The organism is Alcanivorax sp. NBRC 102024 (genome assembly GCF_001602235.1).
Lineage (GTDB): Bacteria > Pseudomonadota > Gammaproteobacteria > Pseudomonadales > Alcanivoracaceae > Alcanivorax.
This window is the reverse complement of record NZ_BDAS01000012.1, coordinates 1-57,671: the sequence shown is the minus strand read 5'-3', so window position 1 is coordinate 57,671 and position 57,671 is coordinate 1. Positions and strand designations below refer to the sequence as shown.

The window sequence follows — 57,671 nt, the reverse complement described above, 5'->3', positions numbered from 1 at the left end:
GAAGGGCATCATCGATGCTGCGATCCACCGCGGCGATGGCCGCAGAGGACAGGCCGGCCTGTTGCTCAAACCAGTAAAACACGTAGGCCATGGTCAGCTGTTGTTTCACCGCTTCACGCATAAAATCCAGGTTGAGGTTATGCATCTGCACCTTTAACTGGATGTTCTGCCGGCGGTACAGATCCCACAGGGTCAGGGTCTGTTCCGGCTGGTCGTCAGCAAAGCGATAGCGGGCCAGCACATAGTTACTGGCCGCTTGCTGCTGATCGTCAGTCATGGTGCTGTAAAGCGCCTGCTCCAGGGTCAGCATGGGCGCCAACGCCTCAGGGGAGAGAGCCAGCGGCGCGGTCAGGCTATCCAGGCTGTTGCCCATCCCATCCTCGTTAACCGCTTTGCGCAGGGCATCGGCATAGGCGGTACGAATCAGTTTGAAGCGCTGTTGTTCATGGCGGGTGACAGGGTCATAACCCACCCGCTCGGGATGGGCATGATGGTCATCCCGGGCGTTGGCCATCGCCGCCAGAAGACGGTTTTCCACCAGTCCCTTGAGCACTCGCTCCCGGCTGATCTCCGGCTCGCTGCGCCGGGCCGCTGCCACGAACACATTCAGCGTGGCGGAGGGAATCACATCACCATCCACCCGGGCAGCCACGGTGTCGGGCAAGGGTCCCCACTGCTGCCAGCCTGCATAGCCGCCCACGGCGACAACCGCCAACACAATGGCCAACATCCATCGGTGCATTGCCATGGAAGTTTTCCTCTAATTTTTCTTATTGCGCGTTCATTAGCCGTAGGGTGCACTGAGCCTAAGCGAACTGCACCGATCTGGCGTTTGGATGGTGCAGTTCGCTTAGGCTCAGTGCACCCTACGGAAAAACACCGGCCCGGTTACGAGCCGGTTCGCGGCATCACGGGTTTACCTGATGGGCCGCGTGGTTCAGCAGATGCACCACCATGGCGATGGCATTGGGAATCACCGTCTGCGCCACCTGCACGCGATCGGAATGGTCGGTGCTGGACAGCACGATACCGCCGTTGCCATAAGCCAAGGCGCCCCCCTCGGTGAGCAGTGGGCGGATATCCGTACCCGTGGGAGACAGCGGCGTAAAATTCTGCAGGGCCTGATCCACCAGGGCGGTGTCATTCAGGTTTTCGCTGTCGTAATAATCCGCCACCCAGGATTCCCAGCCGCTATGGTTCAGGGCCGAGGTGGTCCACACATGGTGGGGCTGCAACAGATCGGTGGTGTGCAATACAAAGCCCAGGGTCTGGGCGGTGGGCTGGCTGAGAAACTGGCTGTACCAGTACTGGCCCAGGTTATCGATGGGCTGGAACGGCATTTCCTCGAAGTCATCGTACATGGACTTGCTGGAATAGCTGCCCTGGCGATAGTTGGCTTCGGTAATCCCGTAGGTGTTGTACTGCGAATCATCCGACCACCACCAGCCACTCATTCCACCGGAACCATCATCCAGGTAATCACCATACAGCCAGGACGCGGCCAGGTTATCGATATCGCCCCAGACCGTGAGCAGGTCATAGTTATAGCCGCCCAGATCATTACCGTGCACGTCGGAACTGCGGGTGTGATTCTGGAAGTGCCAGTAGGAGGTATAGTTCACCAGTGAAGCACCGGCGTTGAATACCGGGGCGTAAACGCAATCACCGGTGACCGCGCCACACAGATAGGTGTCCTGGAAGTCATCCACATCGTAGGCACCCTGGCCAATCACCTCGGCAAACTGCTCCATGGTATAGCCTGCAGCATTGACCCAGGCCTTGAGGCGGTTGTACTCGGTATTGCCCGGGTGGTTTTTCATGTATTCCACCGCATCAATGGCAATGCGCTTGTGGGTAATCTGCTGAAACGCCTGGGCAGGCGCAGAGATAACAACGGCAGCCAGCAGGCCGCAGAGTGCGAGCTTGTTCATGGGTCCCCTCCCAATGCTTATGAAGTTTGTTGTGTTTATTGATCAAACAATAAACACACTGGCCCTGACACCCTAGGACGTAGCCGGACAAAAAATGGACATTTTCTGCCACGAGGGTTCACGGGTTGCCAGCGCGGCCTTCAGCCTGCGATGAAGAGATGACGGGAGGGTGTCATCATGAATCTGGGGTGCGCAGGGCCCGATTCAGGATACACTCGCTACCCCATGGGACCGGTGAGACAACGGCTGCGTGGCCTGCAACGCCTTGCTAAGCTTGTTCTCAGCCCGAGAAAATCCGTCTTGGATCACATGTATTGCCCTCCCGGACCCATTACACTCGGCAACACATGGTCAACACTCTTTGATTGCCCGTCACAGCCCTTGGAGCCTTCAGGTTATGGATCGACGTCTGGCCCTTATTCTGCTCATTTTACTGCCTGCCCTTGCCCAGGCTCAGATCGGGGGTTTTTCCCTGCCCGGCGTCGGCGATCTGGAAAAGCAGATCACCGAAAGCGCCGAAAACAGTGCTGACGGCACCAACACCGACAAGAAACTTCTCGAGCGCACCCTGGAATTGCGCCGGGAAGTGGACAGCAATCAACAAACCATCAAGGATCTGGAAACCTTCGCTCGCCAGGCTTCCACACAGCGGGCCCGACTGAACGCCGAACTGGCCGAGGCTCGCCAGCAACAGGACAAGGACTGGTCCGCACAATACCAGGACCTGTCCCTGCAGGCCCTGGTGGAAAAACTGACCAGCCGGCTGGATGCACTGGAAAAAAATCAGAGTCGGCTGGCGGAAGTGAACAGCGAACTGACCCGGACCCAGACCCTGCCCGAGCAGGCCCAGAATGTGATCAGCAAAGCCATGGAGCGTATGGATACCATCCGCTCCCGGCTGAATGAGGGCACCGACGAGAACGGCGAGCCTCTCAGTGAAAAACAGGAGCAGGGGCTCAATATCGAGCTGCGTGCCCTGGAAACCCGCATTGAGCGCTTCAATCAGGAACTGTCCGTGGTCGACAAGAAACAGGATGTCGCCCGTCTGGAACAGCAGCTGTTGCGTACCGAGCAAGCCACCCTGGAAGCCCAACTGGATGCCGTACAGCCCCTGATCCAGCAACGCCGCATCAATCAGCTGCAGGACATGGCCAATGCGCCGGAATCGTCCCTGCCGGAAAGCGTACTGGACAACAAGCGCATCAAGGCTGCCATCGCCGAAAACCAGGCCCTTCGCGAACAGCTTGCCACCACCAGCCAGGCGGTGAACGGCCTGCTACGTGGCGCCATCGACACCAAAACCCAGCTCGACAAGGCCCGCGCCCTGTCCAGCACCGTCAACGACCAGATCCGCCTGCTGGACGGTAGCCTGCTGTTGTCACGAGTGTTGTACCAGCAACAGAAGCGTCTGCCACAAAGTCAGCCGGACATGGACCTGCAGAAAAACATTTCGGATGCCCGTCTGGAGCAATTCGAACTGGAGCAGAAGATCCAGTCCCTGGATAACTCCCCCTTGCCGGAACAGGAAAAACTCAAGGGCGAACTTACCGCGGATATGGAGCGCGCCTTTTCCATCCTGCATCGGGAACGTCGGGAACTGTACGACCAGCTCAACCAGGAACTGGGCCGCCAACTGGCCATCCTCACCCGAACCCAGTTGAACCAGGAGCAGCTGAACAAGGTGTCCCGCAGACTGCACAAGATCATCTCCGAGCAAACCTTCTGGATGCCCAGCACCCAGCCGATCAGCCTGGAGTGGCTGGGCAAACTGCCCGGCCACATTACCCAGCAACTGCAGGACATACCCTGGAAAGATCTCTGGCAAGGCAGCCGGGAGCTGGTGACCGGGAAGTGGGGCTGGCTGATTCTGGCCCTGATCCCCGCGGTGACCCTGATACTGCTGCGACCACGACTGAAAAAGCGTATCGACACCATGAACCAGGATGTGGGTTTCCTGCGCCGGGACAGCCAGCTGCATACGCCATTAAGCCTGTTCTATACCGTGCTGCTATCCTCGCCGGCGCCTATCGCGTTGGCGATTATCGCCGCTGGCCTGTGGCGCCAGCCCAGCATCATCACCAGTGTACTGGGCGCCGCCTTTGCCCAGCTTGCCTTGCTCTGGCTGGTATTCGAAATGCTCTACCGGCTGCTGAAAAGTGGCGGTATCGCCCAGCGTCATTTCCGCTGGGACAACGAGCATAATCAGCATATGCGCCGCCGCCTGGCCCTGACCGGCCTGGCCATTATTCCCATGACTTTCATCATCGCCTTTGGCGACCAATGGCCCGCCCAGCTCAGCAACGATCGCCTGGGACTGGTCATCATGGTAGCCAGCCTGATCGTGGTGATGATCAGCTTGCCCTCAGTGGCACAGAGTTACCCGGGCCGGCATTACAGCCGTACCATGAAGGGCCTGTCCACCGGACTCTGCGCCGCCGCGCCCCTGATCCTCACGGTGCTGATCGGCATCGGCTATTACTACACTTCCGTTCGCCTGGCCGGGCACATGATCTACAGCCTCTACCTGGTGGTCCTGTGGATTCTGCTGGATGCTGTCGCCGTGCGGGGGCTCGCCGTTGCCGCCCAGCGACTGGCCTACCGCCGTGCGGTGGCCCAGCGGGAAGCCGACCAGAAGGGCTCGGACACCTCCTCAGCTGCCTCGGAAGCGGTGGAAGTCGAAGAACCGCAGCTGGACCTGAAACAGGTGAACCAGCAGTCCCTGCGCCTGATCCGCCTGGCACTGATTGCCGGTATCGCAGTGCTGGTTTACTGGGTATGGGCCGATGTCTTCCATGCCTTCTCCTACACCGAAAACATCGTGCTCTGGGAAACCGCCGATGCCGCCGGCCAGGCCGGCAGCACCTCGCCCATCAGCCTGGGCGATGTGATGACCGCCTTGATCATTGGTGCGGTCACCTTCCTGCTGGCCAGCAACCTGCCCGGCCTGCTGGAAGTACTGGTGCTGTCACGGATGGACCTGCGCCAGGGCACCAGCTACGCCACCACGACCCTGCTCTCCTACGTAATCGTGGGCGGCGGCATCATCATCACGTTCGGCGCCCTGGGCCTGAGCTGGGACAAGATGCAGTGGCTGGTTGCGGCCCTGGGGGTGGGCCTGGGCTTTGGCCTGCAGGAAATCTTTGCCAACTTTATCTCCGGCATCATCCTGCTGTTCGAGCGCCCCATCCGTATTGGCGACGTGATCACCATCAACAACCTGGACGGCACCGTCAGTCGCATCCGCATCCGCGCCACCACCCTGATTGACTTCGACCGCAAGGAAATCCTGGTGCCCAACAAGGTATTCGTCACCGAGCGACTGATCAACTGGTCCCTGTCCGACACCGTCACCCGCATCATCATCAAGGTGGGCTTCGCCTACGGCTCCGACCTGCAGAAATGCCGCGACGTTCTCATGCAGGCCGCCCGGGAAAACAAACGGGTGCTACGAGACCCGGAACCGGTGGTGTTCTTCCTCAGCTTCGGTGCCAGCACCCTGGACCACGAACTGCGCGTCCACGTGAATGACATCGGCGACCGCCTGGCCGCCACCGACGAACTCAACCGCCATATCGATGCCCTGTGCAAGGAACACAACATTGAAATCGCCTTCAGCCAGCTGGATATCCATATCCGCAATGGTGATGGCGACAAGCTGTGTATTGAGGGGAAAAAGAAGCAAAAGTCTGTACCGCAAGACGATAAGGGCCAGGCACCCAAAGCCAACGACGGCGAGCATAACGAAAGTAACGACCCTCGCTGAACCCACAGGGCGGAAATACCCAACCGGGTATTTCCGCCCTGTGGCGCCCCCTCCAGCAGTCACGAGAACAAAATAATTACTTCCAGCCCTGCTGCCAGCTCGACGCCTCCCTGAGCTGTTTCCAATCAATTGCTTCTGAACGGTTTGATATCACCGCCTCTATCAGGCAGTGAACAACCTCACCCTCTTCATCGAATTCGACCTCAGTCACCAGAAAATGCTTTTCTTTCTTTACTGGCTTGACCGCAGTCCACTTGCTGTGAAGCAACTTTTTGGGATTGATTTTATTCATTGCTACTCTTCAATTGACATCAACGCCTCAATAACCGGCGCTAGGAACGAGCGTCCTGCGCCGAAGGCGCGAAGTTGATTGGCTTGTTAGGAGCCGCTCGCAAACTTTCCACCTATAGATGTTAGGTATGCCGTAGCAATTATTGCGCCATCAGCCAGGCAAATTAGACTGGATATTGTTGACTCATACGGCGACAGCACCTGCACCCCGTGAAATAGGTTTAGCGCGAGGGAAAAAATATAGAACGCAACGAAACCTAACCGCGCAAAGCGATTGTAGAAAAAAAGCCCCACTGATAATGCCAACCAAATAGTCAAAGCCCCCCAATAGGCAATTTCATTACCTGATATTTCACCACCTAATCCATTTTTATCCAGAAGATACAGTTGCTCGTTTGATAACCACATGTAATCAATATACGGCATACCCCAAAAAAGAATGCTTAGAAGGGCTGCCAAGACTACTAAAAACCGGAATATGGATTCCATTCACTTACTCCTAACGCCTGGCGCAGCAGGAAAATTGGAGTGACGGAGGAGCGGAGATTTGGTCTGCCTGCCGCCACTTGTTATGTTCTCAGTCTTGCACCACAGCCAGAACAGCTTTTCCCTATCCAGCTTTTGATGACTATAGGAAACTTTCTAAATTCGATAATGGAGTATAGACCCCGGCCACAGCTCGGACACCTTGGTGAAACTAGCCTGAGCAGGAGCAACAACCCAAAACTCATTACACAGAAGAAATGAAAATGAGGCGCAGAACTCCAATTTAACTTACTGGAGAAAAATCCAAAAAGTCCAGACGCTACAATCAAATAGCCTATGAGCAAGACCCAATACAGTCCTACCCTCCTGTCGAGGCGCTTGAATTCATCAGTGCAATCTTTACTCATAAGCGAACATAACGCCCAGCTAAGCGAGCGCAGCTTTGCTGCGTCCGCTTGAGCTGCTTGTTAGCTTTATTTTGCCATTGCCGCTTTTGCTTGAACTTGCTTGGTTTCTTCTTTCGCTATTTCTAGCTGCTTTTCAAGCAAATCTTTTGTTGCAGTAATTATGTTGTTAAATTCTTTTTGATACTCAGATTTTGGGATGTACTCATTAATTGCGGCTTCACAAAGCCGGTATGTCATTGCATGAGCAAACTGTAAAATACTCGATACTTCATAGAGTTTTGCTAGCGACTCAGTATTTTTAACATCGAGTTTAACCTTACCGTCTGTAACTTTACCCGCATCACCTGATAGCTCAGTATTTACTGTGAGGTCGTTTAAAGCTGTTGCTGGGCCTGGAGCCTCTAGGCAGCGCTTTAATGGGTCATTCTGCCCATCTCCATATTGAACTACAAAATTTCTTTGAGTATTGCTCGTAACAGCTAATCCAGCAGCTTTGTCATATTCGATGTGCGACGCACAACCAAACATAGATAATAACGCTGGCAAAGCTAAGATGGATTTTTTCATATCACTCTCCTTGATGGTAGTTTAAAGCTAACGCTGCCAGCAGGCGCGCCGTATTTTGGCGTCGACCTGCCTGGTCTGGTTATGTGACAGCTTCAGCTTCAACATTAGCAATCCTTTATCTAGAAGCTGATAGACCTATAATTTCACCGATGACCCAGCCAAACACAATACATGCAGCTATACCCTCTTCGGGAAACCCGAAAAGAAGACCTAGCAAGCCACCAGCCAAACAGCCAACTCCCCCACCAATTAGAAAAGCCTTTTTATGCACAGACCCTTCCTATACTTACGCACACGAAACCAAACACCAATCCACATAACGCTGCCAGCAGCGGCCGAGTGAAACGAGGTCCAGCCCCGCAGGGGCGATGCTGCCTGGCCTTGTTATAAGATTTTGGGACAGCATTAATGACCGCCTGTATGTTTCTTGCTGCTCTTGCTTGTTACCCAAAGATATATGAGCAGTCCAAGGCTTACCAACAAGCATGCAGAAGAAATTTTGAACATGAGCTGTATGCCCGTATTGGGGCAGCCCCACATACAGGTAGACATTAGCCCGACTACCGAAATAGCAAGAATAAATATGTTCGCTACAACTGCTAAAAAATATCTCATGGGTAAACGAGCTTATAACAGCGTATTCAATTGCAGATGCGATATATCACTTTGCAATATATCCCCAGCCCCTGCTTTCCCTGAATCTACCCGAACTCGCCTGCCAATCAATGCCTTAACCGCGATCCAGGAACCATTCTCAACTGACTTTTCTTGCACTTGCGTGTTGAACGGGAAATTGAGTGCCGACTTTTCTTGCATCCCAAAATCTGAAAATTCACTTTATCTCAGCAACTTACCAATATCTGTAAGCCATATCCTACATTTTCAACTTGCGTGCGGGTGAAAATCGGGGCGCCAGGTCGTCTGGTGCTTCGGGTACAGGCGGCACGGCAAATCACTGATCGCCTTCCCCGGCCACCTATGGCGTGTCATAGGCCCTCGCTTTGCGAGCAAAGCGCCAACGAGGGGGTTACAATCGTCGGCTGCGTCATCTTAACCAGGAGTCCTATGCGAACTTTCGTCCTCCGTGCCCGCGCCGCGCCCACCAACAGCCAGACCCTGATGGATAATGTGGGTGGCGATGCCCATAGCGAGATCCTCGCCCATACCCTGATGAATGCGATCTTCGTGGCACAGTCGCACCGGCCGGATGTGGTGGTGCACCTGGTGCTGGAAAGCACCCAGGATTACTCCCGCACCATTACCTTTGTGGCGGCTGAAATGCGCGATATTGGTGGCTTTCATGAGCAGGCGCTGCTGGCCAAGGTGACACGGGCACTGGATGCTTCTGCCGGCATGGGCAAGGAGCAGATGAAGGCGGTGGAAAGCGGCATTACCGTGCGCACACTGAGCTTTGAGAAGCTGGTGAAGGCCCTGGCCGAGGACGGGCATCAGCTGTACATGATGGACCCCAAGGGCGAGAGTATTCGGGAGCTGGCCTTTGCGGAAAAGCCCTGCTTCCTGCTTACCGATCACATCCCCATGCCGAAGAAGAGTTTTAACAGCTTGAAGCGGCTGGGAACGGAGAAGATCAGCCTGGGGCCAACCATGCTGTTTGCGTCCCAGTGTGTTGTGTTGATCAATAATGAGCTGGATTTGGCGGGGGTGTAGAAGGAACGGTGGCCCACGATGTAGGAGCACCTCTTGAGGTGCGAACCTTGCGAAGCAAGACGCTTCATTGCAGAGAAGCCCCCCTACAGAGGGCGGAGTATTCATTTCGAAGAACCGGGAGGCCACGGCCAACGCCGTTTCCTCGCTTGGGCTCGGATTCGCGCCTCGAGAGGCGCTCCTACGGTGGCTTCGTTTTTAGCTTTCCAGCCAGACCTCTCTGGCCCACTGCCAGATAGAGCTCCATTCCTCATCCTCGTTGACGCCCTCGCCCGGTACCCAGAAAACGATCTGGCCGTCCTGGGCGATGGCATAAAGGCCGTCCTCGGCCTGGCACACCGGAATTAGGGAACGGGGCATGCCCTGGTCCCAGGCCTGGGCGGCCAGTTCCGGGAGGAAGTTGTGGGCATACTCGTCGGTGACGGTGGCCGGTTCCAGGCTGCCGCAAAGAATGTCGCCGGTTGTGAGCAGGAATTCCTTGTACTCCCCCGGCAGCGGAATCAGCAGTTGCTCCTCGATTTCCACCAGCCGGTCTTCGTCCGGCAGTTCCAGGGCTACCAGAGAGCCCTGGTGGCGTTCGCGCAGCAGGTCGATCAGGTCATCCATTTACAGCGTTCCGGTTGGCATATTCGTTAACCATATCCTGTAGGAGCCATGCAAGCATAGCTCCAACGATACAATGTTATTCCTGGCGGTGATCCCGACGGAACGGGAACAGGAACTGGTCGACCACGCCTTCCGGCACCCGGGTGCTGGCCCGGGTGCCGTATTCGGCCGCCAGGCGGTTGGGCATGATCAGGGTGCCGAACAGTTTATCGTAGATGGGCAGAAAGGCGGCGTAATTTTTGTCCACGGCCTCGTCTTCCGAGGAGTGATGCCAGTGATGGAATTCCGGGGTGGCGATGAGCCAGCGGATACCCGGAAACCGGAAGCGCACATTGGCGTGGATAAAGATGGCATGGAAGGACACGAACACCAGGTAGGCATACACCGCTGACGGCGAGAAGCCGAGGATGAAGATGGGCAGGTAGCCGACAAAGCGGTTGGCGATGATTTCCACCACATGCAGGCGCGAGGAGGCCAACCAGTCCATCTGGGTGGTGGAGTGATGCACGGCGTGGAATTTCCACAGCCACGGCACTTCGTGGAAGGCCCGGTGAATCCAGTAGCTGCCCAGGTCAATAACGATAAGAATCTGGATGAACTGCAGCCACAGGGGCTGACTGGCGATGGCCTGCTGGAAGCCGATATCCACCTTGTCGTGGAGCACCACCTGGATGGGAATGATGGTGAAGAAGCTGATCAGCTGCAGGCCCACATGGCTGAACAGGAAATACTTGATGTCCGTGACCCAGCCGCCGCGCAGGGTTTTCTGGTCCGGGTCTTTGGGGAAGGCTCGCTCAAGCGGGATAAACACCAGGGCCAGCACCAGCAGGGTGAGGATGAAATAGTCCAGCCCGGCGTAAAGACTGCGGCCATCCACCGGGGGCACATCCAGGCGCCCGGAACCGATCAGCGCGGCCATGCAGGCCAGCACCATGCCGATGATCCCGTAGCGCTTCTCCTGGTGACGGAAAACACTGAAGAAGCCGCAGACAAAGCCGATCCCGATGCCGATAAAAAGGGCAATGCGCAGCACCTCCGCGTTATAGAAGGCACGGAACTCCGGGGTGGTCAACAACTCCGGATAGAGAAAACAGAAGCTGCCCATGAGCGCCAAAATCCCCAACCCGATGGAAAGGGTCGCGGTGATCTTGCCCTGCCCCGGGGTCAGATCCACCTCTTCGTAGCGTTCCCGCAAAAAGTCTGTCATGCATTGTTCTCCTTTGAGGGTCAGGCTGCCCGATGATCCCTTCAGACACCACTACAGGCCCGTAACAAGCTGCTACACTGCGCGTTCAGTTGAGATACGAGTTGAAAGTTCAAAGTTGAAACGCGGGCAAGCCTGGCCGCCATCCGGAAAACAGAGCGGACGCGATTACAGGCAGCCAAACGCGGGCACGGTATTTGCCAGCAAAGCAGCCTCCCCTCCCGCGCTTTTGAACTTTCAACTTTACACTTTCAACTCATTCCAGAGCCGGTGAATATTGTCACACCGGCAACCCATTATTCAAAACTTTGGTTATTCACACAGTATGCCTCTGATTACCCTCCGCGACATTCAGCTCAGTTATGGGCAGCAGCCGCTGCTGGATCACGTCACCCTGTCCATCGACCCGGGGGAGCGGCTTTGTCTGATTGGTCGTAACGGAGCCGGCAAGTCCACTTTGATGAAGGTGATTGCCGAGGAGATCCATGCGGATGATGGCCAGATCGAGAAGACCCAGGGGCTGACCGTGGCGCGTCTGGAGCAGGAAGTCCCGGACGATCAGGACCACAGCGTCCATTTCATGGTAGCCGAGGGACTGGGCGAGCATGGTGCCCTGCTCAGCGAGCACGCGGAACTGGTCCACCATCTCGGCGATGGTGATGACAAGGTACTGGCCCGTTTCGAGCAGCTGAGCAGCGAGATCGAGGCCTGCGGCGCCTGGCAGCTGTCCCAGCGGGTGGACACGGTGCTGTCCAAGCTGAAGCTGGACGGCGACCAGCCCTTTGCCGGCCTGTCCGGGGGCATGAAGCGGCGGGTGCTGCTGGCCCGGGCACTGGTGCAGGAGCCGGATATCCTGCTGCTGGACGAGCCCACCAACCACCTGGACATGGATTCCATCCAGTGGCTGGAAGAGTTCCTGAAGAGCTACGGCGCCACCCTGGTGTTTATCTCCCACGACCGGGCCTTTATCCGCTCCCTGGCCACCCGCATCATCGAGCTGGATCGGGGCAAGCTGACCAGCTGGCCGGGCAGCTACGAGAAGTACCTGAGTGGCAAGCAGGCGGCACTGGAAGCGGAAGAACGGGCCAACGCCGAATTCGACAAGAAACTCAGCCAGGAAGAGAAGTGGATTCGCCAGGGCATCAAGGCTCGCCGCACCCGCAACGAAGGCCGGGTGCGTGCGCTCAAGGCCATGCGCGATGAATTCGCCCAGCGCCGCAACCGCACCGGCACCGCCAGCCTGACCATCCAGAGCGGCGACAATTCCGGCAAGGTGGTGGTGGAAGCCGAGCACCTGAATTACAGCGTGGACGGCAAGACCATCGTGCGGGATTTCTCCGTGAACCTGCTGCGTGGGGACCGGGTAGGCATTCTCGGCCCCAACGGCTGTGGCAAGTCCACTCTGATCCGTCTGCTACTGGGCCGACTGGCCCCGGATAGCGGCACCGTGAAGCTGGGCACCCAGCTACAGGTGGCCTATTTCGATCAGTTGCGAGATACCCTCAACGAGGAAAAGAGCGTGATCGACAACGTGGCCGAAGGCTCCGATGTGGTCACCATCAATGGCCAGAACAAGCATGTGATCGGCTACCTGCAGGATTTCCTGTTCGACCCGAGCCGGGTGCGCCTGCCGGTGAAATCCCTGTCCGGCGGGGAGCGCAATCGCCTGCTGCTGGCCAAGCTGTTCACCAATCCTTTCAACCTGCTGGTCCTGGATGAGCCCACCAATGACCTGGACGCAGAAACCCTGGAACTGCTGGAAGAGCAGCTGATGAACTATCAGGGCACCCTGCTGCTGGTCAGCCACGACCGGGAGTTCATCGACAATGTGGTGACCTCCACCCTGGTGTTCGAAAACGGCGAGCTCAACAGTTATGTGGGCGGTTATCAGGACTGGTTGCGCCAGCGCCCGGAACCTGTGAAGGGAAAAACCGTCAAATCCGCCAAGCCGGTACTTGAACCGGCTCCGGCAGCACCGAAACGCAAAAAGCTTTCCTATAAGGATCAGCGTGAGCTGGAGCAATTGCCGGAGCGTATTGAACAACTGGAAGCGGCACTGGAGGCGGTACAGGCGCGCATGTCGGACCCGGCCTTCTTCAAGGGTGACCCGGCTGAGATCAGTGCCGCACAACAGCAACAAACCGAGCTGCAGGCGGAACTGGAAACCACCTTCGCTCGCTGGGACGAGCTGGATCAGCTTGCCTGAATCAAGGAGCTTTTGTGTATAAAACGTGGTCTTCGCTGGCTATCACGGCAATCCTGACCCTTTCCGGTCTGGCGACAACGCCAGGCTGGGCCAATGAAGTGGAAGACGAAGAGCGCGCAGTGGAACGCCAACAGGAAAGCGATGGCCTGGCCACTAGCAGCGCGGATACGAACAAAACCGACAATCCCATGGCGGACGCCTCGGACCCGCCGGCGGAGGCCCCCTCTCCCCAGCCCTTGTCCCTGCTCGGAGAACAGGTGGCGCCGGGAAGCTTTGCCACCCTGCACTGGACCCCGGATCAGTCCTTTGCGTCGATTGCCACCCCGGTACCGGTGCTGGTGGCCCATGGTGACAAAGTCGGACCACGGTTGTGTCTGACCGCGGCCATCCATGGTGATGAACTGAACGGTATCGAGATGGTGCGCCGTCTCATGTACGAACTGGAACCCGACCAGCTGGCCGGCACGGTGATCGGTGTGCCCATCGTCAACCTGGACGGCTTTCGCAATGGTTCCCGGTATCTGAGCGACCGCCGGGATCTGAACCGCTACTTCCCGGGCAACAAGAAAGGCAGTGCTGCCAGTCGCGTGGCCCACTCCCTGTTCAGCAATATTGTTCGCCACTGCGATTATCTGGTGGACCTGCACACCGGTTCCCAGAAACGGGTCAACCTGCCCCAGCTCCGGGCGGATCTGGACAACCCTGACGTGGTGGCCTTTGCCAAGCACTTTGGCGGCATGACCGTGCTGCATAGCCCCGGTGTCACCGGCATGCTTCGCGACGCCGCAGTGAAAAAGGATATTGTGGCGGTCACCATGGAAGCCGGTGGTCCCAACCGGCTGGAAACCGAAGCCGTGAGCTATGGGGTGCAGGCCATCGATACCCTGCTGGAAAACCTGGGCATGCGGAAGGCCAGCCGTTTCTGGAGCGCCCCGCAACCGGTGTTCTATGAGTCGGAGTGGATTCGTGCCACCCAGGGCGGCATTCTGCTTGCCGAGGTAGAACTGAATCAGAAGGTGAAAAAAGGCCAGGTACTGGGCACCGTCACCGACCCGATCAGCAATACCGGCAGCGCCATTATCGCCCCTTACAACGGTCGTATTCTGGGAATGGCAGTGAATCAGGTCGTCCACGCCGGCTTTGCGGCCTTCCGCATCGGCGAGGAAAAAACCACCGAGGAAGTGGAAGCCAAGGCAGAGAAAGCCACCCAGGAAAAAGAGGAACAGCGCCAGCATGAGGACGACACTCCGGTTCAGGACACCCCGTCACACGAACCGGACCGGGTTGATGATCTCAGCCTGGCGGAAGAAGAGGAAAGTCATACGGAAGAATGAAACACTGACACCAGAAACAACACGCAAAAAGGCTTCCCGATGGAAGCCTTTTTTGTGGGCGCGATTTCAAACCCGGCCCTTCCACTAAACTGACCAACCCCGTTGGAGCCTTGTTCACAAGGCGAACATATCTGCTACCTCTTCGCTTTGCGAGCAAAGCTCCAACGGGACCGGTGAAGCCTTACTGCACCACCAGGTTGTCACGCATTTTTGCCAGGGTCTTTTCACCAATCCCCTTGATGGCAAGGAGTTGATCTACGCTGGTGAAAGGCCCCTGACTGTCACGCCACTGCACGATGGCTTCCGCGGTTTTCGGGCCTACGCCCTTGAGCTCCTGGAGCTGGGTCACATCCGCGGTATTCAGGTTGATGCGGTTTTCCGTTTCGGTGTTGGCTGCCTCCTTTACTGCTTCGACTTCCACGGCCAGAGCCGGCAGGCTCAGCGCCAGCAGCAGGGACACCACAATCGCTTTCCAAGTTTTCATGGGGATCTCCGTTTTTATTTATTGGAGTCCACACCATAGAAAGTCCGTGGCAGGGAAGTTATCAGCCGGAGGTGACGGATGACGTAAGCGGCTCAGGCAAGGCTCTGTAATATCTCGTCCACGACCGCTGTAGGCTTGGCAGCCTGGGTAATCGGTCGACCGATTACCATATAGTCCACACCCGCATCCCGGGCCTGTAGCGGGGTCAACACGCGGCGCTGGTCGCCGGCGTCGGCGCCTGCAGGCCGGATACCCGGGGTAACGAGCTCAAATTGGCGGCCGCAGGCATCCTTGAGCATGGCAGCTTCCCTGGCAGAGCACACCACCCCGTCCATGCCAGAACGTTTGGCCAGCTCGGCCAGGCGCTGCACCTGCACGTTGGGCTCGTCCATCACGCCGATTTGCTCCAGGTCGGCCCCTTCCATGCTGGTCAGCACGGTCACCGCAATCAGGTGGGGACGGCTGGCGTGGTTGGCGATGGCATTGGCGGCGGCTTCCATCATCCGCTGGCCGCCGCTGGCATGAACATTGACCATCCACACGCCCAGATCGGCCGCTGCCGCCACGGCACCAGCCACGGTATTGGGGATGTCATGGAATTTCAGGTCGAGGAACACCTCGAACCCTTTGCTGTGCAATCCCTCCACAATGGCCGGGCCACTGCGGGTAAAGATTTCCTTGCCCACCTTGACGCGTACCTTGGCCGGATCCAGCTGATCAGCCATGGCCAGCGCCCGGGCGGCATCGGGATAGTCCAGGGCGACAATGACAGGGCTGGAGATGGGCATGGCGATTTCCTGAGTGGCGGGTGGGCGTGGGTATGGTAGGCGTTGGGTTAAGCGGGTTCAAGAATTGCCAGGGCACGCTTTGATCGTCATGCAAACGGTTCCTGTAGGAGCTCCACTCGAGGTGCGAACCGAACGTAGCGAGGCAACCCCAGGAAGATCACTCTTTAGCGACCTGTAGAGCCCGGAAATGCCTGATCGCCCTGCGGTCGATTCCGTGCTTCGCACGGTTCGTCCCTCAAGAGGAACTCCTACAGCGGCTTCGTGAGAAATGACGAAGCCCTGGGAACTTCCAGACACTGCCAATCCAATCGAGGGTAGCTCGTAGCCTAGACTTCCTTCACCACCGGCTTGATGGACCCCCAGCGCTTGCAGCTTGGGCAGCGCCATTGCATCAAGGGGGTTTCGAAACCGCAGCGACGGCATTTGTAGAGACTCTTGTCGTTGAGCAATTGCTCGGACAATTGCTTGAGCACTCCCAGGTGCTCGCGGGCCTCCCCTTCTGCACTGCCGGCCAGGCTCATGTCGATGATCCGGTTGAGGCCACGCACAGAAGGATTCGCTTTCATGTATTCAGCAATGAAATCCGCCGCTTCCTTGTCGCCGTAACGCTCCTTGAGCGCTTCGGAAAGCAGCAGGATGCGGCTGGTGCTGGGTTTTTCGGCACTGTAGTCCGCCAGCATCTGAATAAATTCTTCGTCTTTCTCCTGCTGCTGGTAACAGGTGCGCAGCTTGTCGAGCACTTCATCGAAGAAGTCACTGTCCTGGACCCAGATGCGCTGCAGCCCCTGGATGGCGGCATCCCAATTCTGCTCGCCCATTTCCAGCTCGCCTTCTGCAATGCTGGCTCGTACGCACTGATCATCGAACGACAGGGCCCGGCGCAACATGCGACGGGCTGGATTGATATCGCCGTCACGGCGCAGATTGTCCGCCTGTTCACAGCAATACTGGGCCAGTACCGGCCCCAACGCCGGGCGGCTTTTGATCAGCCGTTCGCCCATGCTGATGGCATTGACCCAGTCCCGCTCCTGCTCGTACAGGCCCATCAGCTGCTGACAGACTTCATCCTTGGCCTGGCAATCCTGATCCAGCATTTCCAGCAGTACCTGCTCGGCCAGATCGAAGATGCCACTGGCCAGATAATCCTGGGCCAGCTCCAGCTGAATTTCTTCCTGTACCGGGCGGCCATAGTCGCCATGTTCCAGCAGGTGGGTATGTAGCTGGGCCGCGCGGTCGAACTCGCCCCGTTTGCGGAACAGCTTGCCCAGGGCCAGGTGGGTATCCAGGCCCTCCTCACTCACATCCAGGCCCTTGAGCAGCGCCTCAATCCCCTTGTCGGGTTCTTCATTAAGAAAGAAGTTGATGCCAGCCACATAATCCTTGGACAGGGACGCCATGCGCCGACGTTGGCGGCGCTTGCTTTCACGCTTGCCGAGAAAAAAACCGGCCGCAATGGCAACAAAGAACAGTGGCAACAGCCAGAAGGATTCACTCATGAAAACAGGCTCTTGAGGCCACGCAGGCCGATACCGGCCAGCAGTCCCAGGAAAAGACCAATAGCCAGTACACCGATCACCAGCACACCCAGCGAGACCTCCCAGTGCCACTGGTAGAACAGCATATCCAGCATCACCAGGTCACGATTGCTGGTGACAAACAGAAAGGCAAAAAGAAATACGGCCACAACGGCCAGAATTACCAGAATCCGGTACAGGTTTCGCATCGAAAGGTTCCCTCTTTACTGGCCAGGACGCTGCCAGGCGATAACGGGGTTTAGTTAACCGCAGCCTGATTGCCGCTGGCGCCATTATCAACACCTTCACCACTGTCTTCATGCAGTGAATCGTTAACGCGCTCGCGCAGCTCTTTGCCGGGTTTGAAGTGGGGAACGTATTTGCCGTGCAGCTCGACGCTGGCACCGGTCTTGGGATTGCGTCCCACGCGGGGCGCACGAAAATGGAGGGAAAAACTGCCGAAGCCGCGTATTTCGATACGACCTCCGCCGGCCAGAGAATCGGCCATCTGTTCGATAAGCGTTTTGACTGCCAGCTCCACATCCTTGGGCGACAACTGGTTTTGCCGATCGGCAATCCGCTCAATCAATTCCGACTTGGTTAACGCCATTACAGCCTGCTCCCTGGGCTCCCAGCCCAGTGGGACCGGCACGATGCCGGTCCCCGGGAGGAGCCGTATTATGACTCGTTGCTGCTTTCCATCTGCTTCTTGATCAGGTCACCGATGGTCTTCGGCGCATTGGCGTCCTGCTGTTCAGACAGTCCGTCAATGGCTTCACGCTCGTCGGCCTGGTCCTTCGCTTTGATGGACAAGCTCAGAACACGGTTCTTGCGATCAACGTTGGTGATTTTCGCTTCCACTTCGTCACCGACGTTAAGCACTTCGGTCGCATCGTTAACGCGGTCGCGGCTGATTTCGCTGGCACGCAGGGTACCTTCCACGTTCTCGGCAAGCTCAACGGTGGCTGCTTTCGCGTCTACCGATTTGATCACGCCCTTGACGATTGCGCCCTTGTCATTAGCAGCAACATACTGAGCAAACGGATCGTCTGTCAACTGCTTGATACCCAAGGAAATTCTTTCGCGCTCTGCGTCGATGGACAGAACCACGGTTTCCAGCTCGTCACCCTTGTTGAAGTTACGCACGGCATCTTCGCCCTGCTCTTCCCAGGAAATGTCGGACAGGTGCACCAGACCGTCGATGCCGCCTTCCAGACCGATGAAGATACCGAAGTCAGTGATGGACTTGATCTTGCCGGAAATGCGCTCGCCTTTCTGGTATTTCTGCTCGAAGGCATCCCACGGGTTGGACTGGCACTGCTTGATACCCAGGGAAATACGACGACGGTCCTGATCGATGTCCAGGATCATCACTTCCACTTCGTCGCCGATCTCTACAACCTTGGACGGGTGGATGTTCTTGTTGGTCCAATCCATTTCGGATACGTGAACCAGACCCTCTACACCCTCTTCGATTTCGGCGAAGCAGCCGTAATCGGTCAGGTTGGTCACCTTCGCCTTCACGCGGGTGCCTTCCGGGTACTTGCCCACGATATCGTGCCACGGATCTTCGCCCAGCTGCTTCAGACCCAGGGAGACACGCATCTTCTCGCGGTCGAACTTGAGTACCTTGACGTCGATTTCCTGGCCAACTTCCACGATCTCGCTCGGATGCTTGATGCGCTTCCAGGCCATGTCGGTGATGTGCAGCAGGCCGTCGATGCCACCCAGGTCCACGAACGCACCGTAGTCGGTCAGGTTCTTCACGATACCTTTGACTTCCATGCCTTCCTGGAGGGTTTCCAGCAGCTGCTCACGCTCGGCGCTGTGCTCGGCTTCCATCACGGCACGACGGGAAACCACCACGTTGTTGCGCTTGGGATCCAGTTTGATGACCTTGAAATCCAGCTCTTTGCCTTCCAGGTGCGCCACATCGCGTACCGGACGGATGTCTACCAGGGAGCCCGGCAGGAACGCACGGATCGGGCCGATATCGACAGTGAAGCCACCCTTCACCTTGCCGGAAATCATACCTTTTACGATCTCGTCTTCGTCGAAAGCTTTTTCCAGCTCGCCCCAGACTTCGGCGCGCTTGGCTTTTTCACGGGACAGGCGGGTGAAGCCCATGCCATCGTCGATGGCGTCTACGGCTACATCAACTTCATCGCCTTCAGCGATTTCCAGCTCGCCTGCCTCGTTAATGAATTCTTCGCGGGCAATAATGCCTTCGGATTTCAGGCCTGCGTTAACGGTTACCCAGTCGCTATCGATGGATACAACAGTACCCTTGATGATGGAGCCACGGGCAACGTCCAGGTCCTTAAGGCTTTCTTCAAAGAGATCAGCAAAAGATTCGGTCATGAAATTCACTCTGTATTTAAGTCACATGCCAACCAGCAGACATGGGTTAGTCAACGAAAGCGATCCACCCTCCCCCAGCTGGCTTACTTTTTCAGGGTCGAGCAGATCAACCGCTTTTACACAAAATCAGAATCCCCCCTCGACACGGATTGCCGAAGGAGTTCGATGGCGTGTGTGCTGCCTTACACCAGTTGGCGGGCGGCAGCCTCATCAAGAATCCGGTCGACCACGTCATCAACCGACAGGGTGGTGGAATCTATCACCACGGCATCGTCTGCCGGGCATAGAGGTGCCACCTCACGGTTCATGTCACGGTCATCCCGGGTGCGGATGTCCTCAACGAGGGTCGCGAGGGTAGCACCAAAGCCCTTTTCCTTCAACTGCTCAAAGCGCCGTCTGGCGCGCTCTTCAGCGCTGGCGGTGAGGTAAATCTTGAGGGGGGCGGAGGTAAACACCACGGTGCCCATATCGCGGCCATCAGCCACCAGGCCGGGGGCTTCGGCAAAGGCACGCTGGCGGGCCAGCAGGGCATCACGGACCGGCTGCAGCACGGCAACCTGGCTGGCCAGCTCGCCGACGCTTTCCTGACGGATAATGTTGGACACATCCTCACCGTCCAGAATCACCGCCGTATCCCCCTGCTGCTCCACAAAACGGACCGGCAGGGACTGGGCCATGGCCACCAGGGCGGCTTCATCATCCAGGGCAACCCCTTGATTTCTCGCGTGATACCCCAGCACCCGGTAGAGGGCGCCGGAATCCAGCAGATGCCAGCCAAGACGGGCCGCCACCAGACGGGCCACGGTCCCTTTTCCGGAGGAAACCGGTCCGTCGATGGTCAATACAGCGGTGGACGGAGCAGTCATTTCACCTCCAGGTTCAGGCCCGCGTGGGCTGCCAGCTGGGCAAAGCCCGGGAAGCTGGTGGCCACATTGGCGCAGTCATTGATCGTAATCGGGCCAGAGGCGCGCAGGGACGCCATGGCAAAGCTCATGGCAATACGGTGATCGCCGTGGGACTGGATCTCGCCGCCAGCAAAGGGGCCGCCGCTGATGCGAATGCCGTCCTCGAAGACCTCGTGATCCACGCCCAGCGCGGCCAGACCGTCGGCCATCACCTGGATGCGGTCGGACTCTTTCACCCGCAGCTCTTCCGCCCCCCGCAGGATGGTGTCTCCTTCGGCACAGGCGGCGGCAATGAAAATGGCGGGAAACTCGTCGATGGCCAGCGGAACCAGCTCTTCCGGGATGTCGATGCCCTTGAGCGGTGCGGATTTGACGACGATGTCAGCCACCGGCTCACCGCCGGCATCTCGCTGGTTTTCCAGGCGGATATCCGCCCCCATCAGCTTGAGAATGTCGATCACGCCGGTACGGGTCGGGTTGATGCCCACGTGGGGTAGCGTCAGCTCACTGCCTTCGGCAATGGAGGCGCCCACCAGGAAGAAGGCCGCCGAGGAGATGTCCGCGGGCACCTCCAGCTTGCAGGCGGTGAGTGTGCCACCACCGGTCAACGCGCTGGTGGCGCCGTCGCGGCGCACGTCATAGCCAAAACCACCCAGCATTCGCTCGGTGTGGTCACGGGTGGGTGCCGGCTCGGTGACCGAGGTCTCCCCTTCCGCATACAGGCCACCCAGCAGCACGGCGGATTTTACCTGGGCGGAAGCCATGGGCAGGTCGTAATGGATGCCCTTGAGGGGCTGACCACCGCGAATGCGCACCGGCGGCCGGCCTTCGTTACCCGTGGTGATCTGCGCCCCCATGTCACGCAGGGGGCGGGCCACCCGCTCCATGGGGCGTTTGGACAGGGAGGCATCGCCGGTGAGCTCCACATCAAAGGCCTGTCCGGCCAGCAAGCCGGTGAGCAGGCGCATGGAGGTGCCGGAGTTGCCCATGTAGAGCGGTTTGCCCGGTGCCTTGAGACCGTGCAGACCCACCCCGTGAATGGTGACTTGGCCGTTGTGGGGGCCTTCGATAACCACGCCCATATCGCGGAATGCCTGCAGCGTTGCCAGGGCATCCTCGCCTTCCAGAAACCCTTCCACCCGGGTCACGCCCTCGGCCAGGGAGCCGAGCATGATGGAACGGTGGGACATGGACTTGTCACCGGGTACCCGTACCCGGCCAGTGAGTCGGCCACCCGGCGTCACCACAAAGGTGGGGTTGGCATGCTTGCTGTGAGAGGCACTGTGAATGGTGCTGTCTGTCATGGTTGTGTCGTCACCTGAATGATGGGCGCGGGTATAGGAGGTGCGCTCGTTCATGGCCAAAAAATGGGCCCGGGCCGAATTGGCGCGGGTCATGATGCCCATCAGGGCATCGGAATCATCGTCGCTGACCGCCTGGCGGAAGCGGGAAATACCGTCGCTAAACAGGTCCAGGGACTGCAGCAGCGCGGCCTTGTTCTCACGAAAAATATCGTGCCACATCAGCGGATCGGAGCTGGCGATACGGGTGAAGTCGCGAAAACCGCCGGCAGCATAGCGGAAGATCTCCGTGGAGTCGCCCTGCCGGGCCAGGGTATCCACCAGCGAAAAGGCCAGTAGATGGGGCAAATGGCTGGTTTCCGCCAGGACCTGATCGTGGTAATCCGGCGCCATCTGCAGCACTTCCGCCCCCATGGCGGTCCAGATTGCCCGCACCCGGGCAGTGGCCGCCGGGTCCGTGGCCTCGGTGGGGGTCAGGATGACCCGGTGGTCCCGGTACAGATCCGCATCGGCAGCACCAACGCCGCTCTTTTCCTTGCCGGCAATGGGGTGACCGGGCACGAAGCGGGAGACATGCTCACCCAGTGACTCACGGGCCGCGGTGATCACATTGCCTTTGACACTGCCACCATCCGTGATGATTGCCGTGCGGGACAGGCCCGGTTTCAGCGCACTCAACACCTTGCCCATGGCAGAAACGGGCGTGGAGACAAACACCAGATCGGCGCCCTTGACCGCCTCAGCCAGATCCTGGCTGCCTTCGTCGACAACACCTAAAGCAATCCCCTGCTCCAGCGTCCGCGCCGAGCGAGAACCGGCTACGATTGACGCGGCTAGTCCGTTTTTGCGGGCGGCGGCAGCAAAGGAGCCGCCGATCAGGCCCAGGCCAATAACGGCGATGCGGTTGAATAGGGGTTCAGGCATGACAAACGCCCCCGGTTCGCATTGTAGGAGCACCTCTCGAGGTGCGAACCGAATCTGGCACGGCATGCCGCAAGCAGGTTCGCACCTCAAGAGGTGCTCCTACAGCGGGCATTTCCAAGGTTTTGGCATTACCCATCCGCCATTTCCTTCAACACATGTTTGAGGGCTTGCAAGAAACGCTCGTTCTCGCGGCTGGTGCCCACGGTCACGCGCAGGAAGTTCGGCATGCCGTAGCCTCCCAGAGGACGCACAATCACGCCTTCGCGCAACAACGCCTGGTACACCGGCATGGCGTCGCGGCCACAGTCGAAAGCGATGAAGTTGGCCACCGAGGGAATCTGCTCAAGATGGAGCTTTTGCAAGCCCTCCGCGATTTGCACCAGGCCGCTGGTGTTTTCACTGCGGGAGTTCTCGATGTGATCGTCATCGGACAAGGCGGCTTCGGCTGCCACCATGGCCGGAGTATTGACGTTGAACGGCTGGCGCACCCGGTTCAGCACATCGGCAATCTGCGGATTAGAGACGCCATAGCCGATACGCAGGCCGGCCAGGCCATGGATCTTGGAAAAAGTCCGCGTTACCACCAGGTTCGGGTATTTTTGCAGGCGCTCGATGCCATTCGGGTAGTGGCTTTCTTCCACATATTCGAAGTAGGCCTCGTCCAGCACCACGATCACCCGCTCCGGGATGCGCGACAGGAACTCGTCCAGGGCGTGGGCGTTAAACCAGGTGCCCGTGGGGTTGTTCGGGTTTGCCACGAAAATCACCCGGGTGCGTTCAGTCACCGCCTCGGCCATGGCGGCCAGATCGTGGCCATAGAGATTGGACGGCACTGCCACCGGCATGGCATTACAGGCCAGGGTCACCAGCGGATACACCGCAAAGGCATACTCGGAAAAAATCGCTTCATCGCCGGGCTGCAGGTAGGCCCGGGCGATCAGGTCCAGCACATCGTTGGAGCCGTTTCCCAGGGTCAGCTGACGGGTTTGCACCCCCAGCTTTTCCGCCAACGCCGCCTTCAGGGAAAAACCCGCGCCATCCGGGTACAGGTGCAGCTCATGCAGGTGTTTGAGTGCATGCAGGGCCTCGTGACTGGCGCCCAGAGGGTTTTCGTTGCTGGCCAGTTTGACGATGTCGGTGAGGCCCAGCTCCCGCTCCAGCTCCTCAATAGGCTTGCCAGGTTCATAGGGCTTGAGCTGCTGAACGCCACTGTTGGCGAGTTCGATGTAATCGCAAGTCATGATGACTCCTTTGCCTGCCTGAGCGGCACGCCTGGCGAATTCAATGGGCTCTATCTAACGCTTGGCGCTTGGTGCCATCCACGGGCATCTTCACCAAGCACGCCTCAAAACCACTGTAGGAGCCATGCTTGCATGGCGAATTACCGAAACCTTCGCCATGCGAGCATGGCTCCTACGGTCACACTATCCTGAAGACGGACTACAGCACTGCCTTGGGGTACGAGCCCAGCAGCTTGATGGTGTTGCCGGCCGCTTCCAGCTTGTCCAGTACCGGCTGCAGCTTGCCATCTTCCTTGTGCCCTTCGCAGTCCACGAAGAACACATAACTCCAATTGGACGTCCGTGACGGGCGGGATTCAAGCCGGGTCAGGTTGATACCTTCATCCCGGAACGGTGCCAGCACCTCATAAAGCAGGCCCGGGCGGTTCTTGCCGCTGATCATCAGGCTGGTCTTGTCGTTGCCGGACGGTGGGGTGTCCTGGCGGCCGATGATGATGAAGCGGGTGGTATTGTCCGGACGATCTTCGATGTTGCGCTGCACCGCTTCCAGGCCATACAGCTCTTCGGCCATTTCCCCGGCAATGGCCAGGGCATTCCATTCGTCCTTCAGGCGACGGGCCGCTTCCGCGTTGGAGCTGACGGCAATGCGCTCGACGCCCGGCATATGGGCATCCAGCCACTGGCGGCACTGGGCCAGGGTCTGCTGATGGGAATAGACCCGGGTCACCTTGTCACGGCGGGTGTGTTCACCGGCCAACAGGTGATGGTGGATACGCAGCTCCACTTCGCCACAGATTTTCAGGCTGGAGGTCATGAAGGTGTCCAGGGTGTGGTTGACCACCCCTTCGGTGGAGTTTTCCACCGGCACCACCCCGTAGTGAGCGGCCCCGGCTTCCACTTCCCGGAACACTTCATCAATGGCACCCAGCGGGACGCTTTCCACCGCATGACCGAAATGCTTGAGCGCCGCCTGCTGGGTAAAGGTGCCTTCCGGCCCCAGAAAAGCCACTTTCATGCGCTGTTCCAGGGCCAGGCAGGCGCTCATGATTTCACGGAAAAACCGCGCCATGGTTTCGCCATCCAGCGGCCCCTGGTTGCGCTCTTTGACCCGGCGCAGCACCTGGGCTTCCCGCTCCGGACGGTAGAACACCGGGTTGGGATCCGTGGCGATCTTCACCTCGGCCACCTTGTGAGCCAGGGTGGCACGCTCGTTGAGCAGGTCCTGCAGCCGCTGGTCCAGCTGGTCGATCTGATCACGCAAATTTTCGAGAGATTCGGTCATGGCGGTCCCCGCTCAGCCGTTGCGTTTTTCGAAGTCCGCCATAAAGGCGATCAGCGTATCCACTGCGGCTTCCGGTACCGCATTGTAGATACTGGCGCGCATGCCCCCCACGCTACGGTGGCCCTTCAGGTTCAACAGGCCGGCCTTGTCCGCTTCGCTGAGGAACTGTTTGTCCAGGTTGGCATCGGCCAGCACGAAGGGCACATTCATCCAGCTGCGGCTGATTGTCTCCACCGGGTTGCTGTAGAAGCCACTGTTATCAATAAAACCATACAGCTTTTCGGCCTTGCGCTGGTTGGTTTCTGCCATGTTGGCCACCCCGCCCTGCTTTTTCAGCCACTGGAACACCAGACCGGCCAGATACCAGGCGTAGGTGGGCGGCGTGTTGTACATGCTGCCATTGTCCGCATGGGTCTGATAGTTGAGCATGGCAGGCACATGGGCGCCGGCCTTGCCAAGCAGGTCCTTGCGCACGATGACCAGGGTCAGGCCAGCGGGGCCGATATTCTTCTGGGCGCCGGCATAAATGAGCCCGAACCGGTTCACGTCGATGGGCCGGGAAAGGATGGTGGAGCTCATGTCTGCCACCAGCGGGCTGTCACCCACCTCGGGAATAAAGCTGTACTCCAGCCCCCCGATGGTTTCGTTGGGGCAGTAGTGCACATAGGCCGGATTGGCTGACAACTGCCAGCTGTCCTGGGGCGGCACGGTAGTGAAATGCGTGTCTTCACTGCTGGCAGCCACATTGATGTTGCCGTAGCGGCCCGCTTCCTTGATGGCTTTTTTCGACCACTGCCCGGTGTTGATGTAATCCGCGGTTTGCCCTTCGCCCAGCAGGTTCATGGGCACCATGGCAAATTGCGTGGAGGCACCGCCCTGCAGAAACAGCACGGCGTAATCCTCGCTGATACCCATGAGATCGCGCAGATCCTGCTCCGCCCTTTCGGCAATCTCCACGAACACCTTGTCCCGATGGCTCATTTCCATGATGGACAGGCCCATGCCCTGGTAGTCGAGCATTTCCTGACGGGCCTGCTCCAGAACGTCCGTCGGCAGCGCCGCGGGACCTGCGCAGAAGTTATAGGCGCGGGACATGCATTTTCTCCGTGACTAGATTGAAAGTAGCAAACCGGTTAATCAAAGAAGCCCGGTAACACCGGGCTCGGGTTGTTGCTTAAAGTTTCATACGAAGCCGCTGTAGGAGCGTCGCTCGCGGCGCGATAATGCTTGATGCGAGTAAATCGCGCCGCAAGCGACGCTCCTACAGGTTATTCCTCGGCGTCGTCGGAGGCGTCAGACTCCGGTGCTTCAGAAGTGACATCCCCTTCTTCCAGCACCTCACCTTCTTCGATGTCTTCCTCGTCGCCTTCCAGCTCGGGGATGGTGGCCAGGCCACACAGTTTCTCGCCCTCGCCCAGACGAATCAGGCGCACGCCCTGGGTGTTACGGCCGGACGTACTGATCTGGTCCACACCGGTACGCACCAGGGTGCCCTGGTTGGAAATCAGCATGATGTCCTCGCCACCGAACACCTGGGTGGCACCGACCAGTTCACCGTTACGCTCGTTGATCACCATGGCAATCACACCCTGGCCACCACGGCCTTTGGTGGGGTACTCGGTGAGCGGGGTACGCTTGCCGTAGCCATTTTCGGAAGCGGTCAGGATCTGGCCCTCTTCCTGCGGCACGATCAGGGAAATCACGTCCACCCCTTCGGCCAGCTTGATGCCACGCACACCACGAGCCAGACGGCTCATGACGCGCACCTTGGACTGATGGAAACGCACGGCCTTGCCGTTGCGCGCCACCAGCATCACATCTTCATCGCCGTGGGTAATGGCCACATTCACCAGATGTTCGCCTTCCTGCAGCTTCACGGCGATCAGGCCGGAGCTGCGCGGACGGGCAAAGTTGGCCAGGGCAGTACGCTTGACGATGCCGCTGGAGGTGGCCATGAAAATAAACGGACCCGGCACGGTATCGACCACGGCCTCGGCCTCATCGCCGTCTACCGTCTCGTCGATCACCTCATCCGCATCAATCACATCGTCTTCGTCCGCTTCCGTTTCCACGCCGGCGGCTTTCTGCTGACGCACCATTTCCGCGTCCAGACGCAGGATGGCGGTAATGCGTTCGTCATTGCCCAGGGCCGGCAGCAGATTGACGATGGGCTTGCCACGGGACGCGCGACCACCCTGGGGCAGCTCGAAGGTACGCAACCAGAACACCTTGCCCGCGTCAGTGAACAGCAACAGGGTGTCGTGGGTACCCGCCACCAGCAGGTGCTCCACGTAATCCTCATCCTTCAGCTGACCAGCGGACTTGCCGCGACCACCGCGCTTCTGGGCCCGGTAGGTGTCGATAGGCTGCATCTTGGCGTAACCCCCATTGGACAGGGTCACCACCACGGTTTCTTCAGCGATCAGGTCTTCCATGCTCAGATCGAGACGGGACGTGACGATTTCGGAACGGCGCTCGTCCGCATATTCCTCGCGGATCGCTTTCAGCTCGTCACGAATGACCTGCATCAGGCGCTGCGGGTCCGCCAGGATCAGCATCAGCTCGGCAATCTGCTCCAGCAGCTCCTGATAATCACTGATCAGTTTTTCCCGCTCCAGGCCCGTCAGCTTCTGCAGGCGCAGATCCAGGATCGCCTGGGCCTGTTCCGGGCTCAGGTAATACAGGCCCTCACGCAGGCCGTACTGCTCGTCCAGGCCATCCGGACGGGCCGCATTTTCACCACCGGCACGCTCCAGCATTTGCATCACGTCGCCGGGAGTCCAGCCCTTGGCCAACAACTTCTCTTTGGCTTCCGCGCCGCTGGGAGAGCCCTTGATCAGCTCGATCACCGGATCGATGTTGCTCAGCGCCACTGCCAGACCTTCCAGCAGGTGGGCCTTTTCCCGGGCCTTGCGCAGCTCGAATACGGTACGACGGGTCACCACTTCCCGGCGGTGACGGATAAAGGCATCCAGCAATTCGCGCAGGTTCAGGGTCTTCGGCTGGCCATCGACCAATGCCACGGTGTTGATACCGAAAACCGTCTCCATCTGGGTCTGCTGATAGAGATTGTTCAGCACCACTTCCGCGTTTTCGCCACGGCGCAGCTCGATCACGATGCGCATGCCTTCCTTATCGGACTCGTCACGCAGCTCGGTGATGCCTTCGATCTTCTTGTCTTTCACCAGCTCGGCGATCTTCTCGATCAACCGTGCCTTGTTCACCTGATAGGGGATCTCGTGAACAATGATGGCTTCCTTGCCACTCTTGTCAGTCTGCTCGATTTCGGCGCGGGCGCGCATGTACACGCGGCCACGGCCGGTGCGGTAGGCCTGCACAATCCCGGCGCGGCCATTAATGATGCCGGCGGTGGGGAAATCCGGGCCCTTGATGTATTCCATCAGGTCGTCCGGCGTCAGGCTGTCGTCATCGATCAACGCCAGACAGCCATCCACCACTTCGCCCAGGTTATGGGGCGGAATATTGGTGGCCATGCCCACGGCTATACCGGAGGAGCCGTTTACCAGCAGATTGGGCACCCGGGTGGGCATCACATCGGGAATCTTTTCCGTGCCGTCGTAGTTGTCGACGAAATCCACGGTTTCCTTGTCCAGATCGGCCAGCAGTTCGTGGGCGATCTTGGCCATGCGCACTTCGGTGTAACGCATGGCGGCAGCGGAATCCCCGTCGATGGAACCGAAGTTACCCTGGCCATCCACCAGCATGTAGCGCAGGGAAAACGGCTGCGCCATCCGCACGATGGTGTCGTACACGGCGGAGTCACCATGGGGGTGGTACTTACCGATTACGTCACCGACCACACGGGCAGACTTCTTGTAGGGCTTGTTCCAGTCGTTGTTCAGCTCGTGCATGGCGAACAGCACCCGGCGGTGCACCGGCTTGAGGCCGTCGCGCACGTCCGGCAGTGCCCGTCCCACAATCACGCTCATGGCGTAATCCAGGTACGACTGCTTGAGTTCGTCTTCGATGTTGACCGGGGTAACTTCTCTGGCGAGATCCGTCATAGCGATCCTTACTTTCCACAAGTATCGGAAAAGCCCCTGCGGCTTTCCCAAGCCGGCCCCGGATCGGGGCCGATTTCACAGCGTGCCCATGGCACCCTGTGCAGTCTGTTCTTATAGCAGCCCGCTCGCTGCCGACAGCGGCGGACCGGGCGTACATTCCCGCTTCTGGCACGAAGCCCGGAAAAGCCCCGGATGATAGCACACCCGGAGGGCTTCGGCGCCATAGTCAGACGCCATTGATGCAGAGGCGACCAAACAAGGGCAAGAGCGCCTCTGACACGCTATACTGCGGCGAAAATTGCCCCACCCTCTTCAAGGAGTTGTGCATGAGCGACAATCAGGCTGACCTGATCGTCCACGCCCGCTGGATTGCCCCGGTTGCGCAGAATCAGGCGCCCCATGCCGAGGTACTGGAACACCATGCCCTGGTCGTCCGTGATGGCCAGATTGTCGACCTGCTGCCCAGCGCACTGGCCAATGAGAAGTGGCAGGCCGAGACAGTCCAGCGGCTGGACAGTCACCTGCTGATCCCGGGCCTGATCAATGCCCATACCCATGCGGCCATGAACCTGCTGCGCGGCATCGCCGATGACCTGCCGCTGATGACCTGGCTGGAAAAGCATATCTGGCCGGCGGAAGGCCAGTTCGTCAGCGAACAGTTTGTCTTCGACGGCACCCGGCTGGCAGCGGCGGAAATGATCCGCTCCGGTACCACCTGCTTTGCTGATCAGTACTTCTTCCCGGCCAGCGCCGCCCGCGCCACCGTGGAAGCCGGGCTGCGCGCCAGCCTGTTTTGCCCAATCCTGGATTTCCCCACCCCCATGGGCGGCGGCCCGGAGGACTACCTGCGCCTGGCCACCGATGCCATGGACGAGTGGCGCCATGATCCGCGCATCCAGATCGGTTTCGGCCCCCACGCGCCCTATACCGTGTCCGATGGCCCGCTGCAGAAGGTGCTGACCCTGGCCGAGGAACTGGACGTGCCGATGATGATGCACGTGCACGAAACCGCCGGAGAGATCCAGATGGCGGTGGGCAACACCGGTGAGCGGCCACTCACTCGCCTGAAGAATCTGGGCCTGCTGTCGCCGCGCCTGCTGGCGGTGCATATGACCCAGCTTACCGAAGACGAAATTGCGCTGGTGGCAGAAACCGGCACCCAGGTGGTGCACTGTCCGGAATCCAACCTGAAGCTGGCCAGCGGTTTTGCACCGGTGGAAACGTTGCGCAGGGCCGGTGTCAATGTGGCCCTGGGCACCGACGGTGCCGCCAGCAACAACGACCTGGACATGATCGGCGAGGCCCGCACCGCCGCCTTTCTGGGCAAAGGTGTGAGTCTGCAGGCAGATGCCCTGCCCGCCAGCGAGATACTGCAAATGGCCACCCTGAACGGCGCCCGTGCCCTGGGCCGGGACGACCAGCTCGGTTCACTGGAAATTGGCAAGCAGGCGGATATGGTGGCCGTGGATTTGAACCGTCTGGAGACCCAGCCGGTCTATGATCCGGTGGCACAACTGATCTATGCGGCCAGCCGCGATCAGGTGACCCATACCTGGGTGGGAGGCCGTTGCCTGATGGACAACCGCAAACTCACGACCCTGAACGAAGCCGTGATTCTCAAGAATGCCCAGCAGTGGCAGGAAAAAATTGCCGGAGCCAACAGTGACTGAACAACAACCGCAGATTCCCAATGTAGACGCTGGCGAGATCGCCAAATTCAACGCCCTGGCGGAACAGTGGTGGGATCCCAATTCCGAGTTCCGGCCGCTGCATGACATCAATCCGCTGCGATTGAACTACATCGACGAACGCGTCAGCCTGCCCGGCAAGAAAGTCATCGATATCGGCTGCGGTGGCGGCCTGCTTTCCGAGGGCATGGCCCGGCGCGGCGCCGAGGTGACCGGCATTGATATGGGGGAAGCGCCCCTGGCAGTGGCACGCATCCATGCCGAACAGGCCGGCGTGCCCGTGGAATACCGGCAGATTCCCGCGGAGCAGATCGCCCAGGAGCGGCCCGCCCAGTACGACGTGGTGACCTGTCTGGAAATGCTGGAACACGTGCCCGACCCGTCATCCGTGATTCGCGCCTGTGCGGCTCTGGTGAAACCCGGCGGACAGATTTTCTTCAGCACCATCAACCGTAATCCCAAGGCCTTCCTGTTTGCCATCGTCGGTGCCGAATATGTGCTGCGATTGCTGCCTCGCGGTACCCACGAATACGCCAAGCTGATCAAACCCTCGGAGCTGGCGGGCTGGGCCCGGGACGCAGGCCTGGAAGTGAAAGACACCACCGGTATGGTCTACAACCCGCTGACCCAGGTGTACAAGCTGAACCGGGATGTGTCGGTGAACTACCTGATGCACGCTGTCAAAGGCGAATAAATTTCTCCCTGCAGGAGCGCCGCTTGAGGCGCGAAAAAACAGTTTCGAGGTACGAGTAACGAGTTGCGAAAAGCACAATCGGTTTGCTTTTCGCAACTCGAACCTCGTTACTCGCTTCGCTCGTTTCGCGCCTCAAGCGGCGCTCCTGCAGGGGACTGTAGAGAGAATGTATGAACAAGCTTGAAGCCGTTTATTTTGATCTGGACGGTACACTGATTGATACCGCACCGGATTTTTATACGGTGCTCAATACCCTGCTGAAACAACATGGCCGGCCTGAGGTCAGCTATTCTGCGGTACGCGCCAATGTGTCCAATGGCGCCCGTGCCCTCACCGAACTGGGATTCGGCGTGGGACCCGAGGATGCGGAATTCCCCCCGCTACTGGAGCAACTGCTGGACGCCTACGAACAGCACCTGGCCGTGGACACCTGCCTGTTTCCAGGCATGGCGGAAACCCTGGACTGGCTTGAGGCCAATGGCTTGCCCTGGGGCATTGTCACCAACAAGCCTTCACGGTTCACCGGGCCGGTGCTGGCCGGGCTTGGCCTGGCACAACGTGTCGGCGCGGTCATCTGCCCGGACCATGTCAAACAGCGCAAGCCGGCCCCGGAGGGTCTGTTAATGGCGGCCCGGCGGGACGGGGTCAATCCGGCCCATTGCCTCTACGTGGGCGATCACCTGCGTGACATCCAGGCCGGCCAGAATGCCGGCATGTCCACCGCCGTGGCAGCCTTTGGCTATATCGACGCGGACGATGACCCCCACGGCTGGCAGGCGGACTATTATCTGGAACAGGGCAGCGATCTGCTGCCCCTGCTACAAACCATGAACACTGGGAGTACGGCATGAGCGAGCTGTCATCCGTGAATGCACAGGCACTGGCTTACCAGTGCCCTGCCGATGCCTTCAAGGACCGCATCATTCTGGTTACCGGCGCCGGCGCCGGCATTGGGCGCTGCGCCGCCCTGACCCTGGCCCGCCACGGCGCCACCGTGATCCTGCTGGGTCGCACCCCGGAAAAGCTGGAAAAGGTCTACGATGAGATCAAGGCCGCGGGTGGCCCGGAACCGGCCCTGGCGCCAGTCAACCTGGCGGTGGCCCGGCCGGAGGACTTCCAGGAACTGGCGGGACTGTTCGACAAAGAATTCGGCCGCCTGGATGGCATCCTGCATAACGCTTCCGTGCTTGGCGACATCACCCCGCTGGAGCGCTATGGCGTCGGCACCTGGGACTCGGTCATGCAGGTGAATGTAAACAGTGCCTTCTACCTGACCCAGGCCATGTTGCCGCTACTGCGCGCCAGCGACGATGCACGCCTGCTGTTCACCTCCTCCAGCGTGGGGCGTAAGGGGCGGGCCTTCTGGGGCGCCTATGCGGTCTCCAAGGCCGCCACAGAAAACCTGGCCCAGGTCTTCGCCGAGGAGCTGGAAAATACCAGTAACATCCGCGTCAACACCGTCAACCCCGGTGGCACCCGCACGGACATGCGTGCCCAGGCCTACCCGGGCGAGGATCCTCAGACACTGAAAACACCGGACGAGATCATGGCCCCCTACCTGTTCCTGCTGGGCCCGGACAGCCGTGATGTGAACGGGGAATCCATCGACGCACAGCCTAAGTAACAGGACGTCCTGTTGGCGCGTCGCTGGCGGCGCGATTGAAGAAGTGACGAGTCACGAGAAACGAGTTCCGAAAGGCATAAACTCGACATTCGGGAAGGCCCGGTTTTCGCTTCTCGCAACTCGCACCTCGAAACTATGCTACGGGCCACCAGCGACGCTGCTACGGCAAACGTCTTACTCTATACCGAATAGATTTCCTTGCCACCATTGACCGTTTTGCCGTCGCTGGCCGTAACGCGGCCACCCCCTGCGCCAAAGCTCTCCCCTATTCTGCAAGCGCGTGTTAAACGTATTGCTCATAACAAGAATGCGGCATCAGGGAGATCACCATGCGCAGCCCGATTACTCTTTTCTTTCTGCTTGGTCTGTTGTGCTCATCGCTGAGCGCAGCCAATCTGACCCAGGCCCAGAAACAGCAACTCCAGACCCTGTTACCCGGAGTGACGCTGAACGATTCCACTCTGGAAAAACTCGAGGACGTGTTTTACACCAGAGAGATGCCGGTTCGCAGCCGACTAAAAGCCATCAGCCAGATGGTGGGACTGGACCAGATGCCCGCCGGCAGCACGCTGAAACGCACTATCTGCATCTGGGACATTGCCGGACGCAACGGACCTGTGTTCAACGCGGCCATGGAACAGCGGGCCCTGGCCGTGGAATACGGCATCAATCTGGACATGGTGCCCTATACCAACGAAACCGTGATGGTCGATGAATTCAAGGCCGGTCGTTGCGATGCTGCCCTGATGAGCGGACTGCGTGCCCGCCAGTTCAACCTGTACAGCGGCAGTGTGGATGCCATCGGCGCCGTGCCTTCCCAGAAGCATATGCAAACCCTGCTTCAGGTCCTGTCGCATCCGAGGCAGGCCGGCCATATGGTGCAAGGCGACTATGTGGTGATGGGAATCTTCCCGGCGGGCGCCGCGCATATTTTTGTCAACGACAGAAGCATCAGCTCCCTGGCCAAAGCCGCCGGCAAGCGGGTTGCGGTGCTGGATTATGATGAGACCCAGGCGGAAATGGTGGCGGCCATTGGTGCCACGCCGGTGACCACCGATATCGTCAGCGCCCCCAACAAGTTCAACAACGGTCAGATTGATATTCTGCCCGCTCCCCTGGTCGCGTATGAACTTCTGGAACTCTACAAAGGCATGAGCCCGGATGGCGGTGTGGTGGACTATCCGCTGACGCAACTGTCCATGCAGTTGATCGGCCGCCTGGACAAGTTTCCCAACGAAGTGGCACAACTGATTCGTGAAGCCTCCTTTGAGGCCTACCCGGAAGTGATCAAACGCATCGAACAGGAAACCCGCCGGGTTCCTGATCGCTGGATGATTGCCATTCCGGACAAGGACAAGCGGGAATACGAAGTGATGATGCAGGATGCCCGCGATGCATTGCGTGCCCAGGAATATTACAGCGCCGACATGCTCAGCCTGCAGCGCAAGATCCGCTGCAAGTTCGATCCCACCCGCTCCGAGTGCAGCATCACTGAATAGGTAATGACGCGGCGTCATGTTGGCGCCGCGTACAATTGTCATACAGGCGGTAAAACTTCCCTTCTCTTTCGCATGCTATAAGCATCAAAACGAATGACAAAGGAAACGTCATGGGGAAGTACCGCACATTTTTCGCCGCGCTTGCGGGCTCTGCACTGCTCACTTTCGCCAGCACCAGTCAGGCCCTGACACTGACGCCCAAACAGCAGCAGCATCTGGCAGAGGCACGAGAGGAAATGGGACTGGGCCCGGATGAGATGCTCAAGCGTCACATCTGCTTGTGGGATCTGTCCGGCCGCTCCGGCCCCATTTTCAATGGGGCCACCAACCTGCGCCTGGATTTGCTGCGCTATAAAATTGATATCAGCCTGGAAGCCTTCACCAACGAAGGTGCCATGGTCGCGTCATTGAAAAATGGCCAATGTGACGCCGCCTTGATGAGCGGTTTTCGCGCCCGCCAGTTCAATCGTTTCAGTGGCACCATTGATGCCATCGGCGCTCTGCCTTCACTGAAGCATATGGACATGCTGATGAAGTCCATCGCATTGCCTCAGCTCAGTGAAAACATGGTAAGCAATAAATATCTGACACTGGCCGTCACACCAGCCGGTGCCGCCTACCTGTTTGTCAATGACAACAAGCTGAATTCGCTGGAGCGGGTTGCCGGCAAAAAAATCGCCGTACTGGATTTTGATCCCGGCCAGTCGAAGATGGTTGCCCAGATCGGCGCCACCCCGGTGGCCACCACGCTTGCCACCGCCCCCAACCAGTTCAACAACGGCAGCGTGGACGTACTACCCGCCCCCCTGGTTGCCTATCAGGTGCTGGAACTTTACAAGGGCATGGAGCCCGACGGCGGCATCGTTGACTACCCCATCGTGCAGCTCACCGCCCAGCTGATTGGCCATACCGATCGTTTCCCGCCGGCGTTCGCCGCCGTCATTCGTGAGGTGGCCGCGGACAGCTTTTCCTCTATCCAGAAGGCACTGGAAAAAGAAGCGGGCAACATCCCCGAAAAATGGTGGATCCAGGTAGACCATGGCGAAAAACAGGAATATGACAGCATGATGCGTGCCGCCCGCATGAAACTCCGGGAAAGCGGGTACTACGACGCCACCATGTTGAGAATCATGAAGCGTATCCGCTGCAAGCTGGACCCCCTTCGCCCGGAGTGCAGCCAGGAGACGGAATAACTCTCACCCAGCCCCCTCAGTTGGCATCGCGGCCAGCCACCCCGGCTGGCCAGCCAGCGACTCACCGGTCACGACTGTCACAATGGGCTATCAATCTGAAGTTGTCGCTTCGGAATCAAACAAGAAAATGCCCATGGAGGCCCCGTGACATTCTTTCGCCATCTGCTCATTCTCCCACTGCTGATTGGCGCTTTCTCCGCCAACGCAGACAACGCCCTGAACCTGACGCCGGCGCAACAGGCCGAACTGGAAAAGTTCGCCCCGGGGGTATCGCTCACCCCGGAACTGGCTGACAAGCTGCGTGCCATTGCCTACGACCAGGACCGCAGCCTGGACGATCGTATCCAGGCCATGCAGAAAGTGGCTGGCTTCAGTATGGGCGAACCCCTCAAACGACGTATTTGCATCTGGGATATTGCCGGCCGTGCCGGACCGATCTACAAGGCCGCCGAAGACCAGCGTACCCGTCTGCTCGAATATGGTGTGGATCTGGATATACAGGCTTACACCAATGAAAGCGTGGTGGCAGAAGATCTGAAAGCCGGCATCTGTGATGCAGCGCTGATGAGCGGTCTGCGTGGCCGCCTGTTCAACAAGTATACCGGCACCATTGATTCCATCGGCGGTCTGCCCAGCGACGAGCACATGAAGATTCTGCTGCAGGTTATGGCCAGCCCGAAATCCGCTGACAAGATGGTCAGCGGTGAATATGTCGTCCTGGGTCTCGCATCTGCCGGCGGCGCCTATGTCTTCGTCAACGACAGGACCATCAACACCCTGGCCAATGCTGCAGGCAAGCGGGTCGCGGTACTGGACTATGACCCCACCCAGGCGGAAATGGTGTCGCAGATCGGCGCCACGCCGGTTGCCTCGGATATCGTCTCTGCCCCCAACAAATTCAACAACGGGGTCGTCGATGTATTGGCAGCGCCGTTGGTGGCCTATGAAATCCTGGAATTGTACAAAGGCATGTCACCGGACGGCGGCATCATCAATTATCCGCTGGCGCAGATCACCATGCAGCTGATTGGTCGCAAGGACAAATTTCCCAATGAAGTGGCCCAGCTGGTGCGCGAAGAGTTCTTCAACAGCTATCACCTGATCAAGGAACGCCTGGACCAGGAAGCGGCCAAGGTGCCCGATCACTGGTGGATCGAAATTCCCGCAGCGGATAAGCGCGAATACGAAACCATGATGCAGGAAGCCCGCCTGACCCTGCGCGAAAAAGGCTACTACGATGCCGAGATGCTGACGCTGCAACGCAAGATTCGCTGCAAACTCAATCCGTCGAAAGGGGAATGTGCCAATCCGGTGGAATAAAGGCAGTTGCGAGTGGAAAGTTTAAAGTTGAAACGCGAGCGGGCTCGGAGCTAACCGAAAACCATCGACACCGCGCCACTGTGCAGAAACAGAACGGGGAACCTGGAGGCTCCCCGTTTTGCTTTTCGCTTCTTTTAACTCGTTACTCGACACTTGGGACCGCGAACAGAGCTATAATTGTTTGGCATGGCCCAAGCTCGCACCTTTCAACTTTGAACTTTCAACTCAGTGCAGTAACCCGCCCGGCATATCATCAATGGCCCCGAACATATCCACACGGTTATCACTGAACATATCCATTTCCGGCGCCAGCACCTGCACATAGCGATCGAAATAAAGGAATTGCTTGAGCAACAGGGCAAATTCGCGCGGGAAGCGAATCCCGTGGCCTTCACCAATCTTCACCAGATCCATGAGCAGGCGGTTCACTTCCTTGTCATTGCGATCCGCCTGCACCAGAGCGGACGGGTCAACCTGGCCCAGTGCCCCTTGCAGGCTTTCGATATCCCGTGCCAGGGCGGCCACATCCACTTCCTCGCGGGTCATGCCGATGATCGCCATGGCCTCTGCCATTTGGCGGATATCCCCTCGGCCAATGGCGTCAAAGAACTTGGCCATGCCGTCCCAGGCTTCACGGCGGATTCGACCGACAATCCCGAAATCGATGAACCCGACCCGACCGTCCTCCAGTAACATCAAATTGCCAGCATGTACATCCGCATGGAAGAAATCGCACAGCATCAGGCTGGAAAACCAGGTATTCAGGGCAGAGATCAGGGTTTCCGCCGGATCATCGGTATATTGCCGCAGGACGTTCATGTCCGTCAGCGGCACCCCGAAGAAGCGCTCCATGGTCAGCACCTTGCCGGTGGTGTGGGTCATGACCGGGTCCGGTGCTACCGCTGACGTGTTGCCGGTATCTCGCAGAAACGCATTGAATGCCTGCAGGTTATGGGCTTCCTTGATGAAGTCGCACTCCTCCAGCATGCCGGCCTGCAACTCCTCGATCACTCCGGAAATGGCAGAGCGGGACAGCCCGGGAGCCAGACGTTCGGTAACCCGGGCCGCAAAGTAGAGAAAATTGAAATCGGTCAGCAGCACATTGCGCACACCGGGGCGCTGAACCTTGATCACCACATCCTGTCCGTTTTTGAGCTTCGCCGCATGAACTTGCGCAATGGACGCACTGGCCAATGGCTTGGGGTCCACGGATTGATATAGCGACTCCAGGGGCTTCCCCAGCTCTTTCTCGACCGTTTCACGGATATAGTGAAACGGCAGTGCCGGGGTACGGTCCAGACAGCGCTGGAATTCCACCACATACTCTTCCGGGAAAATCGATGGGGAACTGGCAATAAACTGGCCCAGCTTGATGTACGTGGTACCCAGGGATTCAAAGGTAGTACGCAGCAAAGCCGGTACTGGCGGGCGATCGCCGAGCATCCAGTTAAGCCCCTGGCGCCCCACCACCCCGAGGGTTTCCAGGATGCGCAGGCCGCCACGGGCAGTATTCATCGCCAGAGCGACGCCACTTCTCTCGCCCGCCAGCCAGCTTTTCATGTCTTTGATATCGGTATGATCAGTCATAATAAAGTCTTACTTTCCCGGTGGGTGCGCAGCACAACGTTACGTATTCCATCATAAAGCAAATTTATTGTTTGTAATTGCTTGCAGGCTTTTTTGTAATTGCCACTTGTGCCAATTGGCGGACTTTCGTACCTTTGATCGCGCTAATCCGAGAACAATAACAAGGAGCTTTCGAATGGGTTCTCTGACCTTGACAAAAATGCTACGACATTCCCGTCTGGCCCTGGTAGGGGGCGCCATCATGGCTCTGCAAGGCTGTGGCGTCATCTACAAGACAACCGGGGACGTGCTGATCAGCTTCGGCCGCTCCGAGATGCTTCCCTACATGCTGACCTTCGACGATGTGCGCATGGCCTGTGTCACCGGCGAAGCGCAGACCCCGCTGCTGATGGCATTTGAACGCGTCGGCTCGCATCCCGAGAAGCTGGGCGCCATGGTTTACACCACTGCCGCCACCTGTGCAGAACAAATCGCCATTGACGCCGAGCTCCGCTACATGCGTGGCGTCAAGGATGGCAATGTGAATGAAGCCCAGGACGCACGTATTGAACAGAAACGCTGGTCTGCCATTGCGGCCAAGCGCCAGTACACCGCCTACCAGAACATGAAGACCGCCTTCGGTGAACAGAAAGAAGGCGAATGTCCCAAGCTGAAGACCGACTTCGACGAGCTGGTGTGGATGATCGGTAATATCTCCGGCGTCCAGGCCCTGCTCAATGATGGCGCATCTGATGGCGCGGTGGGTGTCCCCCGCGATATCGCCGCCAAGGTTGAGCGCAACATGAAGTGCCTGGAGAACGACAAGTGGTGGGGCGTACCCCGTGGTGCCCGTGCCGCAGTCTGGAACCTGCTGCCGATGCTGGCTCCGCCCAACGCCGAGCCGTGGAAAGAACTGGAAGCCTCTGCCAAGGCCGGCTTCGATGGCGGTGTTCGACTGGGTAGCGCCCTTTACGCCATGAGCGCCTTCAGCAAGGGCGATGACGAGCGTATGCGCAAGGCAATCCGTGACTTTGCCGCCAACGACCAGAATCTGGATCCGGAGTACTCCATGATGGATGCCATTGCCGGCTTCATTGTCACGGGTATTTCCGACCGGGAATGGACAGAAAATACCGGTAAGCGCACCCCCATTGGTGGGCTCGGGACATTCTGGGATGACGCCGCCAAATCCGGGCCGGCGATCAATATTGACGATTTGCTGTAAGCCTGTTTGCGGCCCCTTGGGGCCGCTTTGAATTAGATTAAGAAGTAACCAGGAGACATGCCATGCGCTATTTGAAGGCGTTTACCACAGCAGCGACCGCTGCACTTGCACTGACATTCAGCCCCGCCCATGCCGCCGAGGAACGGTCCATGTGCGTGTTCGATATCATTGGCGCCAACGGTGATATCTACAACATCATGAAGGACTACAAGACCGCCGCTCTTGGCTGGGGTGTAGACCTGGAGCTGAAGCCCTACACGGATGAGAAAATCGCCGCCGAGGACCTGAAAGCCGGCCAGTGTGATGCTGCAGTCCTGACAGGCATCCGGGGCCGCCAATTCAATAACTATACAGGCAGCCTGGATTCCATCGGGGCCATCCCCTCCTATGACGCCATGCGCACCGTGGTCACTGTTCTGGCCAGCGGCAACCCTTCCATCAACGAGAAGCTGGTTTCCGGCCCCTATGAAGTGGGTGGTATTGCCCCCATGGGTGCGGCCTACCTGTTCGTGAAAGATCGCACCATCGATACCGTGGGCGAGCTCTCCGGCAAATCCATCGCCGTACTGGAATACGACAGCGCCCAGGCCAGCATGGCCTCACGGGTGGGTATGTCTCCGGTGATGTCTGATATCACCAACTTCTCCGGCCGTTTCAACAACGGTTCCGTGGATATCTGCTTCGCTCCCATTGCGGCCTACTCTGCATTGGAACTGTACAAGGGCATGCAGCCGGATGGTGGCATGATCGATTACGTACTGGGGCAATTGACGGCCCAGGTGATCCTCAAAAAAGATCGCTTCCCGGACGGCTTTGCTGACAGCTCCCGCAAATACATGCTGGGTCAGTTCGATCGCGCCATGACCGTGATCGAGAACGCCAACAACGAAGTCGACAAGAAATGGTGGATCCGCATCCCCGAGGCCGACAAGCTGCGTTATGACGAAATGATGCGCGAGGCGCGTATCGCCCTGACCAACGACGGTGTTTACAGCAAGGACATGATGTCCCTGCTGCGCAAGGTGCGCTGCAAGGAAGAACCTTCCCGCGCCGAATGCGTTAATCCGGTCGAGTAAGCGCAGTACTGACAGCGGGGCCCAAGTGGCCCCGTTTTTCCCTAGCAACCTAATTTCTGTCACCCGGCGTCGCTCTGCCGGGTAGTCAAGGTGTTTACACTGCCATAGAATGCGGAGAACAAGGCCTGAGGGCCCGCGGGTAGCCTTTTCCCCGTAATCCAGGCGGTATAACAATAACCGGGTGCACAATGGACAAAACTTCTTCTATGAAAATGGCAAACCGTTCTGTCGGTGAATGGTTGTCATCGTTACCTACCCTGATTCTCCTTTTGCTGACGGTTTTTCTCGCATCTGGGGAAGTGATTCACTCCCAACTTCTGAAGATTGGCGAAAATACCTGGGAAGGCTATTTCCAGTTGCGGGGGGCCGGCATTCTTCAGGAGCCGACCTGTAACCCGGACGCCAATCTTGACGATCAACTGGAAGCCGCCGTCGCCAGGAAAAAACAACAGATGGCGGATGACCCCCTGGCCGGGTTGTTCGGCACCGAGGTCAACGAAGACGCTCTGCGCCAATCCCTGGAAGCTTCCCAGCAAATCTGCCGTGATAAGTGGGCCACCTACAACATGGTCCAGGAGAAGGTCACGCCCGGCGTGATTGCTTTCCGGACCCTGGAAGGCGGGGTGGCACAGGTGGTTACCTCCCTGGGCCACTACAAACGGTTGCTGCTGTGTATTCTGGTGATTATCTGTGCCGCCACCGCCACCCTGACGCGCCACCATATTTCCCTGCGCCCGGCGCAAACCCGCAAGGACCATTTCGTATCCAGCATTGGCCAGCTTTCCGCCAACGTGATGCTGCTGATGTCCGCGTGGGTTTATCGTGGCGAGGAAGTGAGCGCCATGGCAGATGGGGTACAGGTAAACCATTTCTACCTGCACCAATTCTGGATTGCCGGCTTTGCCCTGCTCTCCCTGGCCGCCCTCTGGCAGCTGATCAAACCGCCCAAGGATCTTGAGGAAGGTGGCAGCTGGGGCAAGGCCCTGCTGACCATTCCGCTGTACAGCTTCATGTGTATCACTGCCGGCATCCAGTTCGTCAGCCAGGGCTACTACCACGGCATCAGTGTCTACCTGGGCATGATGATGGAACTGTCTACCCTGTTCCTGAGCCTGGCCCTGTACATCTGGATCGGTATGATGCTGCGCCAGACCAAGATGGCCCACCTGGTGTTTGATGTACTGCGTCCGTGGAAGATGTCCCCGGAACTGATGTGTTTCGTGGTACTCGCGGTGACCGCGATCCCCACCGCCTACACCGGGGCGTCCGGTATCTTCGTTATCGCGGCCGGTGCCACTATTTACAACGAACTGATCCGTGCCGGCGCACGCAAGCAACTGGCTCTGGCCGCTACCGCCATGTCCGGCTCCATGGGTGTGGTACTGCGTCCTTGTCTGCTGGTCGTGATCATTGCTGCCCTGAACAACTCGGTCACCACCGATGAACTGTTCACCTCCGGCCTGAAAATTTTCGGTCTGTCACTGCTTCTGTTCTTTATCTACAGCCAGTTTGCCCGCACCGAAGCGGCCCGAATCGCGCCTTTCTCCGAGGCCGTACCGGCCAGCATCAAGCGCCTGGTACCGCTGCTGCCCTATGTGATCATCATGGGCACCGTCGTGGTATTCTTCCGTGACCTGCTGGATACCGAACTCAACGAAAACTACGCACCGATCATCCTGCCGGTGATGCTGCTTGCCATTCTCATCTTTGAGAAACTGAGCAATAAATCCGTGCATCTTTTCACCCTCGTATTGGTGCCTCTGCTGGCTTACTCCCTGTACAACCTGGTGGGTATCAATGCCGCGCTGGATGCGGGCAACATCCCCACCGGCACCTCTGCCGAGGACCTTGAGGCCTTGTTCTGGGGCCTGCTGTGGAGAAACTTGCTGCTCGGCGCCGCGGTTGTGCTCTACTACGTGTTGAAACAACCCGAAGAAGATCCCGATTACCGTGAGGAGCCCGGCGTCGGCGACAAGCTGGAAAACTCCCTGCGTTTTGCCACCAATGAGACCACCGGCCACATTGGCGCCCTGCTCATGCTGATGGCACTGTCTGTGAGTGTAGGCGGCATCATCGAGCGCTCCGGTGTGATGGAGAACCTGCCGGAAACCTTCGCCAACGTCTGGCTGGCCATGACCCTGCTGGTAGTCACCATGGTGATTATCGGCATGATCATGGACCCCTACGGGGCGGTGATTCTGGTGAATGCCACCATCGCCCAAATTGCCTTCGACAATGGCATCGCACCATTACACTTCTGGATGATTACCCTGGTGGCCTTCGAACTGGGTTATCTGTCACCGCCGGTGGCATTGAACCACTTGTTAACACGACAAGTCGTGGGTGAGGCCGAAGTGGAGTCCGCCAAGCTCAAGGAAGGCAGCTTCTTCCGTCGCTATGAGAAGTTCCTGCTTCCCATCGCGGTCATGCTGACGGCCCTGCTGCTGGTCTCCTACGTACCGTTGCTGTCCGATACAGTGCACGAGTACATGTTCCAGAAGATCGAGATCGGCGGCTAAACATTACGTCGGTTTCACCTCAAAAAAGGAGCCTTCGGGCTCCTTTTTTTATGTATCTCCAGAGATCCTCTGAATAACTCCTTGCGCTCTGCTATATTTCAGACGCGCTATTAACCAAAAAACAAGGATAGAAGCGATGATCACCAATTTACGCATTGGACAGCGTACTGCACGGGAATGGCTCTCCTCTTTACCCACCCTCATTCTATTGCTGATCACCATATTTCTGGCTTCGGGGGAAGTGATTCACTCCCAACTGCTGAAAATTGGTGAAAATACCTGGGAGGGTTACTTCCAGCTTCGAGGAGCCGGCATTCTCAACGAGCCAACCTGTAATCCCGATTCCGATCTGGACAGTGAACTGGCAGGTGCCATCGCCAGGAAGAAGCAACAAATGGCCGATGATCCACTGGTCGGCATGTTCGGCACCGAGGTCAATGAAGACGCCCTGCGCCAGTCGCTTGAGGCCTCACAGAAAATGTGCCGAGAAAAGTGGGCCACCTACAATATGGTCCAGGAAAAAGTGACCCCCGGTGTCATCGCCTTTCGCACCCTAGAAGGAGGCGTGGCGCAAGTTGTCAGCACCCTTGGCGATTACAAGCGTTTACTCCTCTGCTTACTGCTGCTGATCTGCGCCGCTACTGCAACGCTTACCCGTCACCATATTGCCTTGCGTCCGGCGCGCACCCGCAAGGATCACCTGGTTTCGACCCTGGGCCAGCTCGCCGCCAACTTTCTGCTAATGACTTCTGCCTGTATATATCGCAGCGAAGAAATCAAGGCAATGGCCGATGGTGTCCAGGTGAACCATTTCTACCTGCACCAATTCTGGATCACTGGTTTCGCCCTTCTTACCCTGGCCTCACTCTGGCAGCTCATCAAACCCCCGAAAGATCTGGAAGAAGGTGGCGGCTGGGGCAAGGCCCTGCTGACCATACCGCTATACTCCTACATGTGCCTCAGCGCCAGCATCCAGTTCATGTCTCAGGGGTACCTGCACGGTAGCAGCGTCTACCTGGGCATGATGATGGAGTTCTCCACTATGTTCCTCAGCCTGGGCCTGTATATCTGGGTGGGGATGATGCTGCGGCAGACCAGAATGGTACACCTGGTGTTCGACGTGCTGCGGCCTTGGCGCATGTCACCGGAACTGATGTGCTTTGTGGTTCTCGCTGTCACGGCCATCCCTACCGCCTATACCGGCGCTTCCGGGATTTTCATCATCGCCGCGGGTGCCACGGTCTACCATGAGCTGGTCCGTGCCGGTGCCCGCAAGCAACTGGCGCTGGCCGGCGCAGCCATGTCTGGCTCCATGGGGGTAGTGCTGCGCCCTTGTTTGCTAGTGGTCATTATTGCAGCACTGAACAACGCGGTTACCACCGATGAGCTCTTCACCTCCGGCGTTAAGGTCTTTGGTCTTACGCTGCTCCTGTTCTTTATTTACAGCCAGTTTGCTCGTACTGAGCCGGCACGCATTGCGCCCTTCTCGGAAGCCGTTCCCGCCAGCCTGAAACGGCTTTTCCCACTGCTGCCCTATGTCATCGTGATTGGTACCGTGATTGTCATTTTCAGCGACATTCTCGACACCGAACTAAACGAAAACTATGCCCCGATAATCCTGCCAATGCTGATGTTGGCGGTACTGATCTACGAGAAATTCAGCCGCTATTTTTTGCACTTTTGTGCGCTTGCACTGGTCGTGCTCCTCATTCACTCAAGCTATGACACCTGGATGCTATCCAAGGCACTGGAATCCGGAAATGTGCCCACCGGCACTTCCGAAAAACAGCTTTCCAATGCCATTACCGGCCTGTTCTGGCGCAACCTGATACTGGCGGCCAGCCTGTTGATCCACTATCTGATCAAGCCTACCGGGGTGACATCCGATCTGCCCACCGAAGAGGAGGGTGTTGGTAACACGCTGGAAAGCTCCCTGCGGTTCTCCACCAATGAGACCACCGGTCACATTGGTGCCCTTCTCATGCTGATGGCTCTGACCGTCAGCATGGGCGGGCTTCTGGAACGTTCCGGCGTAATGGAAGCTCTGCCCGAGACCTTCGCCAACGTCTGGCTGGCCATGACTCTGCTAGTGGTGACCATGGTCATCATCGGCATGATCATGGATCCCTTTGGTGCCGTTATCCTGGTCAATGCCACCATTGCCCAGGTGGCATTCGATAACGGGATCGCACCTCTGCATTTCTGGATGATCAGCCTGGTAGCCTTTGAGCTGGGTTACCTGTCACCCCCTGTGGCACTGAACCATTTGCTGACACGGCAGGTGGTCGGCGATGACGAGGTGGAAAGCGCCAAGGTGCATAACGGCTCCTTTTACCGCCGCTATGAGAAATACCTGTTGCCCATCGCGGTGATGCTCACCGCGCTGCTACTGGTCTCCTACGTGCCGCTGATGTCCGACTCGGTTCATGAGTACATGTTCCAGAAGATTGAGTTTGCCGGCTAAGACCCAAGCAATCACAACCCAGCCAAAAGGAGCCTGCGGGCTCCTTTTTTGCCTGTTTTCCGGTTTCCTGTGACGCATGATAGGCAGGCAGACATTCACCGATTCACCGGGCCTGATCCGATACCAGTTTCCTATCGTCGATGAATAACTGATACTGTAAAGTATCCGGATGAAACAGGGAGATGGCTGATGAATAAAACACAGGGGTCCCGGACTCCCCGTGAAACAGAACCCTTGCCGAAAACGGTCAAACCCGCCCTGCTGTTTCTTCTGTTCCTGGCAGGGGTGGTCGCGACCATGGCGATTGCCGCCTACGCAGTCGACAGAATGATTTACGGGTAAATCCTATGGCAACGGCAATGGACAATCGTCGCTTCCCCCGCACCAGCCGTGAAGAAAACCTGGCACTAACCTTGCTGCCCAGCCAGTCCGGCTCGCTGGACCCGGCCGATCGCCTGTATTTGTCTACCCACGATATTTCCCTGGCCGGCATCAGTGTCGAGCTTCCTGCTCCAATCAAACCGAACACGGATGTGGAGCTGTGGGTGGCGTTGCTGGAAGACCATGGCACTTACCACCTCTACGGCACCGTCGCCTGGTGTGCGGCCCCGGAAGGCCAGCTGTTGGCGGGGATTGCACTGGATCTGGAACGGGCAGATGGCCGTCTGTGGGCCGCCCACTTCGATGACGACGGTTTCTTCAGTGACTGAATCGCTGTTCCAGCGTGGCAGTCAGTATCAGCAGTTTCGTCCCACCTACCCTCCTTCCCTGTTCCAGTGGCTCGCTAACCAGTGCCCCTGTCGTGATCGTGCGATGGACCTGGGCTGTGGCAGTGGTCAGGCCAGTCGAGGTCTGGAGCCCTGGTTTCGGCAAGTAATAGGCGCAGATATCAGCCATCCACAGTTACTGGCTGCCCCACCCTCGTCGAGCCACTATCTGGTCAGCGTGGCCCACCGGCTGCCGCTGGCAGACGCCAGCCTGGACCTGATTACTGTTGCCCAGGCCTACCACTGGTTTGATCAAACCGCCTTTCAGGCGGAGGCGGAGCGCACCTTGCGCCCTGGAGGAGTGTTGGCCCTGATCAGTTATGGGATCTGCGAGGTTGCTGGGCTGGAAGGCATGATCCGGGATTTTCATGACGGCCCGCTGGCTCCCTGGTGGCCTGCGCAGCGGGCCCAGGTGGTTGCCGGCTACCCTGATGCCTCCCTGCCCTGGCCGGCACTGACTTACCCCGGCGACAGCATTACCCTGGACTGGTCCGCCACCGACATGCTCGGCTATCTGGATACTTGGTCCGCTCTGGTTCAGGCCGCCCGGGCCGGGGAGTCCCTGCTGGACGACTTCGCACCGAGATTGAAACAAGCCTGGGGGAAGACACAACGCACAGTACGCTGGCCTCTGCGGGTGCGGGCCTGGCGCAAACAGTGAACAGTGAACAGTGAACAGTGAACAGTGAACAGTGAACAGTGAACAGTGAACAGTCTCAGGCTGCGGTCTGAGACAACGCCATCAAGTCTTTTTTCTGCTTTTTCAAAAAAAGGCCGCACCCACTGCGTGGGCGCGGCCTTTTGCCTTTCAGATCAAACCCCGCAAACTCGCGACGCTGTTACCTACTTAGCTGCTTCCGGAAAGTGCTCACCCAACAGTCCAGCCAGGCGGTCCAGCCGTTTGCGGCGGCGGGCCAGGCCGAAGACGTTGAGCAGTCGGGTGGCCCAGGTGAAGGCGGTAACCAGGGTGTCGCCACCGCGACGGGGGATCACATGCACGTGCACGTGGGGCACATGCTGATTGGCTTCACGGCCATCGTTGACCACGATATTGTGCGCCTTCACCGCCAGTCCGGCGCGTTTCTGGGCCATGATGGTACGGCGAGCCAGGTCCATCAGATGATGGGTCAGGCTGCTGTCCAGTTGCTCCAGCAAGGGGGCATGCTCCTTGGGAATCACCAGACAGTGGGCTTCGCGGATCGGGAACAGATCCAGGATCACCATGGCTCGCTCATCCTCATAGACCACACTGGCAGGTAATTTGCCGTCGCGGATCTGGCAGAAAATGCACTCGCTCATTGGGGATCAGCCATGGCGGTCTGTTTGCGACGCTGACGCCACAACTCCAGCACGGCCGCAATCAGCGCCACCACCAGCATGGCCAACAAGGGTCCTCCGGCCCGCCACAGACTGACATCGTCCTGGGCCAGGCCATCAAACAGCGTGACCACCCATGCCGGGGCCCACTCATCGTGCTGGGGCGACACCGACCAGGGGGTCAGCAACAATGCCGTCAGCAGGATACGCAGCGGCACCTTGGCCCAGATTGCCAGCGGTCGGGTGAGCCACCACCAGACAAAAAGCACGCCTACGCAACCCAACAAATAGGCCAACCAGCCCCACATATACGCTTGTGTTGTCACAGTGACTCCCAGTTTGATGCTGACAGAGCGACCCGAAGTGGCGGGTAAAAGACCGCGCCTATTGGCTCAGGTCCATCCTACTCTATCCAATGAATAATATGCTCTTCCCAATCATCTTCGTGCACAAGCTGCTCGGAGACGACCCGCCCGGCGACGCTGATGCCCGCCTGCCGGACGGTCCCCTCCTCCCCGCTGATCAGCGGATGCCAATCCGCCAGCGGCTGACCATGAGCCCGTAGCCGGTAGGCGCAGCTGGAAGGCAACCAGTCCGTGTTGCGGGCCACCGCCTCGGTCACCTGGATGCAATCCGGCACCTTGCGAAAGCGGCTATCGTACACCCGGCACTGACATTTCTGGCTATCCAGATAACGGCAGGCCAGATTGGTAAAGGCCAGCTCGCCGCTGTCCTCGTCCTGCAGTTTCACCAGACAGCATCGGCCGCAGCCATCACACAGCGCTTCCCACTCCGCTCTCGACAACTCCCCCAGGGGCAGTTCCCAGAAACGTGTGCGCAGACCGTTTTCAGGCATCCGGCCCTGCCGGTTTATCCGGGTGACCGTCGGCCATGAACATGTCTTCATCCGGCGGCGGCGGCATTTGCAGATAGAACCCCTGATCACGGATCTTCTCCATCACCTGCGCCACGTCCGCCCGGGCAAGCGGCCGGTCAGGGGACAGGATCATGTCATTCACATGGATGGGGGTGCCGAATTGCTTGAGCAGCACCTCAGGAAGATCCTTGAGGCCCTTCTGGCGATCCACGAACAGATACATCCCCGCCTTCTTGCGGGTCTTGTAAATCGAGCAAAACAGCTTGCCCTTCAACATCAAAGCAACTCCAGCAGGGGCTTGGTCACAATCTCGTTACGCCAGCCGGTGAGCGGCTCGGGCACCTGGTCCGGGTGACGAATCAGGGATTCCAGCCAGCGACGGCGCATCAGCACATCCGGTTTCATGTTCATGGATTCGGCAATCTCGCCGACCCGTTTACGCAGCATCTTGGCCCGTTTTTTCTGCTGGGCATCCGGCGGCCCCGGCAGGGGCTCAGGTGGCGTGCCACGCCGGCCCGCTTCGAGCAGTTCCAGCAGGGTATCACCATCCCGGCGGATCACCTTGGGGTGCAGACCCAGGTCAGAAAACAGGCCCCGGTCGCTGCGGGAGGAGCGGGCCAGATCCAGTAGCTGGGCATCCTTGAGGACAAACCCCTTGGGCAGGTCCCGCTCCCGTGCCATGCGATCCCGCCAGGGAGTCAGCACCGCCAGCACCGCCAGCGCCTGACCCTGTAACAGGCCGGCACCTTTCACATTACGCCAGGCTTTTTCCGGAGCAGTCACCGTCCGTGCCTGTTCGAGCAGACGCTGGCACTCTTCCCGCCACCAGCTCTCACGGCCCAGATTCACCAGCCGATCCCGCAGGATATCGGTCACCTCGGGCAAATATTTCACATCGTCCTCGGCGTAGAGCAACTGCTCCTGACTCAGAGGCCGCTTGAGCCAGTTGGTGCGGGTAGCGCCCTTGGGCAATTCCACCCCGAGCAACATCTGCACCACCTTCTGGTAGCCCAGTTGCATGTCCTCACCGGTGAGAGCAGCAGCGATCTGGGTGTCCTCGATCACCGCCGGGTAATCACCAGTAAAGGCGGCGATGGCTTCCAGATCCTCGGAACAGGCATGCATCACCAGAGGGTGCTGCTGGAACAGGGGCGACAGCGTGGGGCCATTGACCTGCGTCGTGTCGATCAGCCGGATCTGCTCACCATCATGGACCTGAACCAGGGCCAGTTGTGGCCAGAAGGTGCGCTCGCGCATGAATTCCGTGTCCAGGTACAGGGGCGTTGCCGCCGCCAGTCCGGACTGCCAGGTGGAGATGTGGTCGCTGTTGTCGCACCAGAGGTAAGCCATGAAGTCGCCTGAGTCTGAATTGGCGACGATTATACGGGCTCCGGGCAGCCTTTTTCAGCATCGCAGGCCGCCGATTGGCCATTTATCCCCCCTTCGCCCTGATAACCGCCGGCAACACTGTGAAAATTTGCACTCAAGGGGCCGATTAACCGTGAAATATCCTGGCCTGCGCTCAATTTCCCGGCGCTTTTCTGCTACGCTTTGCGCCGCACTGAAAACCGCACAGGAATAACCCATGAGCACGAAACTGGTACTGGTCCGCCATGGCCAAAGCGTTTGGAACAAGGAAAACCGTTTCACCGGCTGGAAAGACGTGGATCTCACCGATCAGGGCCGCGAAGAAGCCCGCACGGCTGGCGAATTGCTGAAGGAAGCAGGCTTTGAGTTCGATGTGGCTTACACTTCCGTGCTCAAGCGCGCCATCCGTACCCTGTGGACCATTCTGGACAATATGGACCAGATGTGGATTCCGGTGATCCGCGACTACCGCCTGAACGAACGCCATTATGGCGCCCTGCAGGGCCTGAACAAGGCGGAAACCGCTGCAAAATATGGCGACGAGCAGGTGCATATCTGGCGCCGCAGCTACGATACCCCGCCGCCGAAGATGGAGCGCGACGACGAACGCTATGCCGGCAACTTCCGGGTATACCAGGGCCTCAGCGACAGCGAGATCCCCCTGTCCGAAAGCCTCAAGGACACCGTAGACCGTTTCGTGCCGTACTTCGAAAGCGAGATCAAACCGCAGATCGAGGCCGGCAAGCAGGTGCTGATCTGTGCCCACGGCAACAGCCTGCGGGCACTGGTGAAGTACCTGGGCGACATTTCCGACGAGGAAATCGTCAAGCTCAACATCCCCACCGGCGTGCCGATGGTGTACGAGCTGGATGACAACCTGAAGCCCATCAAGAACTACTACCTGGGCGATGCCGAGGAAGTGGCCAAGGCGGCCGAGGCCGTGGCGAACCAGGGCAAAGCGTAAGTCACACGGCAACGACCTGACGCAAAAGCCCGACCCGGGAAACCGGGTCGGGCTTTTTTGTTTCTGAGGGCAGATTAAAGCCGGACAGGCTCTGACAGTCGAGTGGAAAGTTAAAAGTTCAAAGTTAAAAAGTGCGCGATGGGTTGATTTTGAGCGGCCATGCCCGCGCCATTAGCGTTAATCGCGGGCACACCATTCCTGCCTTTGACAACTTAGTCCGCGTTTCAACTTTAAACTTTGAACTTTCAACTACGCTGCTCAGACGTATCCCGGTCGCTACTCTGATCCTGCCGACCCGCCTCCCAGGCAGAAGCCAGGACGGCATCCTGGTAGGGGTTGCTGGTCACCCACCAGGCCGTCATGCGCCCCCGCTCATAGGCCATGTCCACGCTGTCCTCCTCCGAGGCCTCCGGCGCCCGCCAGCGGGCCAGACTACGCTGAACCAGGCTGCGCACATCATGGCTCACCACCAACAGACAGGGCACCAGCAGCAGGCTGACCAGGGTGGCAAACAACACGCCAAACGCCAGGGACACGGCCATGGGAATCAGGAAACGGGCCTGCACACTGGTCTCCAGCATCAGCGGCGCCACCCCGGCAAAGGTGGTCATGGAGGTCAGCATTACGGGCCGCAGGCGGCTGCTGACGCCTTCGATCACCGCATCACGAAGACGCATGCCATGGCTTCGCAAGGTATTGATGGCATCAATCAGTACCAGGTTGTCGTTGACCACCACGCCACTCACCGCGATGACCCCCACCAGCGACCACAATGTCAGGCTGTAACCCAGCAGGAAGTGCCCCAGGAAGGCCCCCACCATGCCGAAGGGGATTGCCGCCATCACCAGTAGCGGCTGGCCATAGCCGCCAAACAGCACGGTGAGCAGGAAAAATATGGCAGCCAGGGCAATCAGGTAGCTGATCGACAGATGATCCAGGAAGTCCTGGATCGCCGCCTGCTTGCCGGCCACCGTCCAGCCCGCCTGGGCATCGGCGGACTCCATGGGGGCCAACACCTGTTGCTGCAGTGCCGCCATCACCTGGGCCGGCGACGTCACATGTTCATCCACGAAAGCACTGATGGTGGCACTGCGGCGGCCATCGTAATGGCTGATCATGGCCGGCACCTGGCGTCGCTGCAGGTCGGCCACTGCCGCCAGCACAGTGATCTCCCCATCCCGCAGTTGCACCGGTAACCGTTCCAGGTCACTGATATGGCGACTGTCGCGGCTGGCCAGACGCAACATCACCGGCACTTCCTGATCCTGTTCAAACCAGCGATCCAGCTCGATACCGTGGAACGCATTGCGGATCTGCAGTCCCAGCTGCTCCACCCGCAGGCCCGCCAGTTTGCCTTCTTCCCGCAGGCCGATATCAACCAGGGTGCGACGGGAAGACAGGTTGTTGGCCACTTCATGGACCCCCTCCATGTTCGCCAGGGCCAGCGCCGTCTGCGCACTCAAGCGTTGCAAGGTGGCCAGATCCGGGTGGAACAGATTGACGTGAATATCCGGCTTCACCTGCATCAGGCTGGCGTGGAATTTGACCGACAGGGCATCGGCAATGGGGCCGTGCTGCCCCCGCCACAGACTGGCCAGCTCCCGGGGAGACATGGCGCTGGTATCTCCGCCAATGGCCAGGGTCACCCGTACCCGGAAGCGGGCGCCCGGGTCACGGGCATTGGAGGTTTTCTGGCGCACCCCCTGCTCGGCAAACACCGCATCCACGGTGACCGGCTGCTGGTCAGCCTGCAATTGCGCTGATAGCTTGCGGGCGGAGCCTTCCAGTGCCTGCACCTCGCGCAGCAGCCGGGCCTCGCCGGTGCCCTGGGGGAACACCACTTCCGCCATCACCCGGTCGCCCTCCACCCGGGAAAACAACACCATGGTCAGCCAGCCGCTGTTGACCAGGGCGCAGCAAAAAATAAACAGCCCTACAAACACCACCACCAGCACATACCGCCAGCGCAGGGCCCGTCGCAGCAGTGGCCGGGCCCGGTATTCCAGCCAGCGATCCAGCCGGCTATTGATGCGCGTAGAGAGTTGCTCGGACTTTCGCCAGATCCCCCGGGCGGGGCGGTCATAGCTGAGGTGAGAGGGCAAAATCCACAGGGACTCCACCAACGACAGCACCAGAATGGCCATGGACACAATGGGGATCACCCGCATCAGTGCCCCTTCCGGGCCAGGCAGGAACAGCAGCGGCGCAAAGGCAATCAGGGTGGTCAGCACCGCAAACAGGATCGGTCGCGACACCCGCTGGGCGCCGGCAATGGCGGCCTCCTGACCGGCCATGCCACCCTGGCGGCGCTGGTGATCAATACTCTCGCCGACGATCACCGCATCGTCGACCACAATGCCCAGCACCAGGATAAAGGCGAAAAGGGAGATGGTGTTGAAGGATTCGCCCAGCACCGGCAGCAAGGCACAGGCACCCAGCATGCAGACCGGAATCCCCAGCGCCACCCAACCAGCCAGACGCAGGGTGAGAAACACCCCCAGCATCAGGGTCAGCAACACCAGCCCCTGCAGCGCATTGCGCCACAACAGATGGGAGCGTTCGCGAAACTGGGCCGCATCGTCACTCCACACCTGCAAGGCGACGCCCGGCGGTAACTGCGCCTGCTGCAGATAGCCGCTCACCGCCCCGGCCACGTCCAGCACGTTCTGGTCGCCGACCCGGTAGACATCCAGCGCTACCGCCGGCCGGCCGTCCAGCCAGGCGGCCTGACTGTCTCGGGAGAAACCGTCCTCAATGCGGGCCACGTCGCCGAGACGCAACAGATCGCCCTGCTCGGACTGGCGAATCACCAACTGTTGGTAGGCGCTGGCCTCTCCCGGTTGCTGGCCGGTCTGTAGCAGCCAGTCACCCCGGTCGCTGCGCAACAGCCCTCCGGCAACCCGCTCCACGCTTTCACGGGCGGCGGCGGCCATGCCTTCCAGGGTGAGCTGATAGCGGTACAGATCATCCCGGGCCACGGTCAGCGCCATTTCCCGTTCCGGCAGGTTTTCGATATCCACACTGGATACCGCATCATGATTGAGCAGCTGCCGGCGCACCTGATGAGCCAGTTGATAGAGATCCTGGCGGGACAGGCTGCCACTGAGCAGCAGCCGCACCACCCGGTTTCGTACAATCAGTTCCTGCACCCGGGGGCGCTCGGCGTCGCCGGGCAAGGTATCAAGGGCTTCCAGGCGAGTGCGGATCTGCTCCAGCACGGCGCGGGTATCATGCCCCTTGAGCACATCCAGCTGCACCGAACACAACCCCTCCCGGGCTTCACTGATCAGTTCGGTGCCCCCTTCCACATCGTCGATGGCGGTTTCCACTGGCGTGCAGACCAGGGCCTCCACACTTTCCGGTGTGGCCTGGGGCCAGGCCACATAGATACCGATACGGTCCAGCGGCACGTTGGGCAGGGTTTCCTGGCGGGTGTGGGGGATGGCCATCAGGCCGGCCAACAGCAGGGTGATCATCAGCAGGTTGGCCACCGCGCTGTTGCGGGCAAACCAGGCAATACTGCGGTTCACAGCGCTGTCTCAGTGGCAGAACGATCCGCCAGTCCGCTGGCAGGAGGACGGGGATCAATACGCATGCCCTCCAGCAGCTGCAAGTCTCCGGCCAGCACCACCCGGGAGGAAGCGGTCACACCGTCGTGCAGATACAGGGAATCATCATCGTGGTGCAGTATCGCCACGGATTGACGTCGCAACCGCTTGTCCTGATCCAGGACCCAGACAGCGTTCTCGCCAGCCTGGGCTGCCCGGGGCAGCACCGCCACATTTTTCGTCGGCGCGCCGCGCAGCTCCGCCTGCACCAGCACCCCGGGCTCCAGGGGCAAGCCGTCCTCGCTATTGGTGACCTGAACGATCAGGTGCATCATGCGGTTCTTGTTCAGGCCACCTTCGCGGCGCACCACCCTGCCCGACCACTGGCCGTCCCGGCCGGCAAAGCGGCCACGCAGGGTAACGTTCACCGGCTCCAGGGTGCCTTCATCACCGGGCATGATGCCCAACAGTGCCAGCCACTCATCGCGAACCGGCAGCCGTACCTCCACCTGATCTTCCTGATACAAGCGAGCCAGAATGCTGCCGGCCTGTATCTGTTGTCCAGCCATGACCTGGACGGCTTTCAGGCGACCACTGATCGGCGCCACCAGCTCCGTCTGTTCCTGATTCCGTTGGGCCTGGCGCAAGCCGGCACGGGCCGAGGCAAGACGGCTGTTGGCTTCGTCCAGTTGCGGTTCAAAGCGACCCAGCGCCGAGGAACGCTTGGCGGATCCCGAGACCCGTGCCCGCGCCCGGGTTTCCTCCAGATGCAGCCGCGCCGCATGGACGGCGTTCTGCTGGGCAGTAACGTCCAGCGCAAAGGGCTCCGGGTCCAGCTTCAGTAATACCTCGCCGGCCGTCACCCGCCCCCCGTCTGCCAGTAGCGGCGATACTTCCTGCACCCGGCCGGACACTTCCAGACTCAGCGGCAACTCATGACGGGCACGCACCAGCCCTTGACTGTGCACCGGAATGACCACGTCCTTCCATTCCACTTGCCAGGTGTCCAGAGCCAGAATCGATTCTTCGCTTTTCACCGCCGGCGGTGACGGCGGCACCAGATACAGGGCCGCCACCGCCAACGCCATGGCCAGGGCGGCCAGCAGAGCCACCAATGCGCGCAGACTGACAATCCGTTTCATGCCGTCACTCCCAGTCCCTCAACCCAACATTGCAGACATTCGCGCACCGCTGACTCCGGGGCGCCCAGGGACGGGTGCAGCTTCAGCGCCAGACTCAAGCTGCCATTCACAATGATCATGCCGTTGGCTACCGGATGGGTGGGACTCCCGGGGCCACAGCAGGCGAATACCGTGTCGGGCGCCAGGCCTCCTGAAACGAAATCCATCTGCCACTCTCCCAGGTTGGAGAAGGAGCCGCCGTGGCGGGCACCGTTGAGCAGACGGCCACATAGCCAGTCCACCCCCCGCTGGCCAACCAGCCGACCAATTCGGGCAAGGTGCCAGTAGCGCCAGTGAATATTGGCTTTCAGATAGCGACGAATGGTGTGGTCCAGATGAGTCAGCGAATCGTCACTGTCCACTGTCATGTAAAAGGCACTGGACAGATTCATATCCGGCTTCGCCATGGGCACCACCCCGCGCATGTTCACCGGGAAGCACCAGCTGATGGGCACTGCATGGGTCATCAGGGTTTGCACCACGGCCCGATGCAGGGCCTGCAACAACAGGCTGTTGAGAGAGACCTGCAGCGCCTCGGCCCGCTGCCGCAGGGCAAGGGTTTGCCGTGGCGTCAGCCATTCCACCAGGGGCGCATCCGCCTGCTTTTCGCCCGTGGAGGTGAAGACCCGCCAGGGGGGTGATTGCGGCTGGCGTCGCTCCGGCCGTGCCTGCCAGCGACGCCAGAACGCGGGCGGCCGGGTCTGGCGACTGAGGGGCATGGGCGGCTGAGGCACGCCCATGCGCTTGAGGGATTCGGCGATGCCGCCCACCCCGTCATGGTCACGGTGCCGCAACGCCACGGTATGGCGCTTCCCAGACGCCGGATGGATGAAAATAAACTCAATCCGGTCATCAATACCGAGCCGGGCACGGGCTCGGTACCACATGCCGATATAGTCGGTTGGACTGGCACTCACAGGCGCGCGACCTCCACGTAGGGCAAACGCCCATCGAGCTGGTCACGAGGATCGCCATCGTAGCTGACCAGAAAATGCTGGCTCAGCAATAGCCGACGGCGATACCGGGCCGGTACCTGCGCCAGTGGGTCCTGGGCAAAGAACCCGCAAACCAGCGCGTCATAGTGGCCATGGAAGCGACTGATCACATCGTCGAGCAACAGCTGCAACAGCTCCGGGCGATTATCCTCGACCACCAGGCTGTGCAGTGTCAGGTAGGACAACACCCCGCCCGGTGGCGGTAATTTCATGCCGCCCCGCAGCAGGCTGTGTGTGTTGTATAGATGGCGCATGACTCCCATGCCACGGGCATAGCCCAGCACCCGGGTCTGCTTGATCCCCTTCTGATCCCAGAAACCCAGCAATCCTTTCAGAACGCCACCGATCCAGAGACCGATAAAGTTCCGCGGGCTGAGCCCGTAACAGTAGGCATCACCCCGCACCCGGGACACATCCCAGTAGGGGAAAAACTGTTTCTGTGCCCCCTGATATCGCAACAGCTGGGAAATGGCATCCAGGTCGGCCTCACCGGTCTGGCGG

At 59.0% G+C, this 57,671-nt stretch carries 47 protein-coding genes and 1 pseudogene (1 of these 48 running past the window's edge); 19 read left to right on the top strand and 29 right to left on the bottom strand.

Annotation, left to right across the window (positions count from 1 at the left end; genetic code table 11):
• Both A0251_RS15350 and A0251_RS15345 read right to left on the bottom strand, forming a co-directional pair.
• Positions 1-748, bottom strand: partial view of a peptidyl-prolyl cis-trans isomerase gene (locus A0251_RS15350; RefSeq protein ID WP_231874262.1) — the 5' portion only. The gene continues 581 nt to the left of window position 1, outside the view; 748 of the gene's 1,329 nt are visible here — the first part of the coding sequence; its start codon is at positions 746-748; its stop codon lies off the left edge, out of view.
• A 160-nt stretch (positions 749-908) separates the two neighbouring features.
• Positions 909-1,931: a hypothetical protein gene (locus A0251_RS15345; RefSeq protein WP_062817715.1), complete on the bottom strand. Its 1,023-nt coding sequence runs from the start codon at positions 1,929-1,931 to the stop codon at positions 909-911.
• Between the two features lie 397 nt (positions 1,932-2,328).
• Here A0251_RS15345 and mscK point away from each other — a divergent pair, with 397 nt between their 5' ends.
• A complete protein-coding gene (mscK, locus tag A0251_RS15340; RefSeq protein WP_062817714.1) occupies positions 2,329-5,694 on the top strand; it encodes a mechanosensitive channel MscK in 3,366 nt (1,121 codons plus the stop codon).
• Between the two features lie 76 nt (positions 5,695-5,770).
• Here the strand turns inward: mscK and A0251_RS15335 are convergent, their stop codons facing one another.
• From A0251_RS15335 to A0251_RS15325, 3 genes are all read right to left on the bottom strand, one after another.
• Positions 5,771-5,986 carry a TIGR02450 family Trp-rich protein gene (locus tag A0251_RS15335; RefSeq protein ID WP_062817713.1) on the bottom strand — a complete coding sequence of 72 codons (216 nt, stop codon included), beginning with the start codon at positions 5,984-5,986 and terminating at the stop codon, positions 5,771-5,773.
• 86 nt (positions 5,987-6,072) lie between these two features.
• Entirely contained in the window at positions 6,073-6,474 is a 402-nt protein-coding gene (locus A0251_RS15330) for a hypothetical protein (RefSeq protein WP_062817712.1), read from the bottom strand.
• 470 nt (positions 6,475-6,944) lie between these two features.
• Positions 6,945-7,445 (bottom strand): hypothetical protein, encoded by a 501-nt coding sequence (locus A0251_RS15325; protein WP_062817711.1) that lies wholly within the window; start codon positions 7,443-7,445, stop codon positions 6,945-6,947.
• A gap of 1,065 nt (positions 7,446-8,510) precedes the next feature.
• On the opposite strand from A0251_RS15325, the gene trmY reads away from it, so the two are divergent.
• On the top strand, positions 8,511-9,113 hold the full coding sequence (gene trmY, locus A0251_RS15320) for a tRNA (pseudouridine(54)-N(1))-methyltransferase TrmY (protein ID WP_062817710.1): 603 nt from the start codon (positions 8,511-8,513) through the stop codon (positions 9,111-9,113).
• Positions 9,114-9,308: 195 nt separating this feature from the next.
• On the opposite strand, the gene A0251_RS15315 is transcribed toward trmY, so the two are convergent.
• Both A0251_RS15315 and A0251_RS15310 read right to left on the bottom strand, forming a co-directional pair.
• Positions 9,309-9,716, bottom strand: coding sequence for an SMI1/KNR4 family protein (locus A0251_RS15315; RefSeq protein WP_062817709.1), 408 nt, complete (start codon positions 9,714-9,716; stop codon positions 9,309-9,311).
• 76 nt (positions 9,717-9,792) lie between these two features.
• Positions 9,793-10,923 carry a sterol desaturase family protein gene (locus A0251_RS15310; protein WP_062817708.1) on the bottom strand — a complete coding sequence of 377 codons (1,131 nt, stop codon included), beginning with the start codon at positions 10,921-10,923 and terminating at the stop codon, positions 9,793-9,795.
• A 322-nt stretch (positions 10,924-11,245) separates the two neighbouring features.
• Between A0251_RS15310 and abc-f the strand changes: the two genes are divergently transcribed.
• Complete coding sequence (abc-f, locus tag A0251_RS15305; protein ID WP_062817707.1) at positions 11,246-13,126, top strand: ribosomal protection-like ABC-F family protein; 1,881 nt, start codon at positions 11,246-11,248, stop codon at positions 13,124-13,126.
• A 14-nt stretch (positions 13,127-13,140) separates the two neighbouring features.
• On the top strand, positions 13,141-14,460 hold the full coding sequence (locus tag A0251_RS15300) for a succinylglutamate desuccinylase/aspartoacylase family protein (RefSeq protein WP_062817706.1): 1,320 nt from the start codon (positions 13,141-13,143) through the stop codon (positions 14,458-14,460).
• Between the two features lie 181 nt (positions 14,461-14,641).
• Here the strand turns inward: A0251_RS15300 and A0251_RS15295 are convergent, their stop codons facing one another.
• The 12 genes from A0251_RS15295 to gyrA form a co-directional block, all read right to left on the bottom strand.
• A complete protein-coding gene (locus A0251_RS15295) occupies positions 14,642-14,944 on the bottom strand; it encodes a helix-hairpin-helix domain-containing protein (RefSeq protein ID WP_062817705.1) in 303 nt (100 codons plus the stop codon).
• Between the two features lie 92 nt (positions 14,945-15,036).
• Positions 15,037-15,732, bottom strand: a complete 696-nt coding sequence (pyrF, locus tag A0251_RS15290; RefSeq protein WP_062817704.1) for an orotidine-5'-phosphate decarboxylase — start codon at positions 15,730-15,732, stop codon at positions 15,037-15,039.
• 326 nt (positions 15,733-16,058) lie between these two features.
• Positions 16,059-17,228, bottom strand: a complete 1,170-nt coding sequence (gene lapB, locus A0251_RS15285; RefSeq protein WP_062817703.1) for a lipopolysaccharide assembly protein LapB — start codon at positions 17,226-17,228, stop codon at positions 16,059-16,061.
• Positions 17,225-17,455 carry a lipopolysaccharide assembly protein LapA domain-containing protein gene (locus A0251_RS15280; RefSeq protein WP_062817702.1) on the bottom strand — a complete coding sequence of 77 codons (231 nt, stop codon included), beginning with the start codon at positions 17,453-17,455 and terminating at the stop codon, positions 17,225-17,227. The genes lapB and A0251_RS15280 overlap by 4 nt, the downstream gene beginning before the upstream one ends.
• Before the next feature lie 50 nt (positions 17,456-17,505).
• The gene (gene ihfB, locus A0251_RS15275; RefSeq protein WP_062817701.1) at positions 17,506-17,856 is read right to left on the bottom strand and encodes an integration host factor subunit beta; all 351 of its coding nucleotides are present in this window, start codon (positions 17,854-17,856) and stop codon (positions 17,506-17,508) included.
• A 68-nt stretch (positions 17,857-17,924) separates the two neighbouring features.
• Positions 17,925-19,607 carry a 30S ribosomal protein S1 gene (gene rpsA / locus A0251_RS15270; RefSeq protein ID WP_062817700.1) on the bottom strand — a complete coding sequence of 561 codons (1,683 nt, stop codon included), beginning with the start codon at positions 19,605-19,607 and terminating at the stop codon, positions 17,925-17,927.
• Between the two features lie 182 nt (positions 19,608-19,789).
• Positions 19,790-20,473, bottom strand: coding sequence for a (d)CMP kinase (gene cmk, locus A0251_RS15265; protein ID WP_062817699.1), 684 nt, complete (start codon positions 20,471-20,473; stop codon positions 19,790-19,792).
• The gene (locus tag A0251_RS15260; RefSeq protein WP_062817698.1) at positions 20,470-22,737 is read right to left on the bottom strand and encodes a bifunctional prephenate dehydrogenase/3-phosphoshikimate 1-carboxyvinyltransferase; all 2,268 of its coding nucleotides are present in this window, start codon (positions 22,735-22,737) and stop codon (positions 20,470-20,472) included. The genes cmk and A0251_RS15260 overlap by 4 nt, the downstream gene beginning before the upstream one ends.
• A gap of 128 nt (positions 22,738-22,865) precedes the next feature.
• Entirely contained in the window at positions 22,866-23,978 is a 1,113-nt protein-coding gene (gene hisC, locus A0251_RS15255; protein ID WP_062817697.1) for a histidinol-phosphate transaminase, read from the bottom strand.
• A gap of 199 nt (positions 23,979-24,177) precedes the next feature.
• Positions 24,178-25,260 carry a prephenate dehydratase gene (pheA, locus tag A0251_RS15250; RefSeq protein ID WP_062817696.1) on the bottom strand — a complete coding sequence of 361 codons (1,083 nt, stop codon included), beginning with the start codon at positions 25,258-25,260 and terminating at the stop codon, positions 24,178-24,180.
• Between the two features lie 12 nt (positions 25,261-25,272).
• A complete protein-coding gene (gene serC / locus A0251_RS15245) occupies positions 25,273-26,355 on the bottom strand; it encodes a 3-phosphoserine/phosphohydroxythreonine transaminase (RefSeq protein ID WP_062817695.1) in 1,083 nt (360 codons plus the stop codon).
• A 173-nt stretch (positions 26,356-26,528) separates the two neighbouring features.
• On the bottom strand, positions 26,529-29,285 hold the full coding sequence (gene gyrA / locus A0251_RS15240) for a DNA gyrase subunit A (protein WP_062817694.1): 2,757 nt from the start codon (positions 29,283-29,285) through the stop codon (positions 26,529-26,531).
• A 326-nt stretch (positions 29,286-29,611) separates the two neighbouring features.
• Between gyrA and A0251_RS15235 the strand changes: the two genes are divergently transcribed.
• The 7 genes from A0251_RS15235 to A0251_RS15205 all read left to right on the top strand — a co-directional run bounded on the left by A0251_RS15235 (position 29,612) and on the right by A0251_RS15205 (position 37,303).
• Positions 29,612-30,955 (top strand): TRZ/ATZ family hydrolase, encoded by a 1,344-nt coding sequence (locus A0251_RS15235; RefSeq protein WP_062817693.1) that lies wholly within the window; start codon positions 29,612-29,614, stop codon positions 30,953-30,955.
• 13 nt (positions 30,956-30,968) lie between these two features.
• Positions 30,969-31,667 carry a bifunctional 2-polyprenyl-6-hydroxyphenol methylase/3-demethylubiquinol 3-O-methyltransferase UbiG gene (gene ubiG, locus A0251_RS15230; RefSeq protein ID WP_062817725.1) on the top strand — a complete coding sequence of 233 codons (699 nt, stop codon included), beginning with the start codon at positions 30,969-30,971 and terminating at the stop codon, positions 31,665-31,667.
• Positions 31,668-31,837: 170 nt separating this feature from the next.
• Positions 31,838-32,518 (top strand): HAD-IA family hydrolase, encoded by a 681-nt coding sequence (locus A0251_RS15225; RefSeq protein ID WP_062817692.1) that lies wholly within the window; start codon positions 31,838-31,840, stop codon positions 32,516-32,518.
• The gene (locus A0251_RS15220) at positions 32,515-33,291 is read left to right on the top strand and encodes a YciK family oxidoreductase (protein WP_062817691.1); all 777 of its coding nucleotides are present in this window, start codon (positions 32,515-32,517) and stop codon (positions 33,289-33,291) included. Before A0251_RS15225 ends, A0251_RS15220 begins: the two co-directional genes overlap by 4 nt.
• 329 nt (positions 33,292-33,620) lie before the next feature.
• Positions 33,621-34,790 (top strand): putative solute-binding protein, encoded by a 1,170-nt coding sequence (locus A0251_RS15215; protein ID WP_062817690.1) that lies wholly within the window; start codon positions 33,621-33,623, stop codon positions 34,788-34,790.
• Positions 34,791-34,900: 110 nt separating this feature from the next.
• On the top strand, positions 34,901-35,983 hold the full coding sequence (locus A0251_RS15210) for a putative solute-binding protein (protein WP_062817689.1): 1,083 nt from the start codon (positions 34,901-34,903) through the stop codon (positions 35,981-35,983).
• Positions 35,984-36,127: 144 nt separating this feature from the next.
• The gene (locus A0251_RS15205) at positions 36,128-37,303 is read left to right on the top strand and encodes a putative solute-binding protein (RefSeq protein WP_062817688.1); all 1,176 of its coding nucleotides are present in this window, start codon (positions 36,128-36,130) and stop codon (positions 37,301-37,303) included.
• Between the two features lie 225 nt (positions 37,304-37,528).
• On the opposite strand, the gene A0251_RS15200 is transcribed toward A0251_RS15205, so the two are convergent.
• A complete protein-coding gene (locus A0251_RS15200; RefSeq protein ID WP_082810925.1) occupies positions 37,529-38,890 on the bottom strand; it encodes an AarF/ABC1/UbiB kinase family protein in 1,362 nt (453 codons plus the stop codon).
• 175 nt (positions 38,891-39,065) lie between these two features.
• On the opposite strand from A0251_RS15200, the gene A0251_RS15195 reads away from it, so the two are divergent.
• The 7 genes from A0251_RS15195 (at position 39,066) to A0251_RS15170 (ending at position 47,581) form a co-directional block, all read left to right on the top strand.
• Positions 39,066-40,094 (top strand): hypothetical protein, encoded by a 1,029-nt coding sequence (locus A0251_RS15195; RefSeq protein ID WP_062817687.1) that lies wholly within the window; start codon positions 39,066-39,068, stop codon positions 40,092-40,094.
• A gap of 62 nt (positions 40,095-40,156) precedes the next feature.
• A complete protein-coding gene (locus tag A0251_RS15190) occupies positions 40,157-41,170 on the top strand; it encodes a putative solute-binding protein (RefSeq protein ID WP_062817686.1) in 1,014 nt (337 codons plus the stop codon).
• Positions 41,171-41,376: 206 nt separating this feature from the next.
• Positions 41,377-43,689, top strand: coding sequence for a TRAP transporter large permease subunit (locus tag A0251_RS15185; RefSeq protein ID WP_404840821.1), 2,313 nt, complete (start codon positions 41,377-41,379; stop codon positions 43,687-43,689).
• A 136-nt stretch (positions 43,690-43,825) separates the two neighbouring features.
• Positions 43,826-46,153 (top strand): TRAP transporter large permease subunit, encoded by a 2,328-nt coding sequence (locus tag A0251_RS15180; protein ID WP_062817684.1) that lies wholly within the window; start codon positions 43,826-43,828, stop codon positions 46,151-46,153.
• Positions 46,154-46,342: 189 nt separating this feature from the next.
• Positions 46,343-46,495 (top strand): hypothetical protein, encoded by a 153-nt coding sequence (locus tag A0251_RS17450; protein ID WP_156478304.1) that lies wholly within the window; start codon positions 46,343-46,345, stop codon positions 46,493-46,495.
• 5 nt (positions 46,496-46,500) lie between these two features.
• On the top strand, positions 46,501-46,863 hold the full coding sequence (locus A0251_RS15175; RefSeq protein ID WP_062817683.1) for a PilZ domain-containing protein: 363 nt from the start codon (positions 46,501-46,503) through the stop codon (positions 46,861-46,863).
• Positions 46,856-47,581 (top strand): class I SAM-dependent methyltransferase, encoded by a 726-nt coding sequence (locus tag A0251_RS15170; protein ID WP_062817682.1) that lies wholly within the window; start codon positions 46,856-46,858, stop codon positions 47,579-47,581. Before A0251_RS15175 ends, A0251_RS15170 begins: the two co-directional genes overlap by 8 nt.
• Positions 47,582-47,763: 182 nt before the next feature.
• On the opposite strand, the gene A0251_RS15165 is transcribed toward A0251_RS15170, so the two are convergent.
• The 5 genes from A0251_RS15165 to rnd form a co-directional block, all read right to left on the bottom strand.
• Positions 47,764-48,219 (bottom strand): HIT family protein, encoded by a 456-nt coding sequence (locus A0251_RS15165; RefSeq protein WP_062817681.1) that lies wholly within the window; start codon positions 48,217-48,219, stop codon positions 47,764-47,766.
• On the bottom strand, positions 48,216-48,563 hold the full coding sequence (locus A0251_RS15160) for a hypothetical protein (RefSeq protein WP_231874261.1): 348 nt from the start codon (positions 48,561-48,563) through the stop codon (positions 48,216-48,218). The genes A0251_RS15165 and A0251_RS15160 overlap by 4 nt, the downstream gene beginning before the upstream one ends.
• A gap of 77 nt (positions 48,564-48,640) precedes the next feature.
• The gene (locus tag A0251_RS15155) at positions 48,641-49,093 is read right to left on the bottom strand and encodes a YcgN family cysteine cluster protein (protein ID WP_062817679.1); all 453 of its coding nucleotides are present in this window, start codon (positions 49,091-49,093) and stop codon (positions 48,641-48,643) included.
• Complete coding sequence (locus A0251_RS15150) at positions 49,086-49,391, bottom strand: YcgL domain-containing protein (protein ID WP_062817678.1); 306 nt, start codon at positions 49,389-49,391, stop codon at positions 49,086-49,088. The genes A0251_RS15155 and A0251_RS15150 overlap by 8 nt, the downstream gene beginning before the upstream one ends.
• Positions 49,391-50,464, bottom strand: coding sequence for a ribonuclease D (rnd, locus tag A0251_RS15145; protein WP_062817677.1), 1,074 nt, complete (start codon positions 50,462-50,464; stop codon positions 49,391-49,393). The genes A0251_RS15150 and rnd overlap by 1 nt, the downstream gene beginning before the upstream one ends.
• A 235-nt stretch (positions 50,465-50,699) precedes the next feature.
• Between rnd and gpmA the strand changes: the two genes are divergently transcribed.
• Positions 50,700-51,446 carry a 2,3-diphosphoglycerate-dependent phosphoglycerate mutase gene (gene gpmA, locus A0251_RS15140; protein ID WP_062817676.1) on the top strand — a complete coding sequence of 249 codons (747 nt, stop codon included), beginning with the start codon at positions 50,700-50,702 and terminating at the stop codon, positions 51,444-51,446.
• Between the two features lie 245 nt (positions 51,447-51,691).
• On the opposite strand, the gene A0251_RS15135 is transcribed toward gpmA, so the two are convergent.
• From A0251_RS15135 to A0251_RS17540, 4 genes and pseudogenes are all read right to left on the bottom strand, one after another.
• The gene (locus tag A0251_RS15135) at positions 51,692-54,976 is read right to left on the bottom strand and encodes an efflux RND transporter permease subunit (protein WP_062817675.1); all 3,285 of its coding nucleotides are present in this window, start codon (positions 54,974-54,976) and stop codon (positions 51,692-51,694) included.
• On the bottom strand, positions 54,973-56,136 hold the full coding sequence (locus A0251_RS15130) for an efflux RND transporter periplasmic adaptor subunit (RefSeq protein ID WP_062817674.1): 1,164 nt from the start codon (positions 56,134-56,136) through the stop codon (positions 54,973-54,975). The genes A0251_RS15135 and A0251_RS15130 overlap by 4 nt, the downstream gene beginning before the upstream one ends.
• Positions 56,133-57,092, bottom strand: a complete 960-nt coding sequence (locus tag A0251_RS15125) for a hypothetical protein (RefSeq protein WP_062817673.1) — start codon at positions 57,090-57,092, stop codon at positions 56,133-56,135. The genes A0251_RS15130 and A0251_RS15125 overlap by 4 nt, the downstream gene beginning before the upstream one ends.
• Positions 57,089-57,671: pseudogene (locus A0251_RS17540) on the bottom strand (hypothetical protein); the annotation flags it as partial. The gene A0251_RS15125 and the pseudogene A0251_RS17540, both read right to left, overlap by 4 nt.

Excerpts from the sequence above, each read along its gene's own strand:
- A0251_RS15345 (WP_062817715.1), bottom strand. The coding sequence starts at position 1,931 with ATGAACAAGCTCGCACTCTGCGGCCTGCTGGCTGCCGTTGTTATCTCT.
- mscK (WP_062817714.1), top strand. The coding sequence starts at position 2,329 with ATGGATCGACGTCTGGCCCTTATTCTGCTCATTTTACTGCCTGCCCTT.
- A0251_RS15335 (WP_062817713.1), bottom strand. The coding sequence starts at position 5,986 with ATGAATAAAATCAATCCCAAAAAGTTGCTTCACAGCAAGTGGACTGCG.
- A0251_RS15330 (WP_062817712.1), bottom strand. The coding sequence starts at position 6,474 with ATGGAATCCATATTCCGGTTTTTAGTAGTCTTGGCAGCCCTTCTAAGC.
- A0251_RS15325 (WP_062817711.1), bottom strand. The coding sequence starts at position 7,445 with ATGAAAAAATCCATCTTAGCTTTGCCAGCGTTATTATCTATGTTTGGT.
- trmY (WP_062817710.1), top strand. The coding sequence starts at position 8,511 with ATGCGAACTTTCGTCCTCCGTGCCCGCGCCGCGCCCACCAACAGCCAG.
- A0251_RS15315 (WP_062817709.1), bottom strand. The coding sequence starts at position 9,716 with ATGGATGACCTGATCGACCTGCTGCGCGAACGCCACCAGGGCTCTCTG.
- A0251_RS15310 (WP_062817708.1), bottom strand. The coding sequence starts at position 10,923 with ATGACAGACTTTTTGCGGGAACGCTACGAAGAGGTGGATCTGACCCCG.
- abc-f (WP_062817707.1), top strand. The coding sequence starts at position 11,246 with ATGCCTCTGATTACCCTCCGCGACATTCAGCTCAGTTATGGGCAGCAG.
- A0251_RS15295 (WP_062817705.1), bottom strand. The coding sequence starts at position 14,944 with ATGAAAACTTGGAAAGCGATTGTGGTGTCCCTGCTGCTGGCGCTGAGC.
- pyrF (WP_062817704.1), bottom strand. The coding sequence starts at position 15,732 with ATGCCCATCTCCAGCCCTGTCATTGTCGCCCTGGACTATCCCGATGCC.
- lapB (WP_062817703.1), bottom strand. The coding sequence starts at position 17,228 with ATGAGTGAATCCTTCTGGCTGTTGCCACTGTTCTTTGTTGCCATTGCG.
- A0251_RS15280 (WP_062817702.1), bottom strand. The coding sequence starts at position 17,455 with ATGCGAAACCTGTACCGGATTCTGGTAATTCTGGCCGTTGTGGCCGTA.
- ihfB (WP_062817701.1), bottom strand. The coding sequence starts at position 17,856 with ATGGCGTTAACCAAGTCGGAATTGATTGAGCGGATTGCCGATCGGCAA.
- rpsA (WP_062817700.1), bottom strand. The coding sequence starts at position 19,607 with ATGACCGAATCTTTTGCTGATCTCTTTGAAGAAAGCCTTAAGGACCTG.
- cmk (WP_062817699.1), bottom strand. The coding sequence starts at position 20,473 with ATGACTGCTCCGTCCACCGCTGTATTGACCATCGACGGACCGGTTTCC.
- A0251_RS15260 (WP_062817698.1), bottom strand. The coding sequence starts at position 22,737 with ATGCCTGAACCCCTATTCAACCGCATCGCCGTTATTGGCCTGGGCCTG.
- hisC (WP_062817697.1), bottom strand. The coding sequence starts at position 23,978 with ATGACTTGCGATTACATCGAACTCGCCAACAGTGGCGTTCAGCAGCTC.
- pheA (WP_062817696.1), bottom strand. The coding sequence starts at position 25,260 with ATGACCGAATCTCTCGAAAATTTGCGTGATCAGATCGACCAGCTGGAC.
- serC (WP_062817695.1), bottom strand. The coding sequence starts at position 26,355 with ATGTCCCGCGCCTATAACTTCTGCGCAGGTCCCGCGGCGCTGCCGACG.
- gyrA (WP_062817694.1), bottom strand. The coding sequence starts at position 29,285 with ATGACGGATCTCGCCAGAGAAGTTACCCCGGTCAACATCGAAGACGAA.
- A0251_RS15235 (WP_062817693.1), top strand. The coding sequence starts at position 29,612 with ATGAGCGACAATCAGGCTGACCTGATCGTCCACGCCCGCTGGATTGCC.
- A0251_RS15225 (WP_062817692.1), top strand. The coding sequence starts at position 31,838 with ATGAACAAGCTTGAAGCCGTTTATTTTGATCTGGACGGTACACTGATT.
- A0251_RS15220 (WP_062817691.1), top strand. The coding sequence starts at position 32,515 with ATGAGCGAGCTGTCATCCGTGAATGCACAGGCACTGGCTTACCAGTGC.
- A0251_RS15215 (WP_062817690.1), top strand. The coding sequence starts at position 33,621 with ATGCGCAGCCCGATTACTCTTTTCTTTCTGCTTGGTCTGTTGTGCTCA.
- A0251_RS15210 (WP_062817689.1), top strand. The coding sequence starts at position 34,901 with ATGGGGAAGTACCGCACATTTTTCGCCGCGCTTGCGGGCTCTGCACTG.
- A0251_RS15200 (WP_082810925.1), bottom strand. The coding sequence starts at position 38,890 with ATGACTGATCATACCGATATCAAAGACATGAAAAGCTGGCTGGCGGGC.
- A0251_RS15195 (WP_062817687.1), top strand. The coding sequence starts at position 39,066 with ATGGGTTCTCTGACCTTGACAAAAATGCTACGACATTCCCGTCTGGCC.
- A0251_RS15190 (WP_062817686.1), top strand. The coding sequence starts at position 40,157 with ATGCGCTATTTGAAGGCGTTTACCACAGCAGCGACCGCTGCACTTGCA.
- A0251_RS15185 (WP_404840821.1), top strand. The coding sequence starts at position 41,377 with ATGAAAATGGCAAACCGTTCTGTCGGTGAATGGTTGTCATCGTTACCT.
- A0251_RS15180 (WP_062817684.1), top strand. The coding sequence starts at position 43,826 with ATGATCACCAATTTACGCATTGGACAGCGTACTGCACGGGAATGGCTC.
- A0251_RS17450 (WP_156478304.1), top strand. The coding sequence starts at position 46,343 with ATGAATAAAACACAGGGGTCCCGGACTCCCCGTGAAACAGAACCCTTG.
- A0251_RS15175 (WP_062817683.1), top strand. The coding sequence starts at position 46,501 with ATGGCAACGGCAATGGACAATCGTCGCTTCCCCCGCACCAGCCGTGAA.
- A0251_RS15165 (WP_062817681.1), bottom strand. The coding sequence starts at position 48,219 with ATGAGCGAGTGCATTTTCTGCCAGATCCGCGACGGCAAATTACCTGCC.
- A0251_RS15155 (WP_062817679.1), bottom strand. The coding sequence starts at position 49,093 with ATGCCTGAAAACGGTCTGCGCACACGTTTCTGGGAACTGCCCCTGGGG.
- A0251_RS15150 (WP_062817678.1), bottom strand. The coding sequence starts at position 49,391 with ATGTTGAAGGGCAAGCTGTTTTGCTCGATTTACAAGACCCGCAAGAAG.
- rnd (WP_062817677.1), bottom strand. The coding sequence starts at position 50,464 with ATGGCTTACCTCTGGTGCGACAACAGCGACCACATCTCCACCTGGCAG.
- gpmA (WP_062817676.1), top strand. The coding sequence starts at position 50,700 with ATGAGCACGAAACTGGTACTGGTCCGCCATGGCCAAAGCGTTTGGAAC.
- A0251_RS15130 (WP_062817674.1), bottom strand. The coding sequence starts at position 56,136 with ATGAAACGGATTGTCAGTCTGCGCGCATTGGTGGCTCTGCTGGCCGCC.